General features: G+C 34.5%; 58 protein-coding genes and 1 riboswitch (1 of these 59 running past the window's edge). Of the genes, 27 read left to right on the forward strand and 31 right to left on the reverse strand.

The window, feature by feature from the left end; translation table 11 throughout:
• A protein-coding gene (gene pdhA, locus DYE31_RS08855; RefSeq protein WP_015899971.1) for a pyruvate dehydrogenase (acetyl-transferring) E1 component subunit alpha crosses the window boundary here: on the reverse strand, positions 1 to 690 show its 5' portion. 423 nt of this gene lie to the left of the window's left edge; 690 of the gene's 1,113 nt are visible here — the first part of the coding sequence; it begins with the start codon at positions 688 to 690; the stop codon falls past the left edge of the window.
• Between the two features lie 168 nt (positions 691 to 858).
• Positions 859 to 1,491: a YkyA family protein gene (locus DYE31_RS08860; protein ID WP_015899970.1), complete on the reverse strand. Its 633-nt coding sequence runs from the start codon at positions 1,489 to 1,491 to the stop codon at positions 859 to 861.
• 124 nt (positions 1,492 to 1,615) lie between these two features.
• Here DYE31_RS08860 and def point away from each other — a divergent pair, with 124 nt between their 5' ends.
• Positions 1,616 to 2,170: a peptide deformylase gene (gene def, locus DYE31_RS08865; protein WP_015899969.1), complete on the forward strand. Its 555-nt coding sequence runs from the start codon at positions 1,616 to 1,618 to the stop codon at positions 2,168 to 2,170.
• A 117-nt stretch (positions 2,171 to 2,287) separates the two neighbouring features.
• Here the strand turns inward: def and DYE31_RS08870 are convergent, their stop codons facing one another.
• A complete protein-coding gene (locus tag DYE31_RS08870; RefSeq protein WP_015899968.1) occupies positions 2,288 to 2,737 on the reverse strand; it encodes a DUF1801 domain-containing protein in 450 nt (149 codons plus the stop codon).
• A gap of 456 nt (positions 2,738 to 3,193) precedes the next feature.
• On the opposite strand from DYE31_RS08870, the gene DYE31_RS08875 reads away from it, so the two are divergent.
• Both DYE31_RS08875 and rnjA read left to right on the forward strand, forming a co-directional pair.
• A complete protein-coding gene (locus DYE31_RS08875; protein ID WP_015899967.1) occupies positions 3,194 to 3,409 on the forward strand; it encodes a DNA-dependent RNA polymerase subunit epsilon in 216 nt (71 codons plus the stop codon).
• Entirely contained in the window at positions 3,409 to 5,361 is a 1,953-nt protein-coding gene (rnjA, locus tag DYE31_RS08880) for a ribonuclease J1 (RefSeq protein WP_015899966.1), read from the forward strand. The genes DYE31_RS08875 and rnjA overlap by 1 nt, the downstream gene beginning before the upstream one ends.
• Before the next feature lie 55 nt (positions 5,362 to 5,416).
• On the opposite strand, the gene DYE31_RS08885 is transcribed toward rnjA, so the two are convergent.
• Positions 5,417 to 5,761 carry a winged helix-turn-helix transcriptional regulator gene (locus tag DYE31_RS08885; RefSeq protein WP_015899965.1) on the reverse strand — a complete coding sequence of 115 codons (345 nt, stop codon included), beginning with the start codon at positions 5,759 to 5,761 and terminating at the stop codon, positions 5,417 to 5,419.
• Positions 5,762 to 5,986: 225 nt separating this feature from the next.
• On the opposite strand from DYE31_RS08885, the gene hxlA reads away from it, so the two are divergent.
• Positions 5,987 to 6,619 (forward strand): 3-hexulose-6-phosphate synthase, encoded by a 633-nt coding sequence (gene hxlA, locus DYE31_RS08890; protein WP_012664254.1) that lies wholly within the window; start codon positions 5,987 to 5,989, stop codon positions 6,617 to 6,619.
• A gap of 1 nt (position 6,620) precedes the next feature.
• On the forward strand, positions 6,621 to 7,166 hold the full coding sequence (hxlB, locus tag DYE31_RS08895) for a 6-phospho-3-hexuloisomerase (RefSeq protein ID WP_015899964.1): 546 nt from the start codon (positions 6,621 to 6,623) through the stop codon (positions 7,164 to 7,166).
• A 147-nt stretch (positions 7,167 to 7,313) separates the two neighbouring features.
• Here hxlB and DYE31_RS08900 read toward each other — a convergent pair whose 3' ends face one another.
• The 3 genes from DYE31_RS08900 to DYE31_RS08910 form a co-directional block, all read right to left on the reverse strand.
• A complete protein-coding gene (locus DYE31_RS08900; protein WP_015899963.1) occupies positions 7,314 to 7,973 on the reverse strand; it encodes a potassium channel family protein in 660 nt (219 codons plus the stop codon).
• 98 nt (positions 7,974 to 8,071) lie between these two features.
• Complete coding sequence (locus tag DYE31_RS08905) at positions 8,072 to 9,103, reverse strand: cytochrome d ubiquinol oxidase subunit II (protein WP_015899962.1); 1,032 nt, start codon at positions 9,101 to 9,103, stop codon at positions 8,072 to 8,074.
• Positions 9,100 to 10,455 carry a cytochrome ubiquinol oxidase subunit I gene (locus DYE31_RS08910; protein WP_015899961.1) on the reverse strand — a complete coding sequence of 452 codons (1,356 nt, stop codon included), beginning with the start codon at positions 10,453 to 10,455 and terminating at the stop codon, positions 9,100 to 9,102. The genes DYE31_RS08905 and DYE31_RS08910 overlap by 4 nt, the downstream gene beginning before the upstream one ends.
• A 225-nt stretch (positions 10,456 to 10,680) precedes the next feature.
• Here DYE31_RS08910 and DYE31_RS08915 point away from each other — a divergent pair, with 225 nt between their 5' ends.
• Positions 10,681 to 10,914, forward strand: a complete 234-nt coding sequence (locus DYE31_RS08915) for a glutaredoxin family protein (protein ID WP_015899960.1) — start codon at positions 10,681 to 10,683, stop codon at positions 10,912 to 10,914.
• Between the two features lie 342 nt (positions 10,915 to 11,256).
• On the opposite strand, the gene ptsP is transcribed toward DYE31_RS08915, so the two are convergent.
• The 5 genes from ptsP to auxA form a co-directional block, all read right to left on the reverse strand.
• Positions 11,257 to 12,978, reverse strand: a complete 1,722-nt coding sequence (ptsP, locus tag DYE31_RS08920) for a phosphoenolpyruvate--protein phosphotransferase (RefSeq protein WP_015899959.1) — start codon at positions 12,976 to 12,978, stop codon at positions 11,257 to 11,259.
• A 1-nt stretch (position 12,979) separates the two neighbouring features.
• A complete protein-coding gene (locus DYE31_RS08925) occupies positions 12,980 to 13,246 on the reverse strand; it encodes a phosphocarrier protein HPr (RefSeq protein ID WP_015899958.1) in 267 nt (88 codons plus the stop codon).
• A 148-nt stretch (positions 13,247 to 13,394) separates the two neighbouring features.
• Entirely contained in the window at positions 13,395 to 13,955 is a 561-nt protein-coding gene (locus DYE31_RS08930; protein ID WP_015899957.1) for a hypothetical protein, read from the reverse strand.
• Positions 13,956 to 13,969: 14 nt separating this feature from the next.
• Complete coding sequence (locus DYE31_RS08935) at positions 13,970 to 15,157, reverse strand: class I SAM-dependent rRNA methyltransferase (protein WP_015899956.1); 1,188 nt, start codon at positions 15,155 to 15,157, stop codon at positions 13,970 to 13,972.
• Between the two features lie 116 nt (positions 15,158 to 15,273).
• Positions 15,274 to 16,575, reverse strand: coding sequence for a lipoteichoic acid stability factor AuxA (gene auxA / locus DYE31_RS08940; RefSeq protein WP_015899955.1), 1,302 nt, complete (start codon positions 16,573 to 16,575; stop codon positions 15,274 to 15,276).
• A 249-nt stretch (positions 16,576 to 16,824) separates the two neighbouring features.
• Positions 16,825 to 16,929, forward strand: a riboswitch (TPP riboswitch).
• 103 nt (positions 16,930 to 17,032) lie between these two features.
• On the opposite strand from auxA, the gene DYE31_RS08945 reads away from it, so the two are divergent.
• From DYE31_RS08945 to DYE31_RS08960, 4 genes are all read left to right on the forward strand, one after another.
• Positions 17,033 to 17,608: an ECF transporter S component gene (locus tag DYE31_RS08945; protein WP_015899954.1), complete on the forward strand. Its 576-nt coding sequence runs from the start codon at positions 17,033 to 17,035 to the stop codon at positions 17,606 to 17,608.
• Positions 17,609 to 17,620: 12 nt separating this feature from the next.
• Entirely contained in the window at positions 17,621 to 19,030 is a 1,410-nt protein-coding gene (locus DYE31_RS08950; RefSeq protein ID WP_015899953.1) for an ABC transporter ATP-binding protein, read from the forward strand.
• On the forward strand, positions 19,023 to 19,817 hold the full coding sequence (locus DYE31_RS08955) for an energy-coupling factor transporter transmembrane component T family protein (protein WP_015899952.1): 795 nt from the start codon (positions 19,023 to 19,025) through the stop codon (positions 19,815 to 19,817). Before DYE31_RS08950 ends, DYE31_RS08955 begins: the two co-directional genes overlap by 8 nt.
• A gap of 225 nt (positions 19,818 to 20,042) precedes the next feature.
• Positions 20,043 to 20,267, forward strand: a complete 225-nt coding sequence (locus DYE31_RS08960; RefSeq protein WP_015899951.1) for a hypothetical protein — start codon at positions 20,043 to 20,045, stop codon at positions 20,265 to 20,267.
• Positions 20,268 to 20,456: 189 nt separating this feature from the next.
• Here the strand turns inward: DYE31_RS08960 and purD are convergent, their stop codons facing one another.
• Genes purD through purE form a run of 11 tightly spaced genes read right to left on the reverse strand, consistent with a single transcriptional unit; the run spans position 20,457 to position 31,649 of the window.
• A complete protein-coding gene (gene purD / locus DYE31_RS08965; RefSeq protein ID WP_015899950.1) occupies positions 20,457 to 21,704 on the reverse strand; it encodes a phosphoribosylamine--glycine ligase in 1,248 nt (415 codons plus the stop codon).
• A 24-nt stretch (positions 21,705 to 21,728) separates the two neighbouring features.
• Positions 21,729 to 23,207, reverse strand: a complete 1,479-nt coding sequence (gene purH, locus DYE31_RS08970; RefSeq protein WP_015899949.1) for a bifunctional phosphoribosylaminoimidazolecarboxamide formyltransferase/IMP cyclohydrolase — start codon at positions 23,205 to 23,207, stop codon at positions 21,729 to 21,731.
• A 17-nt stretch (positions 23,208 to 23,224) separates the two neighbouring features.
• Complete coding sequence (gene purN, locus DYE31_RS08975; RefSeq protein ID WP_015899948.1) at positions 23,225 to 23,791, reverse strand: phosphoribosylglycinamide formyltransferase; 567 nt, start codon at positions 23,789 to 23,791, stop codon at positions 23,225 to 23,227.
• A complete protein-coding gene (purM, locus tag DYE31_RS08980) occupies positions 23,788 to 24,825 on the reverse strand; it encodes a phosphoribosylformylglycinamidine cyclo-ligase (protein WP_015899947.1) in 1,038 nt (345 codons plus the stop codon). Before purM ends, purN begins: the two co-directional genes overlap by 4 nt.
• 4 nt (positions 24,826 to 24,829) lie before the next feature.
• Entirely contained in the window at positions 24,830 to 26,251 is a 1,422-nt protein-coding gene (purF, locus tag DYE31_RS08985) for an amidophosphoribosyltransferase (RefSeq protein WP_015899946.1), read from the reverse strand.
• A complete protein-coding gene (gene purL / locus DYE31_RS08990; protein ID WP_015899945.1) occupies positions 26,230 to 28,419 on the reverse strand; it encodes a phosphoribosylformylglycinamidine synthase subunit PurL in 2,190 nt (729 codons plus the stop codon). Before purL ends, purF begins: the two co-directional genes overlap by 22 nt.
• Complete coding sequence (gene purQ / locus DYE31_RS08995) at positions 28,412 to 29,083, reverse strand: phosphoribosylformylglycinamidine synthase subunit PurQ (protein WP_015899944.1); 672 nt, start codon at positions 29,081 to 29,083, stop codon at positions 28,412 to 28,414. Before purQ ends, purL begins: the two co-directional genes overlap by 8 nt.
• Positions 29,083 to 29,349: a phosphoribosylformylglycinamidine synthase subunit PurS gene (gene purS, locus DYE31_RS09000; protein WP_015899943.1), complete on the reverse strand. Its 267-nt coding sequence runs from the start codon at positions 29,347 to 29,349 to the stop codon at positions 29,083 to 29,085. Before purS ends, purQ begins: the two co-directional genes overlap by 1 nt.
• On the reverse strand, positions 29,349 to 30,053 hold the full coding sequence (gene purC, locus DYE31_RS09005) for a phosphoribosylaminoimidazolesuccinocarboxamide synthase (RefSeq protein ID WP_015899942.1): 705 nt from the start codon (positions 30,051 to 30,053) through the stop codon (positions 29,349 to 29,351). Before purC ends, purS begins: the two co-directional genes overlap by 1 nt.
• Positions 30,053 to 31,180, reverse strand: a complete 1,128-nt coding sequence (purK, locus tag DYE31_RS09010; protein WP_015899941.1) for a 5-(carboxyamino)imidazole ribonucleotide synthase — start codon at positions 31,178 to 31,180, stop codon at positions 30,053 to 30,055. The genes purC and purK overlap by 1 nt, the downstream gene beginning before the upstream one ends.
• Positions 31,167 to 31,649 carry a 5-(carboxyamino)imidazole ribonucleotide mutase gene (gene purE, locus DYE31_RS09015; protein ID WP_041612960.1) on the reverse strand — a complete coding sequence of 161 codons (483 nt, stop codon included), beginning with the start codon at positions 31,647 to 31,649 and terminating at the stop codon, positions 31,167 to 31,169. The genes purK and purE overlap by 14 nt, the downstream gene beginning before the upstream one ends.
• A gap of 208 nt (positions 31,650 to 31,857) precedes the next feature.
• Between purE and folD the strand changes: the two genes are divergently transcribed.
• A complete protein-coding gene (gene folD / locus DYE31_RS09020; RefSeq protein WP_015899939.1) occupies positions 31,858 to 32,715 on the forward strand; it encodes a bifunctional methylenetetrahydrofolate dehydrogenase/methenyltetrahydrofolate cyclohydrolase FolD in 858 nt (285 codons plus the stop codon).
• A 123-nt stretch (positions 32,716 to 32,838) separates the two neighbouring features.
• On the opposite strand, the gene DYE31_RS09025 is transcribed toward folD, so the two are convergent.
• Together DYE31_RS09025 and DYE31_RS09030 are read right to left on the reverse strand one after the other, a co-directional pair.
• A complete protein-coding gene (locus tag DYE31_RS09025) occupies positions 32,839 to 33,915 on the reverse strand; it encodes a M42 family metallopeptidase (protein ID WP_015899938.1) in 1,077 nt (358 codons plus the stop codon).
• A gap of 121 nt (positions 33,916 to 34,036) precedes the next feature.
• Positions 34,037 to 35,185, reverse strand: coding sequence for a globin domain-containing protein (locus tag DYE31_RS09030; RefSeq protein WP_015899937.1), 1,149 nt, complete (start codon positions 35,183 to 35,185; stop codon positions 34,037 to 34,039).
• Positions 35,186 to 35,573: 388 nt separating this feature from the next.
• Here DYE31_RS09030 and DYE31_RS09035 point away from each other — a divergent pair, with 388 nt between their 5' ends.
• From DYE31_RS09035 to arsC, 13 genes are all read left to right on the forward strand, one after another.
• Entirely contained in the window at positions 35,574 to 35,891 is a 318-nt protein-coding gene (locus DYE31_RS09035; RefSeq protein WP_015899936.1) for an immunoglobulin-like domain-containing protein, read from the forward strand.
• 299 nt (positions 35,892 to 36,190) lie between these two features.
• Positions 36,191 to 37,303, forward strand: a complete 1,113-nt coding sequence (qoxA, locus tag DYE31_RS09040; protein ID WP_015899935.1) for a cytochrome aa3 quinol oxidase subunit II — start codon at positions 36,191 to 36,193, stop codon at positions 37,301 to 37,303.
• The gene (gene qoxB / locus DYE31_RS09045; protein ID WP_015899934.1) at positions 37,303 to 39,285 is read left to right on the forward strand and encodes a cytochrome aa3 quinol oxidase subunit I; all 1,983 of its coding nucleotides are present in this window, start codon (positions 37,303 to 37,305) and stop codon (positions 39,283 to 39,285) included. Before qoxA ends, qoxB begins: the two co-directional genes overlap by 1 nt.
• A complete protein-coding gene (gene qoxC / locus DYE31_RS09050; protein WP_015899933.1) occupies positions 39,278 to 39,880 on the forward strand; it encodes a cytochrome aa3 quinol oxidase subunit III in 603 nt (200 codons plus the stop codon). The genes qoxB and qoxC overlap by 8 nt, the downstream gene beginning before the upstream one ends.
• Positions 39,877 to 40,167 (forward strand): cytochrome aa3 quinol oxidase subunit IV, encoded by a 291-nt coding sequence (gene qoxD, locus DYE31_RS09055; protein ID WP_015899932.1) that lies wholly within the window; start codon positions 39,877 to 39,879, stop codon positions 40,165 to 40,167. The genes qoxC and qoxD overlap by 4 nt, the downstream gene beginning before the upstream one ends.
• A 127-nt stretch (positions 40,168 to 40,294) precedes the next feature.
• Positions 40,295 to 41,203 (forward strand): ribonucleoside hydrolase RihC, encoded by a 909-nt coding sequence (gene rihC / locus DYE31_RS09060; RefSeq protein WP_015899931.1) that lies wholly within the window; start codon positions 40,295 to 40,297, stop codon positions 41,201 to 41,203.
• An 80-nt stretch (positions 41,204 to 41,283) separates the two neighbouring features.
• Positions 41,284 to 42,036: a DeoR/GlpR family DNA-binding transcription regulator gene (locus tag DYE31_RS09065; protein ID WP_015899930.1), complete on the forward strand. Its 753-nt coding sequence runs from the start codon at positions 41,284 to 41,286 to the stop codon at positions 42,034 to 42,036.
• A 191-nt stretch (positions 42,037 to 42,227) separates the two neighbouring features.
• Entirely contained in the window at positions 42,228 to 42,659 is a 432-nt protein-coding gene (locus DYE31_RS09070; RefSeq protein WP_015899929.1) for an RpiB/LacA/LacB family sugar-phosphate isomerase, read from the forward strand.
• Positions 42,660 to 42,677: 18 nt separating this feature from the next.
• Positions 42,678 to 43,193, forward strand: a complete 516-nt coding sequence (lacB, locus tag DYE31_RS09075) for a galactose-6-phosphate isomerase subunit LacB (protein WP_015899928.1) — start codon at positions 42,678 to 42,680, stop codon at positions 43,191 to 43,193.
• A complete protein-coding gene (locus DYE31_RS09080; protein ID WP_015899927.1) occupies positions 43,193 to 44,140 on the forward strand; it encodes a 1-phosphofructokinase family hexose kinase in 948 nt (315 codons plus the stop codon). Before lacB ends, DYE31_RS09080 begins: the two co-directional genes overlap by 1 nt.
• A complete protein-coding gene (gene lacD, locus DYE31_RS09085; RefSeq protein WP_015899926.1) occupies positions 44,137 to 45,072 on the forward strand; it encodes a tagatose-bisphosphate aldolase in 936 nt (311 codons plus the stop codon). Before DYE31_RS09080 ends, lacD begins: the two co-directional genes overlap by 4 nt.
• 137 nt (positions 45,073 to 45,209) lie before the next feature.
• The gene (arsB, locus tag DYE31_RS09090) at positions 45,210 to 46,499 is read left to right on the forward strand and encodes an arsenite efflux transporter membrane subunit ArsB (protein ID WP_015899925.1); all 1,290 of its coding nucleotides are present in this window, start codon (positions 45,210 to 45,212) and stop codon (positions 46,497 to 46,499) included.
• Positions 46,500 to 46,514: 15 nt separating this feature from the next.
• Positions 46,515 to 46,916, forward strand: a complete 402-nt coding sequence (gene arsC, locus DYE31_RS09095; RefSeq protein ID WP_015899924.1) for an arsenate reductase (thioredoxin) — start codon at positions 46,515 to 46,517, stop codon at positions 46,914 to 46,916.
• A 41-nt stretch (positions 46,917 to 46,957) separates the two neighbouring features.
• On the opposite strand, the gene lacG is transcribed toward arsC, so the two are convergent.
• The 6 genes from lacG to DYE31_RS09125 form a co-directional block, all read right to left on the reverse strand.
• Positions 46,958 to 48,364 (reverse strand): 6-phospho-beta-galactosidase, encoded by a 1,407-nt coding sequence (gene lacG, locus DYE31_RS09100; protein ID WP_041612959.1) that lies wholly within the window; start codon positions 48,362 to 48,364, stop codon positions 46,958 to 46,960.
• A gap of 134 nt (positions 48,365 to 48,498) precedes the next feature.
• Positions 48,499 to 50,199 (reverse strand): PTS lactose transporter subunit IIBC, encoded by a 1,701-nt coding sequence (locus DYE31_RS09105; RefSeq protein ID WP_015899922.1) that lies wholly within the window; start codon positions 50,197 to 50,199, stop codon positions 48,499 to 48,501.
• Between the two features lie 12 nt (positions 50,200 to 50,211).
• Positions 50,212 to 50,544 carry a PTS lactose/cellobiose transporter subunit IIA gene (locus DYE31_RS09110; RefSeq protein WP_015899921.1) on the reverse strand — a complete coding sequence of 111 codons (333 nt, stop codon included), beginning with the start codon at positions 50,542 to 50,544 and terminating at the stop codon, positions 50,212 to 50,214.
• A 302-nt stretch (positions 50,545 to 50,846) separates the two neighbouring features.
• Positions 50,847 to 51,461 (reverse strand): PepSY domain-containing protein, encoded by a 615-nt coding sequence (locus tag DYE31_RS09115; protein WP_015899920.1) that lies wholly within the window; start codon positions 51,459 to 51,461, stop codon positions 50,847 to 50,849.
• Positions 51,462 to 51,611: 150 nt separating this feature from the next.
• A complete protein-coding gene (locus tag DYE31_RS09120) occupies positions 51,612 to 52,775 on the reverse strand; it encodes a serine hydrolase domain-containing protein (protein WP_015899919.1) in 1,164 nt (387 codons plus the stop codon).
• A gap of 63 nt (positions 52,776 to 52,838) precedes the next feature.
• The gene (locus DYE31_RS09125) at positions 52,839 to 54,491 is read right to left on the reverse strand and encodes a phospho-sugar mutase (protein WP_015899918.1); all 1,653 of its coding nucleotides are present in this window, start codon (positions 54,489 to 54,491) and stop codon (positions 52,839 to 52,841) included.
• Positions 54,492 to 54,891: 400 nt separating this feature from the next.
• Here DYE31_RS09125 and DYE31_RS09130 point away from each other — a divergent pair, with 400 nt between their 5' ends.
• From DYE31_RS09130 to DYE31_RS09140, 3 genes are all read left to right on the forward strand, one after another.
• A complete protein-coding gene (locus DYE31_RS09130) occupies positions 54,892 to 56,202 on the forward strand; it encodes an LCP family protein (RefSeq protein ID WP_015899917.1) in 1,311 nt (436 codons plus the stop codon).
• 21 nt (positions 56,203 to 56,223) lie between these two features.
• Positions 56,224 to 56,694 (forward strand): DUF2538 family protein, encoded by a 471-nt coding sequence (locus DYE31_RS09135; protein ID WP_041613100.1) that lies wholly within the window; start codon positions 56,224 to 56,226, stop codon positions 56,692 to 56,694.
• 105 nt (positions 56,695 to 56,799) lie between these two features.
• A complete protein-coding gene (locus DYE31_RS09140) occupies positions 56,800 to 57,222 on the forward strand; it encodes a GNAT family N-acetyltransferase (protein ID WP_015899915.1) in 423 nt (140 codons plus the stop codon).
• Positions 57,223 to 57,671 lie beyond the last annotated feature (449 nt).

Here is a 57,671-nt window from a genome sequence, read left to right on the forward strand (position 1 = left end):
GATACCTACTGCAATTGCTTTTTGAGCTAAAGTTTGAGCAGCAGTTTGTTTGCTTCTTGGTGTTGAAATAGCGTAGTTGTTATTTTGAATTACAAAGATAGCCGGCACTTTATATGCAGAAGCGAAGTTGATACCTTCGTAGAAATCACCTTGTGATGACCCACCATCACCAGTATAAGTAATTGCTACTGCTTTTTTACCGCGCTTTTTAATACCAAGCGCTACACCAGCAGTTTGCACATATTGCGCACCGATAATAATTTGAGGACTGAATGCGTTTACACCTTCAGGCATTTGATTACCTTTAAAATGTCCTCTAGAGAATAAGAAAGCTTCTGTTAATGGTAAACCGTGCCAAATTAATTGCGGAACATCACGGTAACCTGGAAGAATCCAGTCTCCTTTTTCAAGAGCATATTGAGAAGCAAGTTGTGAAGCTTCTTGACCAGCTGTCGGCGCATAGAAACCTAAACGTCCTTGTCTGTTTAATGAAACAGAACGTTGGTCTAAAACACGTGTCCAAACCATTCTTTCCATTAATTCAACTAATTGATCATCAGTTAAGTCTGGTAATAAGTCTTCGTTAACTACGTTCCCATCTTGGTCCAATACTTGAACCATCTTAAATTGTGCTTCAGTATCTTTCAATACTTTCTCAGCGTCGAATTGGGCTTGTAACTTCGGAGCCATTCAATTCACCATACCTTTCCCGTATAATTAAAATTCATTTCATCCAATGAGTATTATAACATACATTTCTGAAACTGTTAAACGATTATAAAAAGTTCTGTATCACTGATACAAAGTACAGTTTGAAGACCTGTATTAGTCAAAATTATGAAACTGTACTAGTGTTGTTTATTTAATTTGTTCAGCCGCTTCCATTTGTTTACCGCGTTCGTTACGTGTTTTGCTGTAATCTTTGATTTTTTTGTTTACATCTTTATATGAATTATCAATTGCTTTTGTTTTTTCATCAATTTTAGATTGTTCCGCCTTACCTTTTGTATCAACAATATATTGGAACAAATCTTTTTCTTTATCTAAACTGTTTGTATAAGCCTTAGCATAAGCATCATGTGCTTTATAATTGTCTTCCATTGCTTTGTTTGTTTTTTCTATGCCGCTCTTACGTTTATCATTACGAATTTTACTAGTGCGTTTTTTGGCTTCATCAAATTTCTTCTCAGATGCATCGAAAGCATTTTCTTCTTTTTTGAATTCTTTCTTGCGCTGATCGACATTATCGATGATTTTCTTAGAAGTATCGACGACTTTATTGGTATCTTTCCCGTTTATCTTCTTAGCTAAATCATTTTTCTCATTCGTAAGTTTGTTAAGTTTTTCTCCGACTTTAACTGCTGCATTTTCTTTGTTGACGGCTTCTTTAAGTTGCTTATTGTACTCTTTAATCTCGTGCGTATCCGTTGAACAGGCACCTAATACGAGTGATGATGCAACCACCAAACCGAGTGTCTTATTAAATTTCATACTTTGATTAGCCTCCTTGGGTATTTCAATAATGATGTTAATTAATTTCCACTCATTTCGCAAATACTTTTCTGTTCTATCCTTAATTTTTTTGTTATATTTTATAATAAGGACGGTGTATGACATGATTACTATGAAAGATATAATTAGAGACGGACACCCTACACTTCGTGAAAAAGCAAAAGAAGTTGAGTTTCCTTTATCAAATGAAGATCGTAATAAAATCCAAGAAATGCATGAGTTTTTAGTCAACAGCCAAGATGATGAAATCGCAAAAAAATACGGCTTACGTTCAGGTGTCGGCATTGCAGCACCGCAATTAAACATTTCTAAACGTATGCTTGCTGTTCATCTTCCCGATGATGGAGAAGGCAAATCTTATGAGTTGATGTTAATCAACCCTAAAATTGTCAGCTACAGTGTTCAAGAAGCGTATCTGCCGACTGGCGAAGGTTGCTTAAGTGTAGATGAAGATATTCCAGGACTTGTTCATCGCCATAATCGCGTAACAGTTAAAGCGAAAGATATCGATGGCAACGACATCAACTTACGTCTTAAAGGTTATATTGCAATTGTAGTTCAACATGAAATTGATCATTTGGACGGCATTATGTTTTATGACCATATCGATAAAGAAAACCCATTACAACCACACGAAGATGCTATCCGTCTGTTTTAAATAAGTATGAAAACAATAAAATCATAAAGATTGCTTCTTACGTAATCTCATGAAGTGCTGATGTTAAAGTCAGCACTTTTTTTGTGCTTATTAATTGAGCTGATTCAAATTATGAATTCAACAAATGTTATGATTACGGTTTTCATAAAATCGAATCCATTCGTCTACTGTCATTTTCTCACTCAAATCACCAATTAATTCATACGGAATATAATTGATATTGCGCATACGGATACAACTCTTCCCCATGTCCAACTTTGTCGGTACTTCTTTTTGATAACGAGATATAAACCATTCTTTTAAGTTTTCATCTCCGTATATCCCCATATGATAAAGATTAATAGAATTCTTTTGAGCGGCAATACTGATATAAGGCAACGGTTCATCTTTACGTTTTAAATAACCATCAGGATATGTTGCTAAAGGCACTACAAAGCTTGGCATCCCATATTGCATAACAGCCTGAAATCCATTCGGCAAATGTTCAGCAATCGTTTCGAATAACTTTCTGAAGGCTGGGCGCCTCTTTTCATCAACTTTCATGATATAATCCTCAATTTCTCCCATACATCCCTTTCCTTTCTTGAATAAATGCATTTCTCCCAACAAGCAACTAGCAGATAGTTAATTCAAGGTATATTTTTAAATGTTGTGAATGCCCTTTCATTTTAGCACAGTTCATTCTTAAAACACCCTTTTCTACTAACTGTCAGTCATATTATCGATGCACAAGTAAAACCGCTTTATTTATTGGTTTACATCATGTAAAATAAGAGGTAACTGAAAATGAGTAAAAAGTAGTTTGAGTGTATATTGATTTCTACTTTGCACCATTTCAAATTAGAACGTCATTTAAATAATCATCCTAGCAAACATACTGGGCAGTTAAGCTGGTATGTTGTATTTATTTATAAGAATAAGCTTAAACATCATTTATGATGAAATATACACCCAATAATTACTAGGATTTTAATTAATACTATATATGAAAAGAACACAAACAATAGGAGGAAGAAATAAACTATGGCAATTTACAAAGTATTTTTTCAAGATGATAAATCAGAAGTGATCGTGCGTGAAAACACACATACTATCTACGTTGAAGGAAATTCTGAAGAAGAAGTAAGAAAATATTTGAAAAACAGAGACTATAATATTGAGTTTATAACTAAATTAGAGGGCGCACATTTAGAATATGAACAACAATCGGAAGATTATAAAGTGGAGCATATCCAATAATGAAACAATTAAAAAATAATGAAGTCGGCGTATACGCACTCGGCGGACTCGGTGAAGTCGGCAAGAATACGTATGCTGTCGAATATAAAGATGAAATTGTCCTGATTGATGCAGGGATTAAATTCCCTGATGACAATTTATTAGGGATTGACTATGTCATCCCTGATTATTCTTATCTTGTACAAAATAAAGATAAGATTATCGGGCTTTTCATCACACATGGACATGAAGACCATATCGGCGGTGTGCCCTTCTTATTAAAAGAACTTAATATACCGATATATGGCGGTCCTTTAGCTCTTGGACTTATCCGTAACAAATTGGAAGAACATCATTTGTTGAGAACTGCTGAGTTGAATGAAATCAATGAAGATACAGAAATTAATTCTAAATATTTCAATATCTCATTTTATCTGACTACTCACAGTATTCCGGAAGCTTACGGTGTAGTTGTGGATACTCCAGAAGGTAAAATTGTGCATACAGGTGATTTCAAATTTGACTTCACTCCTGTCGGCACACTTGCGAATATTGCAAAAATGGCAAAAATCGGAGAAGAAGGCGTTTTATGTCTCCTTTCTGACTCTACCAATGCATTGGTACCGAATTTCACTTTAAGTGAACGCGAAGTTGGACAAAACGTTGACAAAATTTTCCGTAAATGTACAGGCAGAATTATTTTTGCTACATTCGCTTCTAACATTTACCGCGTACAGCAAGCTGTTGAAGCAGCTGTTAAATATAACCGAAAAATTGTTGTTTTTGGTCGTTCAATGGAAAACAATATTAAAATCGGTATGGAGCTTGGTTACATTAAAGCACCACCTGAAACATTTATCGAACCAAATAAAATCAATTCAGTACCAAAACATGAATTGTTAATTTTATGTACCGGTTCTCAAGGTGAGCCAATGGCTGCACTTTCTAGAATTGCAAATGGTACACATAAACAAATTAAAATTATTCCAGAAGATACTGTTGTATTCAGTTCTTCACCTATCCCAGGTAATACAAAGAGTATTAATCGTACAATCAATGCGTTGTATCGTGCGGGTGCAGATGTAATTCATAGTAAGATTTCTAACATCCACACATCTGGTCACGGCTCTCAAGGCGATCAGCAATTGATGCTTCGTTTGATTCGTCCGAAATTCTTTATGCCGATTCATGGTGAATACCGTATGTTGAAAGCACATTCTCAAACTGGTGTGCAATGCGGAGTTGAAGAAGATAATGTGTTTATCTTTGATAATGGTGATGTGTTGGCATTAACAAGAGATTCTGCACGTAAAGCAGGACGTATTCCTTCAGGAGATGTGTTGGTGGATGGAAGCGGTATTGGAGACATCGGTAATGTTGTTATCCGTGACCGTAAATTGTTATCTGAAGAAGGTTTAGTGATTGTTGTAGTAAGTATCGACTTCAATACAAACACTCTACTTTCAGGTCCTGATATTATTTCTCGCGGTTTTGTTTATATGCGTGAATCAGGTCATTTAATTTATGATGCACAACGTAAAATTAAAACAGATGTCATCAGTAAATTAAACCAAAACAAAGATATACAATGGCATCAAATCAAGTCATCTATTATAGAAACATTGCAACCTTATCTTTATGAAAAAACAGCACGTAAACCAATGATTTTACCGGTAATTATGAAAGTAAATGAAGATGGTGAGCAAATTACTAAACCATCTAAACCGAAATCAAATTCTAAACCTAAGAAAAACAACAAAATAGGTAATGGTTCGAACCAAAATAATGAATCAAAAAATAACCAAGGCGGTCGTCCACCTAAACGCAATAATAATGGACGCAACAATCAATCTAAAAACAATAAACCCGCTAATAAAAAAGAATCAAGTTCTAAGTCAGGTTCTAACAGTACACAAAAATCACATTCAAAACCTAAAAATAAACCTGATTCTAAAAAAGAAAATAAAGAATAGTATATTTATATATTAAGAAAATCCTGTACTACCAGTTTGGTAGTACGGGATTTTCTTATTTTCCTTGAGAGATAAACTCTAAAAATTCATCTCCCCAATCACAAATTGCATATACTACAGTATCCAAAGATTTTCCAATATCAGTCAACTTATATTCTACTTTTGGGGGAACTACTGGATAAACTACTCTCTCAATAATTTGATCCTTCTCCAATTCTCTCAATTGTCTTATCAGCATTCTTTGATTTATATCCGGTAATTTTTTCTCAAATTCACTTAATCTTAATATGTCGGATTCTAATAAATGAAAAATAATAGGAATTTTCCACTTGCCCCCTATTACAGAAAGCGCCAAATCTTTAGATGTAAAAAATTCTTTATTATCATATTCAATTAACATTGTTGACCCTCCTTACAATCATAATATTTAGATTCAATTTTATCTTTACTTGAACTTTTTAAACTCTATAAAACAAAGTGAAATGGTTCAAATTAATTCAAAATGAATTGTTCATTTATAGTTTATACTGTATTTTTATCAGTACATGTCAAATTTGTCAGTATTGTCATATATAATATGCTATGTGATACTGTTAATACATTAAATATGAAAGGCGGAAAAATAATGGAATTACAATTAGCAATTGATTTATTAAATAAAGAAGAAGCTGCAGAATTAGCTAATAAAGTGAAAGATTATGTCGATATCGTAGAAATCGGTACTCCTATCATATATAACGAAGGCTTACCATCAGTTCAATATATGGATGAGCATATTGATGGTGTAAAAGTCCTTGCAGACATGAAAATCATGGATGCAGCAGATTATGAAGTCAGCCAAGCTGTTAAATTCGGCGCTGATGTTGTAACAATCTTAGGTGTAGCTGAAGATGCTTCAATCAAAGCTGCTATCGAAGAAGCACACAAAAATGACAAACAATTATTAGTAGATATGATTGCTGTGCAAGATATTGAAAAACGTGCGAAAGAATTAGATGAAATGGGTGCTGATTATATTGCAGTACACATCGGTTATGACTTGCAAGCAGAAGGTAAATCTCCTTTAGAAGACTTGCACAAAGTTAAATCTGTTATCAAAAATTCTAAAGTTGCGGTTGCTGGCGGTATTAAACCAGACACTATCAAAGATATCGTAGCTGAAGGTCCAGACTTAGTCATCGTTGGTGGCGGTATCGCAAATGCTGACGATCCTGTAGAAGCTGCCAAAGCTTGCCGTGACGCAGTTAAGGGTGAATAATATGACTGAATTACGTTATCAGCTCATTTTAGATGAATTGAAAAATACACTTGGTCACGTTAAAAGCGAAGAAGTGGAACAATTCGAAAATGAAGTACGTGATGCCAAAAACATTTTTACCGCAAGTAAAGGCCGTTCGGGTTACGTTTCAAACAGTTTTGCGATGCGTTTGAACCAGCTCGGTAAAGCATCACATGTAATTGGCGGTGCATCAACACCTTCTATCCATAAAGGTGATTTGTTTATCGTCATTTCCGGCTCAGGCAGCACTGAACATTTACGTCTATTAGCTGACAAAGCTAAAGGCGAAGATGCAAAAGTTGTTTTAATCACTACAAAGCCTGATTCTAAAATCGGTGAAATTGCAGATACTGTTATTGAATTGCCGGCAGGCACAAAATTTGATGCTGAAGGTTCAGAACAACCACTCGGCAGTTTATTCGAACAATCTGCACAAATTTTCTTAGATGCTGTTGTCCTTGATTTGATGGAAATTTTCAATATCGACGAAACAGCTATGCAGCAAAATCATGCAAATTTAGAATAAATATGTATGAAAATAGCTCCACATCCATTCATTTTTTGGATATGGAGTTTTTTATTTTTAAAAATTAGATCCAATTTCAAAAAATCACGCCATCCTTTTTAAGGAAGACGTGATTTTTATTACGTTATTTAATTACAATACATATATTTAGTGGACTAATTTTTTCTCAAATCTATTAAGGTCATTATCGTGACCAATCATAATCAAGATATCCCCTAATTCGATATTCATATTAGGATCTGGGGAAATAATGACGTCTTTATCTCGCTTAATTGCAATAATATTAATACCATAATGCGCACGAATATCTAAATCTACAATTGATTGTCCAGCAATACGTTCATTTGCTTTAGCTTCAACAATTGAGTATTCATCTGCTAATTCTAGATAATCTAATACGCTGGCACTCGCAATATTATGTGCGATTCTTCGGCCCATATCACGTTCTGGATGGACAACTAAATCCGCTCCGATTTTATTTAAGATCTTAGCGTGATAATCATTTTGCGCTTTCGCGATTACTTTTTTAACACCTAATTCTTTTAAAATCAATGTTGTCAAAGTACTCGTTTGAATATTTTCACCGATTGCAACAATAACTTGGTCGAAGTTTCTTATACCTAAACTTTTCATCACCGCTTCATCTGTTGTATCAGCTACAACAGCATGTGTGGCAATTTCACTATATTCATTAACACGTGCTTCGCTCAAATCGATTGCCATCACATCCATGCCCAATGCATTTAATTCTCTGACAATACTTCCACCGAAGCGTCCTAATCCAATCACTACAAATTCTTTTTCCATAGTAACCTCCGAAAAATAAAAATGAGGCGAGGCATTGTTTAACTATACCTTGCTTGGCACAAGTGTATAGATTGCCTCGCCCCATCTGATTTTAAATATTAATAATGACCTTCTTCACTTTTTCCTTCAACATAATCTTTGCTGAAGATGAATAATCTCATTAATAATATTAACGATGGTATTAATAAAAGTAAACCGCAAACTGCTGCAATTGTAAGTGCTAATGCCATTGGGTCATCTGTTTTATTCACATTACCATTAATGTAAGGATATAAAATGTATGGCCATTTACTAACACCATATCCACCAATTGCTGTAGCCATTTGTAAAATCACTAACATAAATGCTGTACCTGGAGATTTTTTCAAGATTGTTAATACCCAAGCTGCAATTAAGCAGATAATACTGATTAAGAATAACCACCAGTATTGTGAAACAGCAATATCAAAGTGTTCTTTATTTTGGCTTCGTAATGTAATGAATGCAAATAATGACACAAGTGCCATTGGCGGTCCCCAGAATATGAACCATTTTCTAAGTAAAGCATAAGCTTTCATTGCTTGTGCTTTTCGAGCATAGAATGTTAAGAAACCTGAGGAAATATACATTACTGCGACTAAAGCTAAGAAGACAACAGACCAAGCAAATGGACTAAAGAATAAATCCGCCCAATTTAAGTCAACATGGCCGCCTTTTTTAGTAATATAGCCGCCTTCTGAAATAACAAGTCCCATACTTAATGATGGCGGTATTAATAGACCAGCCACACTATAAATCAATAACCATGAGAACTTAGAATCCGGACCATAGTTTTGGAAAGCGTAGAAACTACCACGCATTGTTAGTAATAACAATCCAATAGACCCTGGTACTAGTAATACAGTACCATAATAGTAAGCGAAATCAGGGAAGAACCCCACAATACCTACTGTAAAGAATACTAAGAATACGTTCGTAACTTCCCAAATAGGATTTAAATAACGCGCAATGACTGGCGTCAATGTTTTCTGTGTTCCTCTTAATTTAGCTTGTAAAAGGAATACACCCGCACCAAAGTCAATTGAAGCTATGACGATGTAACAGAATAAGAACAAGTACAGTACGATCATTCCTAATGCTGTAAAACTCATGATGCTTCACCTCGGTTTCCTTCTAATTTCTCTATATCTTTATACGGCGGTTTATTTCTAAACATACGAATCAACACATAGGCTGATGTGAATAGAATAATAAAGTAAACTAATCCGAATGCAATAGTTACGCCAGTTAAACCAGCAGCATTTGTTGCTGCATCTGAAACTTTCATGTAACCTCTGATAATCCAAGGCTGACGACCCATTTCTGTTAAGAACCAACCGAATTCAATAGATAACATTGCTGCTGGTCCAGTAATCAAGGTTGCATATAACAATATTTTATTAACTGAGAACTTCCGCCATTTTTTAACGATTCTTGTTAACGTATATATACCTGATACTGCTAAACAGAACATACCGCCAGTTACCATTAAGTCAAAGAAGTAATGAACAATCAATGGTGGTTGTGTGTCTTTAGGGAATTCATTTAAACCTTGAACTTTAGTATTGATATTATTATCAGATAAGAAACTTAGCATACCAGGAATTTTGATTGCGCCTGTAACTTTCTGATCCTTTTCGTCCAATACACCAAAGACTTGTAAATCTGCACGTTTTTGAGTATCAAAGTGCCATTCGTAAGCTGCTAATTTTTCAGGTTGTTCTTTGTGTAAGAATTTTGCTGACATATCCCCTGCTAGAATTGAACCGAGTGTAAAAATCAAACCAACAATCATCGTTAATTTTAATGCACTCTTATGATAGTCTCTGTCTTGAGGAATTTTGTCTCTTAATAATTTGTAAGCTGCAATAGCTGCTAATAAGAAAGCCATTGTCATAATAGCTGTCATAATAACGTGGAATTGTCTAACGCCAAAAGAAGCATTGAACATTGCCACAATTGGATCCACGTGAATCATACGTCCGTCTTTCATTTGGAAACCAGCTGGTGTATTCATAAATGAGTTCACTGATGTAATGAAGAATGCTGATAACATACCTCCGATAACAACTGGTAAACCAATAATCATATGTGTCCATTTATTTTTAAATCGATTCCAAGTATAGAAATAAATACTTAAGAAAATTGCTTCAAAGAAGAATGCAAATACTTCCATGAATAATGGCAAGGCAATGACGTGACCTGCTGTTTTCATAAATGTCGGCCAAAGTAATGATAATTGCAACTCGATAATCGTACCAGTTACAACACCGACAGCTACAGTAATAGCATAGCCTTTCGCCCATCTTTTAGCTAATGTAATAAAGCGTGCGCTGTTTTTCTTGATGCCGATAAATTCAGCAATTACAAACATTAGTGGCATCCCCACGCCGATAGTTGCGAAAACTATGTGGACAGCTAATGTCATAGCAGTTAAAAATCTGCTTAATTCTACTGCTCCCATGATATCACCCTAATCTTTTTATATTTGGTACTGTATAATGCCCGCAAGTTTCTAAGAAGTTGTATTAAAAATTTTGATGAGATTCTAGATGCTGATTCTAGTTTTTTCAACTTCACACATGTGGTATCTGATACACTCTTTCTCTTCACTAATGCACCAAGCTTGATTTTATTTTTCACTTTTAATAAAGTTAAGTCATCAATTTATACAAAGGAAGATTTAATTATGACTCAAGTAACAATCTATACACAAAATGAATGTCCACCATGCCAATTTGTAAAAAATTATTTTGATGAACATAAAGTGGCATATACTGAGAAAAATGTTTCAAACTCAACTTTTCGAAATGAAATGATTGATTATGATGCATTTTCTACACCTTTCATCTTGATTGACGATCATCCTATGTATCAGGTAGATTTAGATAAAATCAATCAACTACTTCAAATTCATCATTAGTCCTCTGAGAAAAAATGCACTGTATTCTTATAATTACCATGAAGTGTAATAGTTTAAACAATTATAGTTTGCCTAGTACATTGACACAGTACATTCTATGTTACGCTTCCTAAGACCTCATTACAATTATTCTAATCAAATTTCGCATTATATAGTTTTTTTATCCTAATATTTTGTCACAAATTTGTAAAAGATAAAGATGTGCTACTAAAATTAAAATTGTTATCAAAAGTTGATATCAGTTGCATATTTTATTTGTGGCTCAACATAATTTATAGCGCACAAAATAACCGTGTACGTATGAAATTCACTTCATACATACACGGTTTATTTTATGAATATCTAAGCGTTCTTAGTATATTCTTCAACCAAATCTACAACTTCTTCTGAAGTCGCACATTGGACTGCTCTTTCACTTAATTCTTTCATTTCGCTTTCGTTCAATGATCTAATCAAACGACGAGCTTTCAAGATTGATGTAGCACTCATTGAGAACTCATCTAATCCTAAACCTAACAACAATGGAATTGCTGTTTGGTCCCCAGCCATTTCACCACACATACCTGTCCATTTACCTTCGGCATGTGAAGCCTCAATCACTTGTTTTACTAAACGTAAAATTGCTGGATTGTATGGTTGGTATAAATAAGAAACACGTTCTGACATACGGTCAGCTGCCATAGTGTACTGGATTAAGTCGTTTGTTCCAATACTGAAGAAGTCTACTTCTTTTGCAAATATATCAGCAAGAGCTGCAGTTGAAGGAATCTCTACCATAATTCCTAATTCAATATCATCTGCTACTTCATAGCCTTCATTTTTAAGGTTAGCACGTTCTTCTTCAAGTAATGCTTTAGCATCACGGAATTCTTGAATTGTAGCAACCATTGGGAACATAATGTTCAATTTTCCAAACACAGAAGCGCGTAGTAACGCACGTAATTGCGGACGGAAAATTTCAGGTTGATCTAAGCATAAACGGATTGCACGATAACCTAAGAATGGGTTCATTTCTTCTGGCAAGTCAAGATAAGGCAATTCTTTATCGCCACCGATATCTAAAGTACGTACAACTACGCGTTTACCTTTCATAGCTTCCAATACTGCTTTATAAGCTTCAAACTGTTCTTCTTCCGTAGGCATTTGATCTCTGCCCATGTATAAGAATTCAGTTCTGTATAAACCAATACCTTCTGCGCCATTTTCAATAACACCCGGTAAATCATTAGGTGTACCGATATTTGCTGCAAGTTCAACATGATGACCATCAGCAGTTACTGATTCAGCATCACGTAATTTTTGCAATTCTTGCTTGTCTTTAAAGAAGTTTTCGCGTTTTTCTTGATATTCTGCAATTACCTCATCACTTGGATTAATTAGCACGTCACCAGTCATACCATCTACAACAATAGTATCTCCAGCCTCAACTTCTTCAGTAATAGATTTAGTACCTACTACTGCTGGAATTTCTAAAGAACGACTCATAATTGCTGAATGAGATGTTCTTCCTCCGATGTTAGTTACAAATCCTTGAACATATTCTTTATTCAATTGTGCAGTATCAGATGGTGTTAAGTCATTACCAATAATGACTACGCTTTCATCAACGATACTCGGGTTCGGTAATTCTACACCTAAGATATGTGCTAATACACGTTTCGAAACATCACGAATATCGGCTGCACGTTCTGCCATATATTCATTGTCCATTGATTCAAAAATAGTGATAAATTGATTTGAAACGTCTGTTAAAGCTTGTGCAGCATTAACACTTTCATTTTTAATTTTATCTTCAATTGGTTGAATTAATTCAGGATCTTCAAGCACTAATAAATGTGCATCGAAAATAGCTGCTTTATCCGCACCCAATTGTTTTTCGGCGTTATTTCTGATTTTAGTCAATTCAACTTTTGATTTATTAAGAGCGCCATTAAATTTAGCAACTTCAGCATCCGTATCTGTCACTGATTCATTATCAAATGATAGGTCAGGTTCAACTAACAGATAGGCTTTTGCAATTGCAACACCATCTGATGCTGCAATGCCTTTAATTTGTTTAGCCATATTATTCAGTTAATCCTTCTTTAGATAAAACATCAGTGATTGCTTGAATAGCGTCTGCTTCATCGCTTCCGTCAGCATAGATAGTAATTTCTGCATCTTTACCAACACCTAAACTCATAACACCCATAATAGATTTTAAGTTGACTTTTTTGCCGTTATATTCTAATTGAATATCTGAATCAAATTTTGAAGCTGTTTGTACAAGCATTGTTGCTGGACGAGCATGAATACCTGTTTCGTCGATGATAGTGTATGATTGTTGTTCCATAATAATCTTTCTCCTTCGCATCAATTAATTAGTGATAATTCACCTTTACATTATTACACCTTAACTTTACCAAAATATACATCTAAATTCAATTTGTTAATTCCTTGAGAGCGTAAGATTTTTGCGAATTTGTGAAAAAAATTAACAATTATTTACCAGTTGGTGTTTCTAATATTTTTTTGGCAACGCTTTCACATTTCTGGATGTGTTCATCTCCTAATTTTTTCATGAAGTAATAACTGATTGATGCAGAAATAGCTTGACCTACTAATGGGAACCATTTCGTCTGTTTAGCAGCTGTACGCTTAGCAACATCTTTGATTGCTACTTTTAAAATAGCTTTAGATACAGTGCGTCCAATAAATTGACTGCCTTGTATAGATGCTGCCACTAAAATACGTTCTTTTAGATCATCACTCATATGGCTCACTTGTTTATGATCCAAACCGTAAATTTTATTAATATCTTCAATAATATCTTTCATCAACTTTAAATCTACGCCGAAATCAAGTCCTGGAATTGGTACAACACTTGCTGCTGAAGACCAAAGTGACTTTTTGCGCACAAGTTCTTCTGCTCTTTCTTTTCTGCGTTCTAAATCACTATCATTAACTGGCAAAGCTGATTTGCCAGTAACCGGTTCTAAATCCATTACTTTGTTTCCTAATTTATCACTTGTATTTTTAATCAATTTATCTTTAATTCCCATAACTAAAACCTCCATTATAAGATTTCTTCTTTGCTTGATACCCGAACGAAGATTACTTTTAGATACTTAGAAGGCTTGTAATGCGGATTAGTTTTGAAATCTTTCGGTAATCCCATAACCTCTTCAATTTCAAAATCCACATTAGCTTCACTTAATGTTTTTTTAATCATATTTTTAAATGCTTTAGATGAGAGTGCACTTGAATTTGTACTTAAAATTAATACACCATCTTCATTTAAGATTGGTAATGCTTCTTCAATCAACTTATGATAATCTTTTTGGACTGTAAATACCTTCTTCTTATTACGCGCAAAACTAGGCGGATCAATCACAATTGTGTCATACACGCGATTATGTCTTGCAGCATAATGATAGAAATCAAAAGTATCCATTACGTAAATAAATTGTGTTTTCGGGTCAATACCATTTACCCCGAAATTCTCCTCTGTCAAACTTCTTGAACGATTCGCTAAATCAACACTCGTAGTATCTATCGCTGTTTCAGCAGCAATCACCGAAAAAGCTCCAGTATAACTGAAAAAATTCAATACGTGGCGTTCAGGAGCATAAACATCTCGTAATTTTTTACGCACTTCTTTTTGGTCTAAGAAGATACCAGTCATTGGCCCATCATCTAAATCAACATTATAAAATGAAAAGTTCTCTTCTATTATAATTGGAAATTCTGGAGCTTCACCTGTGACATATCCACTTTCAACTGCATCATCTTTAAAACGCGTTTTTTCAAAAATTGAAGTGTAAGGAAAAACATCTTGAATCGCATTAAGTATTGTATCTCTAAATGCATAAATACCTTTTGAATACCATTGAATAAGTAAGTGGCCATCATAGTTATCTACAGTTAATCCTCCGACACCGTCTCCTTCTGCATTAAAAAGACGGAATGCATTTGTGCCATCGATATTAAAGAAATATTGACGATAATCTAATGCTTCTTGGAATAATGTTGTGAAAAATGACGTATCGATTGTTTGCTCTGAGTCATAACTTAATACCCAACCTAAACCTTTATGCTGACGTCCAACATAAGCAGTTGCTATATAACGTCCATTATCAGTGACGATGTGAAAAACATCTCCATCTTCTAAATGACTATGTTCATAAATGTCTTCTTCATCTACTAAAGGGTAATGATTTAAATATTTTTGTTCTTTACCTTTGTTAATAACTGCTGTCTTCATATTAAATTCCGCCTTTTGTTAGTATTTTATTTCATGTTAACGTATCATAACTTCCCTTTCTAAAGAGAAAGTTTAAAAAAGCTGAGAAACTACTAAGCGTTCCCCAGCTTTGAATTTTACTGATTATCAACAGGTGTGCGCATTTGAATTACAAATGCAATGATGACTGCAACCAGCATGATTAATAAAATTGGTGTGATAAAAATAGATAATAACAATCCATGGATCATGATATTCACAAATTCAGTCAACAATTTAAAGAATAAAATGCTGATCATAAACATTTGTACATAGTAGAATTTACCACGTAAGAAATGTGTCAATGTTGTAATGATATAAATGATAATTACAACTAATAATAAGAATAAGGTAATCCATTCAATAACATAAGAAGTTTGAGATAATTCCCATTCACCAGAAGCAAATAATGCATTTCTGTTATTTAATTCTAACAGTGTAAATAGAAATAAAATGATACCGCAAATCAATTCAACGATTCCTGGCTTAATCCATTTCGGACGTTTCATCCAGTTAGGAATATCATCGTCTTGTATATCAATTTTTTCTTTTATTGAGTTTTTAAATTTATCGCGCTTGTTTCTCATTTTTTCTAAATCAATGCTGCGTCTTGTGCGATAAGTGAATTCTTGAGTACGTTCTTGAAATTCACGGAATTGTTCTTTCGTTTGACTCATTGCACCATTTTTATCCGTACGAGAATATTCCATTTCTTCGCCTAATTCTGCTTTCGTAAGCGGTAAAGATCTTCTAAGGAAAAGGAAATTCCATATTGATATTTGTGCAAGAATCCACATTACAATAAAGAATGCATTTACACTTAAAATATCTATCATCGCAATTTCATGACTTTCAATACGTCCATACAATGCAATTTGTGTGATTAAATAACTGACTCCATATGCAGAAATTATCCACAAATAATGTTCTTTTCTATGATTATGGTTAAGTTCATCTTTATAGACAATATATCCTGTATGCACTATAAATGGTACAACAAAAATAATTGCTGCAAAGCCATATACTTGTGTCATTAAGATAATTGTAATAATAAAGAATAAAATCCCTATAATCAGGAAGAATATTGAAATATCATAATCGTATTTTGTTGTCATGAACAACAAATAACCAATCCATAATAATGCGATACCAAATACAATAATGAATATGGCACTAAATACTGGGAACTGCCCGATAAATCGACTCATTATCCGGATGATTTCTCCGAAGAATGCATTGATAAAATCCCACACATTATAAATATGTATATCGACTTTGCTCCCCTTAGCAAGCTTATGAATAAATGATAAATTCAATAAAATTATGATTCCAATGAAAAGTGAAACAATGCCAATAATCAAACTAAAAATGATCTCAGCGTGCTTCTTTAAATACGACATGTTTTTCACCTCATAGTTATTATATAGGAACATAAGTGTTGTGTCTTTAGTGAATGTAATAAATCATTCTATGGTAGTACATAGTATAAAGGAATTGATGTCTACTCTCAATCGGTTAATACCCTATTTAATACTGAAAATGCTTTTTAAGTAAAATCGTTTGAAGATATTGCAATACAAAGATTGAACGTACCTGAAATCATCTTGACAATCCTGTATAAAAAGCATACATTTATTATAAATCAATATAGAAAGCACTAGGGGTGTTTCGTAACTGAGATGAAGCAGTTTTGCTTCAAACCCTTCGAACCTGATCTAGCTTAGACTAGCGTAGGAAAGTGTAGGATGTCTGCCGGCAATATAATAAGGGCTATGCCGGTTTGTTCCGATGCCTATTTCACGCAGCTTGCTAGACAAGTTTGTGTGTTTTTTTATTTTATAGGAGGAATTATTACTTGTGTCAAAAGGACTTAAACTTTCAGACATCTTGGTAACTGTATTAATTGCAGTTGTTTTCGCTATCATTTATAACATTTGGAATTTAGTGTACAAAGCGATGCAAGTGACTGGATTACATCTTGAAGAACTTTCTTATGGTATGTGGTTTGCTGCTGCAGTCGTAGCTTACTTGATTATCCCTAAACCTGGTATTGCACTACTCGCTGAATTTGCAGCTGGTGCGGGTGAAACAATTGTTATGGGACGATTTGATATTGCAACAATAGTTTATGGATTATTGCAAGGTTTAGCTTGTGAAATTATTTTTGCGATTTTCCGTTATAAATCACGTACTATAATGGTTGCAATGCTTGCTGGTTTAGCTGCTGCATTAGTTACTTTCCCTATTGACTACTACTATGGTTATCTAGGTGAAGTTGCAGGATGGAACTTGTTCCTATATGTATTCTTCCGTTGTATCAGCGGTATTGTACTTGCAGGTCTTTTCCCTTATTACTTAGTTAAAGCACTCGATAAAACTGGTGTTACGAAATTATTTAGACCAGCTTCTCAAAAAGATTACGATAATTTGTAAGGAGATATTACTTTGTTACGCGCAAAAAACTTACGACTCAAATATCCAAATGCACCTGATAAAATATTTGATGGCTTAAATATAGAAATAAAGGATAAACAAAAAGTCTTATTATTGGGACCATCAGGATGCGGAAAAAGTACATTATTAAATGTACTAAGCGGAATCGTTCCTAATTTAATAGAATTACCAATGAAATACGATGATTTGGAAGTTGATTTAAATAGTGGTGTTATTTTCCAAGATCCTGACACTCAATTTTGTATGCCTAAAGTTTATGAAGAACTTGCTTTTGTATTAGAAAATAAACAAGTTCCTCGTAAAGAAATGGACCAATTAATTTTAAATGCCCTAGCTTCAGTCGATTTAGATGTGGGACCTAAACAAACTGTGCAAAAGCTAAGCGGCGGTATGAAACAAAAACTGGCGATTGCCGAAACTGTATTGCAAGAAGCACATACTCTCTTCTTAGATGAACCGACAGCAATGTTAGATGTAGATGCTACAGAAGATTTATGGAATCACATTAAAGATATGTGGCAAGATCAAACTGTATTGATTGTCGAACACAAAGTTGAACATATTTGGGAACATATCGACCGAGTAATTTTAATGAATTACAATGGCGAAATTATTGCTGATGATACGCCTGAAGTCATCTTGAGCCAACATGAAGCGTTACTGACTGAGTACGGTGTATGGCACCCACATGCTTGGGATTATGCACCTAAGAGCACTTTAAGTTCCGATACTGAAATCCAAACTAATTTTCAATTTCGTGATGGTGAAATTATTCGTGGCAAAAAATCATTAATTCAGATACCAGAATTGGAAATTGGAGCTGGCGAATGGATTACTATAACTGGAAAAAATGGCTCTGGTAAAACAACTTTATTAGAGTCTATGATGCAGTTGATTAAATATCACGGCAAAATGTCTTATCGTGGTCAGCGTTTACACAAAATTAAAGAAGCTGCTCAGCATATGTATTTGGTTTATCAAAACCCAGAATTACAATTCATAACAAACTCTGTCTATGAAGAAATTTTCATTAACTTTAGTGGCGATCATGCAAAAGAAGAAACTGAGAAACTCATTAAAATGCTGAATTTAGAAGCTGTACGTAATCATCATCCGTTTGAACTTTCAATGGGTCAAAAACGTCGTTTAAGTGTTGCAACTGCATTAAGTTCTCGTGCGGACATCATCTTGTTAGACGAACCGACTTTTGGTTTAGACAGTCATAATACTTTCAACTTGCTGTCATTGTTTCAAAAACGTGTCGCACAAGGCCAGACTATTGTAATGGTTACACACGACCCTCATATCATTGAACGCTATCCGACAAGACGTATTGAATTGCGGGATCATTTACTAAGTGAAGAACAACTTTTTGAAACGGAAGGTGAACGCAATGTATGAAGCATGGAAACGATATTTCACCTTCGTTGATAATGTCAATATCATCACGAAATTAGGTTTGGGTGTATTCCTATTCTTCTTCGTTATTTTCGTACACAATTTTGATGTTATGATTTACTTAACATCATTAATGTTGATATTCTTACTCATTTTCGGAGGAATGAAATTCAAAGTTACAGCTTTATTTGTTGTATATACTGTAATATTCAGCATTATCTCTGCCCTCTTCATGATTTTCTATGGAGATGGAACACACACACTTTTCAAATTAGGTATTATCAACATCACAACTGAAAGTTTAGTCCGTGGTCTGCATTTATCAATGCGTACAGATACGGTTACATTCTTTGGAATCGTTATGGCTTTTACTTCTCAGATTGTTATGATTTTTTATAGCTTAATGCAGCATTTAAAAGTTAAACCAAAAGTAGCTTATGCATTTATGGCAGCGATTCGTATGGTACCGCTTATTATTTCATCATTCGTTCAATTACGTAAGTCTTTAAAAATGCGTTATCAAATGGTGGATAAATCGAATTATCGTGGATTTGCGCGAATGAAACACTTAATTATTCCGCTACTAAGCCAAAATATTCGTAAAGCGCATCAGCTCTCAGTTGCTATGGAGAAAAAAGGATTTAAAGATGGACCGAGAACTTACTATTATTATGCACCATTCAGTTATCGCGATATCCTCTTTATCCTGCTGTTTGCGGCAATCTTAATTATTGCTGTATTATTAGCACATTATTTACCTATTACAGGAATAACAGACGTGCGTGGTTGACGTATTCAAAACTTTTCCTTACAATGCATATCTGGGTTGTGGTAGTCGAGCTGCAACCCAACCAATTTTACATTTTCATTCATCCATATCTTTTCCAGCAGTGAGCGGTTACCGATTCAGCCGTTTACTGCTAATTTTTTACCTTAAAATAATTAAAAGTATCATGCAATTAATGCTATAATAAATATATACTGAATATTCGCACATAAACTGGAGGATTTCATTATGAAAAAGAGAAACGACGCATATGATAAGGGCTATCAGCAAGCCGCTAAAGAAATTGACACTATGGCAAAATTAAAAAATAAAAAGAGACGCTTAAATCGTTATATTGAAAAACGTAAAAGAGCATGGAAATGGCGTCAATTATTCAATAAACATAGCTCTCGTTTTATCGCGGGGTATAAACAAGCTTATATCGACATGGCTAAATCTATTCCCGAAGAATAACTTAAAACATGCTTTCTATAGAATTTTAAAATCTACATTCTTAAAACTAAATGAAAAAGTGCCCTATTATCTAAACAATTGTATTTAGAATTAATAGAGCACTTTTCTATATTGTTGTCATTTTCTTATATCAACATATAATTCTGTTTAATAAAAAATGAGATACCTTAAAAGGCATCTCATTTTTATTTATGCTTCATGTTTGATCGCTTTATCGCTGATATCACGACGGTAGAATAAACCTTCGCTATCAATTCCATCAGCCTTTTTATAAGCATTCGATTTAGCTTCACTAACAGTTTTGCCTTCGCCGATAACTAAGATAACACGTCCTCCGGAAGTAACATAATCATCGTCTTCTTTTTTCAAGCCGCTGACAAATGTTTGACCGTCTAAATCAAAGCCACTGACTTTAACACCTTTTTCATAAGATCCAGGATAGCCTTTAGATGCAAGCATAACTCCTACAACCGCTTCATCTTTCCATTTGTACTCAATTGGCTTACGTTCTTCTAAGTCTAAGATATGCTGCATCAAATCACTCTCTAAGCGTGTCAATAACACTTGTGCTTCCGGATCACCGAAACGCGCATTAAATTCAATGACTTTAGGTCCTTCGTCAGTTAAAATTGCACCTATATATAACACACCGAAGAATGGATAACCTTCTTCTTGCATCGCTTTCGCAATAGGTTGTGCAATTTCAGCATTCGTACGTTCTAATACATCTTCAGAAATGTGCGGTACAGGACAATATGCACCCATACCTCCTGTATTAGGTCCTTTGTCGCCATCAAATGCACGCTTGTGGTCTTGTGCAATCGTATCAAAAGGTACAGCGTAATCACCATTAACAAATGTCATTACAGAGTACTCTTCACCTTCTAAAAACTCTTCAAAAACAACTTTTCCATTCTCTTCTGGATATAGTGTTTCAACCGCTTCTTTAGCTTCTTCACGTGTCATCGCAATAATAACACCTTTACCGGCAGCTAAGCCGTCTTTTTTCAAGACAACAGGAATCTTACAGTCTTCAACATATTTTAAAGCTTCAGACTTAGAATCTACTTCTACATATTCTGCAGTTGGAATACCATATTTTTCCATAATACGTTTTGCAAATGATTTAGAACCTTCAATTTGCGCTGCTTTTTCACCTGGTCCGAAGACTTTAACACCTGCTTGGCGTAATTTATCTCCTAAACCTTCAGTTAATGGTTGTTCTGGTCCTACTACCGTCCATTCAACATCATGGGCTTTTGCAAATTCAACAATTTCATCATGGGCTGTTTCAGCAATTTCACTATGCACTTCTGCCACATTTTCCATCGCCGCATTACCTGGAATTGCGAACACTTGATCTACGAGTTCAGATTGATTTAATTTATGCGCAAGGACATGTTCTCTGCCCCCGCCGCCGATTACTAATACTTTCATCTTAAGCTTAAACCTCCTGATACCTTAATGTTTGAAGTGGCGTACACCTGTCATTACCATTGCAATGCCATGTTTGTCTGCCATATCAATAGAGTCTTGGTCTTTAATAGATCCGCCTGGTTGGATAATTGCTTTAATACCTGCTTTAGCTGCAAGTTCTACAGTATCGTCCATTGGGAAGAAACCATCAGAAACAAGTGCTACATTGTCATTAATTTCAATCGCACGTTCAATTGCGATTTCAGCTGAACCTACGCGATTCATTTGACCTGCACCAATACCAACTGTTTGATGATCATTACTTAAAATGATGGCATTACTTTTTACTGAAGGAACTACTTTCCAGCCTAATTCCATAGCTTTCCATTGTTCTTCAGTCGGTTCTGCTTTAGTCACTACTTTCATATCGTCACGAGAAATTGTTTTTGTATCTTTGTCTTGTACTAAATAACCGCCAGATACAGATACATATTCTTTCTCATCGTGGTCTACTGTCATTTCAACTTCTAGCAAACGAATATTTTTCTTTTTAGTCAATACTTCTAAAGCTTCTTCAGTAAATGAAGGAGCAATAACTACTTCTAAAAAGATTGAATGTAACTTTTCAGCAAGTTCTTTTGTAACAGGTCGATTCACTGCTACAATACCGCCGAAGATAGATTGGCTGTCTGCATCATATGCATTTTGGAATGCTTCTTCGATAGAAGACCCTACACCTACACCGCAAGGGTTCATATGTTTTACTGCAACAGCAGCAGGTTCTTCAAACTTCTTAGCTAAAGCTAGTGTTGCATCAGCATCTTTAATATTATTAAAGCTTAATTGTTTACCATGTAATTGTTTTGCACCTGCAATCGTATTCGGTGCATCAGAAGTACGTACAAAGTAAGCATCTTGCTGTGGATTTTCACCATAACGTAAAGGTTCTTTATTTTCTTTAAAGAAGTTCACAATCGCATTGTCATAGTCATTTGTATGTTCAAACACTTTAATCATTAATGATTTGCGGAATGTTTCATCTAAAGAGTCATTTTTAATATGTTCAATCACTTCATCATAGTCGGAAGGATCAACAATAGTTGTGACATGTTTGAAGTTTTTAGCAGCTGCACGCAACATAGTAGGTCCGCCGATATCGATGTTTTCAATCGCATCCATTTCTGTTACATCTGGATTAGCAACTGTTTCTTTAAAAGGATATAAATTTACAACAACTATATCAATTAAATCAATCCCTTTATCTTTCAACTGTTGTAAATGTTCTGGTTTATCTCTATCCGCTAAAATACCTCCGTGCACTGCAGGATGTAATGTTTTAACGCGTCCATCCATGATTTCATCAAATTGTGTTAAATCTGATACTGATTTAACTGGCACCCCTGCTTCGTCTAGCGCACGTTTTGTACCACCAGTTGAGTATAATTCATAATCTAAACCAACTAATGATTTGGCAAAGTCTACAATTCCACTTTTATCTGAAACACTTAAAATAACTTTTTTCATTTTAAAAATAGCCCCTCTTATCGAATAATGTTCGCAATTACTTTAGGATATAATTCATATTCTAAATGCTTAATGCGGTCTTCAAGTTGTTCTTTTGTATCATCTGGGTAGATGTCACATTGGCTTTGCTCGATAATTTCGCCAGTATCCATACCGCTATCAACAAAATGCACTGTTGTACCTGTGACTTTATCTCCACTTTCATATGCTTGTCCAATAGCATCAATGCCTTTGTATTTCGGCAATAGCGCAGGATGAATATTTAAAATACGTCTTTCGTATGCATCTAATAAATCCGCACCGATTAAACGCATATATCCTGCAAGTACAATCCATTCCACATCTTCTTCTTTTAAAAGTTTAAGCAATTGCTGCTCATATTCTTTTTTAGAATTGAAAGTTTTAGGTAATGTGATATGAACCGGAATATCTAATTTTTCAGCACGTTGAATTGCATAAGCATCATCATGATCTACATATAATGCAGTTATTTCGATATTATTCAATCGACCGTCTTGTACACGTTGTGCGATATTTTCAAAGTTGCTTCCAGAACCTGAGGCAAAAACTGCTACTTTAGTCACGCTTTAACCCCCGTTAATACAATCGGTTCGTCGCTCGCTTCAGTAATTTTACCAATTTGGTAAGCATCAACATTTTGTTCTTTTAAAATACTCAATGTTTTTTCAGCTTCTGCTTCATCAACTACTAATGTAAAGCCGATACCCATATTGAAAATGTTATACATTTCTTCAGTTTCAATGTTGCCTTCTTTTTGCAACCAATCAAAAACAGCTGGTGTCGGGAAGGATTGAACATCGATTTCAGCTGTAACACCTTCAGGCAATGCACGTGGAATATTTTCATAGAATCCGCCGCCAGTGATATGAGTCATCGCATACAATTTCACTTGTTCTTTCACTGCTAAAACAGGTTTAACATAAAGACGTGTCGGTTCTAAGAATGTGTCTAAATAAGATTTACCATTTTCAAACTCTGCATTAAGATCAACTTCAGAGGCTTTAATCAAATGACGTACAAGACTGTAACCATTTGAGTGAATACCGCTTGAAGCAAGTCCAATAATCACTTGTCCTGGTTTTACAGTTGATCCATCGATATAATCGTCTTTTTCAACTGCACCAACCGCAAAGCCTGCTAAATCATATTCACCTTCATGATACATTTCGCCCATTTCAGCAGTTTCACCGCCGATTAAAGCCGTGTTAGTTTCTTCACAGCCATCGCTGACACCTTTAACGATTTGTTCAATCACTTCAGGTACCACTTTATTCGTTGCAATATAGTCTAAGAAATAAAGCGGTTCAGCTCCTGTTGTTAAAATATCATTCACACACATTGCAACAGCATCGATACCGATTGTGTCATGTTTATCATGATCAATCGCAAGTTTTAATTTAGTTCCGACACCATCTGTACCTGAAACTAAAACAGGTTTCTGCATGTTTAATTGTGATAAATCAAACGCTGCGCCGAAACCTCCTAAACCGCCTAGAACTTCTTTGCGCATTGTACGTTGTACATGACTTTTCATACGTTCTACCGCTTCGTAACCTGCATGAATATCTACACCTGCATTTTTATATGACTCTGCCACAGATTTACACTCCTCTTCTCTTAAGTTCTTTTACTTCTGGTAATTGATGATCGACAATTTCGATTGGATAATTTCCTGTAAAGCAAGCATCACATTCGCCTTTTGAATCAAACTCACGAAATACTTCATGCATGCCTTCTACTGAAAGATACGTTAGAGAATCCGCACCAATCATTTCTTTCATTTCTTCAACTGTATGTTGTGCTGCCATTAATTCAGCATGCGTAGAAACGTCGATACCGTAATAGCATGGATCTACTAAAGGTGGTGATGAAATACCCATGTGTACTTCTTTTGCACCTGCTGATTTTAAAGCTTTTACAATGTACTTACTTGTTGTACCACGTACAATAGAGTCATCGATTACAACAACGCGTTTTCCTTCAATCACGTCTCTGATTGGTGAATGTTTCATGCGTACTTGTTTTTCACGCACACTTTGATCTGGTGTAATAAACGTACGTCCGATATAACGGTTCTTTAATAGTCCTTGCTCATTCGGAATACCTGTATACTCTGAAAAGCCTTTAGCTGCTTGTAAAGAAGAATCAGGGACACCGATGACGATGTCAGCTTCAATACCCATTTCACTCGCAAGTTTTTTCCCTAAAGCTTTACGTACATTGTATATAGAGTGTTTATGGAATTCTGAATCGGGACGTGCAAAGTAAACATATTCCATCGAACACATATTATGATTGATATTTGTTGAATAATAATCATAATCGATATCATTTTCACCACTGAAAGTAATCAATTCACCTGGTTCGATATCTCGAATATAAGTAGCACCGATTGCTTGAAACGCACAAGTTTCACTTGCGACACAATATGCACCGTCTACTTCACCTAACATCAAAGGACGTACACCATTGTTGTCTCTTACTGCTGCTAATTGGTTCGTATTCAGCATGACACAGCTGAATGCACCTTTAACTTGATTTAATGCCGCTTTTTGATTGGTTTTAATGTTTGGTGATTTCCCTCTAATCAACAAATGTGCCAGCACTTCTGAATCACTTGTTGTTTGGAATACACTGCCTTCTGATTCTAAGGCATGGCGAATTTGAACTGCATTCGTCAAATTACCATTATGCGCTAATCCTAAATCACCTTTTGAATGTTTGAATAAGAATGGTTGTACGTTGGCAATCTCGCTAGCTCCTGTTGTCGCATAACGCACATGTCCAATTGCATTTTGAAAACCTTGCAATGATTCTAATTGTGCATCTGAAATTGCTTCAGTTAACAAACCCATGCCACGTGCGCCAAACAGCGATTCGCCGTTTGAACACACGATACCAGCACCTTCTTGCCCACGATGCTGCAAGCTGTGCAACGCCATGTAAGTTAGTGTAGCTGCATGAGGATGATTCCATATTCCAAAGACTCCACATTCTTCATTTAATCCGCGGATGTCATACATTGAGGAATTGCTCCTTCCCAAATTTCGTTTAACGTCGACACGTTTTCTTCTACTGTTGTTTGACCGTTTGTGACTTTAAATTGACCATTATCTTTTACTGTTCCGATTTCTTGTGCATTCGGAATATCTAATGTTTGTCCTTCTTTAACTGCGACAATATAACGACCTTGAGATTCACTGAATAATTGAGCATCAGTTACATCTAATTTCGCATCAACACCTAAACCATAGAAGGCGCTGAAACGTGCAAGTGTAATCAATAAGCCGCCTTTGCCGACAGTTTGTACATGAGAAGCTTTTCCATCTCTGATAGCTTTTTTAATTTGTTCGCCTTTTTCTACTTCTTCAGATAAATCTAAAGCTTCTGATTCATGGTTGACTTTGCCATATAATAATTTCTCAAGTTGGCTGCCGCCGAAATCATTACGAGTTTCGCCTACAAGATATAATTTATCCCCCGCATGAGGATGGAAATCATTTAAGTAATCAATATCTTCAATTAAACCGACCATACCTACTACTGGTGTTGGGAAAATTGAAGTACCTTTAGTTTCGTTATATAAAGAAACGTTACCAGATACAACTGGTGTTTTAAGTACTTCACATGCTTCTGCCATACCTTTTGTAGAATCGATTAATTGTTGATAGATTTCTTTTTTCTCTGGTGATCCATAATTCAAGCAGTCAGTCATAGCGAGTGGTGTAGCACCTACTGCAATTAAGTTGCGATAAGCTTCTGCTACGACCATTTTACCGCCTTCATACGGTTGGTTATATACATAACGTGCTTCACCATCAATTGTAGAAGCAATTGCTTTATTTGTACCTTCAACACGAACTACTGATGCTTGCAATCCTGGTTTTACAACAGTATTAGCACCTACTTGTTGATCGTATTGTTCGTATAAATAACGTTTAGAAGCAATTGTCGGATGTGCTAATAATTTCTTGAATACATCATTCACATCTACATTGCTGTAATCATTTTTAGAAGTGTTATGAGCTTTTTCTTCGCCTTCTAAAATATAAACAGGTGCTTCATCTGCTAATGGTTCTACCGGAATATCAGCATAAACTTCATCTTCGTAAGTCAATACAAAGCGATTTGTATCCGTAACTTCACCGATTACCGCACTATCTAATTCATGTTTATCGAATAAATCTAAGAATTTTTGTTCTGTACCTTTTTCAACAACTAATAACATACGTTCTTGTGTTTCTGAAAGCATCATTTCATAAGGTGAAATACCTTCTTCACGAACAGGCACTTGATCTAAACGCATATGCATACCGCTTCCGCCTTTAGCTGCCATTTCTGAAGATGAAGATGTTAAACCAGCAGCACCCATATCTTGAATACCTACTAATTCAGGGAATGTGATAGCTTCAAGTGTTGCTTCCATTAATTTTTTACCTACAAATGGGTCGCCGATTTGAACAGAAGGACGTTTGCTTTCACTTTCTTCGCTTAATTCTTCAGAAGCAAAAGTTGCACCATGGATGCCATCACGACCTGTTTTCAAACCAACATAAATTACAGAGTTGCCAACACCTTTAGCAGTACCTTTTTGAATCATATCGTGATCAATGATACCAACACACATTGCATTTACTAATGGGTTACCGTCATAACGTTCATCAAATTCAATTTCGCCTGCAGTTGTCGGAATACCGATACAGTTGCCGTAACCGCCGATACCAGCAACGACACCGCGTGTTAATGTACGGTTTTGAATTTCGTCTAATTCACCAAAACGTAAACTATTTAATAAATTGATTGGACGGGCACCAATAGAAACGATGTCACGAATAATACCGCCGACACCAGTTGCTGCACCTTGATAAGGTTCAATTGCTGATGGGTGGTTATGTGATTCAACTTTAAATACCACAGCTTGGTCATCGCCGATATCAACAACACCAGCACCTTCACCAGGTCCCATTAATACATGTTCGCTTGTTGTCGGGAACTGTTTTAAAAATGGTTTTGAATGTTTATATGAACAATGTTCACTCCACATTACAGAAAAAATCCCTACTTCAGTAAAGTTTGGCTCTCTTCCTAAAATGTCGACTACTTTATCATATTCTGCGTCAGTTAATCCCATGTCGCTGTATAATTTTTCAGCTTTGATTTCTTCAATACTTGGTTCAATAAACTTAGGCATTTTGTTCCCTCCAACTATTTACCATTGACTCAAATAATTTCACGCCATCTTCTGTTCCTAAAATTGATTCTAATGCACGTTCAGGGTGAGGCATCATACCGCACACGTTACCACGTTCATTCACGATACCTGCAATATCATCGTAAGAACCATTAGGATTATCTGTATATTTTAAAATGATTTGATTGTTTGCTTCTAATGCTTTATACATTTCTTCAGTACAATAATAATTCCCTTCACCATGTGCTACTGGATAAACTACTGTTTCATTTTCAGCATATTCATTTGTGAAAGGTGTTTGATTATTTACAACTTTTAAAGACTCATTACGACTTACGAATAAATGCATATCATTATGCAATAAAGCACCTGGCAATAATCCTACTTCTGTTAAAACTTGGAATCCGTTACATACACCAAGAACAGGTTTGCCTTCTTCAGCAAAACGTTTAACTTCAGAAATAATCGGAGCAACACTTGCCATAGCGCCAGAACGTAAATAATCTCCGAATGAGAAACCGCCTGGAATCAATACACCGTCGAAGCCTTCTAATGAAGTTTCGCGATAATCTACATATTCTGCCTCTGCACCTGTTTTCAATGCTGCATTCAGCATATCTCTATCACAGTTAGAGCCAGGAAATACTAATACTGCGAATTTCATTATGCATTCTCCTTTTCATCGTCTTCGACAACTTTATAGCTGTACTCTTCGATAACTGTATTCGCAAACAATTTTTCACTTAATGTATTTACAATATTGTGTACTGCTTCATCTGTTGCTTCATCTACAGTAAAGTACAATAATTTACCTACGCGAATATCATTAACTTGGTTATAACCTAAGTCATGTACTGCACGGTTAAGTGCTTGTCCTTGTGTATCTAATACTTGCGGTTGTAGTGTGATGTGCAATTCGATTGTTTTCATTATTTAAGTGCCTCCAGTTTATTTAAGAAAGTTTGGTATGTGTCGATAATTGAACCGCGATCTTCACGGTATACATCTTTATCAAAATTTGTGTCGCTGTCTTTTTCCCAAATACGGCAAGTATCCGGAGAAATTTCATCAGCTAATAAGATATCGCCATCTTCTGTACGACCGAATTCAATTTTAAAATCTACTAAGCGAAGGTTAATGCTGTCTAACATTTCAACTAATGCTTTATTAATTTCTAATGCCATTTTTTTCAATTTTGCAATTTCTTCGTCATTTGCAATATTTAATAATTTCACATGGTCATCTGTGATAAGGGGGTCATTCAAGTCATCATTTTTATAGAAGAATTCAACAAGCGGTGTTTCAAATTCATGTCCTTTTTCAAAACCTAAACGTTTTGTAATTGAACCTGCTGCAATATTTCTTACAACAACTTCTAAAGGTATAATTTCTACTGAACGCACAAGCTGTTCAGTTTCTGATGTTTGTTCTATAAAGTGGCTTTTAATACCATGTTTTTTCAGGTGTTCAAAAATAATTGAAGTAATTTGGTTGTTTAGACGCCCTTTGCCGTCAATATGGTCTTTTTTAGCACCATTTCCTGCTGTCACTTCATCTTTGTATTCAACTCTTAATACGCCATCTTCATCTGTTGAAAAAATACGTTTTGCTTTTCCTTCATATAATAATGACATTACTTATTTCCTCCTTTAAAGGTTGTTAACATTTCTTGTTCTGTTTTATCAACATCATCTGTTAACACTGTCATATGTCCCATTTTTCTTACTGGTTTTCTAGATGCTTTACCATAAATGTGCACGTGCCATTCAGGGTGATCTCCAAATTTATCTTCTAATAAATCTAAATCTTTTCCTAGCAAGTTCATCATGACTGCGGGTTTTAAGATTTCAATTTTTTCAGGCAGCTTTTGACCTGTCACAGCTAGAATATGTGTGTCGAATTGTGAATAATCACAAGCTTCAATAGAATAATGTCCTGAGTTGTGCGGACGAGGTGCGATTTCATTAACATAAAGGTCATTATTTTTATCGATAAAGAATTCCACAGTAAAAGTTCCGACAAAATGTACTTTATTTTTAATTTTATCTACTTCGTTTCGAGCTTCATTTTCTTTATCAGAACGTGCTGGTACGATTGTTTTAAAAAGAACTTGGTCGCGGTGTTCGTTTTCTTGAAGTGGGAAATAACTAATTTGACCGCCATTTCCGATAGTAACTGTTAGTGAGACTTCTTTATATAAATCTAAAAATTGTTCAGCTACACACTCTTGGTTTTCGACAAGAGTTTTTGCTTCATTCAAGTCATTTTCATCACGAACTAATATTTGCCCTTTTCCATCGTATCCGCCAAAACGTGTTTTCACCATAAATGGATAACCTAATTTATCAACTGTGGCATCCAAATCAGAAGGTTTAGTCAACTGTGCATAAGGAACAATTTTAGTTCCAGCAGATTCTAATGTTTGTTTTTCAGTCAAACGGTCTTGAAGTAATTGGATGGCTTGATAGCCTTGGGGAACATTGAATTCTTCAGTTAATGCTTTCAATTGATCTGCAGCAATATTTTCAAATTCATAAGTAATGACGTCTGAAGCTTCTCCTAATTTTCTTAAAGCATCCATGTCATCGTAAGCAGCGTTAATAAATTCATGTGCTACGTACTGACAAGGGGCCTCAGCATCAGGGTCTAAAACGATAACTTTAAAGCCCATTTTTTGAGCTGATTGCGCCATCATTTTACCTAATTGTCCGCCGCCGATAATTCCTATAGTGGCACCGAATTTTAATTTATTGAAGTTCACTTTGCATCTCTCCTACTTTGTCTACTAGTGATTGCTGATACTCTTCTAATTTCTTACGTACTTCATCACTTTTAATGCTTAAGATACGTGCTGCAAGAATACCTGCGTTTTTAGCTCCTGCCTTGCCGATTGCTGTCGTAGCAACTGGAATGCCGCCTGGCATTTGCACAATAGATAACAGTGAATCTAATCCCTTTAAGCTTTTTGATTCAATAGGAACGCCAATAACAGGCAATGTTGTCATTGAAGCAACCATTCCTGGTAAATGCGCTGCTCCGCCTGCTCCTGCAATAATGACATCATAACCATTTAGTCTGGCTTCTGTCGCAAAGTCGAACATTAATTTCGGCGTACGATGTGCAGATACTACCTTTTTATCGTACGGAATTCCAAATTGGTCCAACATCTGGCAACTTTCTGACATTATATTCCAGTCAGAAGAACTGCCCATAATAACTGCCACTTTCAAATTGAACACCCTTTCAATTATTTGAAATTTTAATCAAGTAAGTTGTATATTACAGATATAGCATAACAAATCAGGTAATGCTTTTTCAATCAAAAATCGAACTTTCGACAGTTTTTTTAAAGAAAATTACGTAATTATACGTAAATTCGTTAATTTACACTTTTTAATCTTTGTTAAAGTTCGAAAAATATTTAGGAGGAATTTACACATGGTTGCAAAAATTTTAGATGGCAAACAAATTGCCAAAGACTACCGTCAAGGATTACAAGATCAAGTTGAAGCGTTAAAAGAAAAGGGCTATACGCCAAAACTTTCTGTAATCTTAGTGGGCAATAACGGTGCAAGTCTTAGCTATGTAAAATCTAAAAAGAAAGCTGCTGAAAAAATCGGTATGATTTCAGAAATCGTACATTTAGAAGAAACAGCAACTGAAGAAGAAGTATTAAACGAACTTGAACGTCTGAATAACGATGATAGTGTGAGTGGTATCTTGGTTCAAGTTCCGCTTCCATCACAAGTAAGCGAACAAAAAGTACTTGAAGCCATTAATCCAGAAAAAGACGTTGACGGCTTCCACCCACAAAATATTGGTAAATTGTATATTGATGAACAAACATTTGTGCCATGTACACCGCTTGGCATCATGGAATTATTAAAAAATGCCGATATTGATTTAGATGGTAAAGATGCAGTAGTAATCGGCCGCAGCCATATCGTTGGTCAACCTGTTTCAAAACTATTGATTCAACAAAATGCAACTGTAACTATCTTGCATTCTCATTCAAAAGATATGAGCAAATATCTTAAAGAAGCAGACGTCATAGTCAGTGCAGTAGGCAAACCAGGATTAGTTACAAAAGAAGATGTTAAAGAAGGTGCTGTTGTCATCGATGTTGGTAATACGCCTGATGAAAACGGCAAATTAAAAGGTGATGTTGAATACGAAGACGTTAAAGAAGTTGCGGGCGCTATCACACCAGTTCCAGGCGGAGTTGGCCCAATGACAATTACGATGGTCTTAAACAATACTTTATTAGCTGAAAAAATGCGTCGCGGTCTTGAATAACATAATTTGAAAAATAAAAAGAAAATGTATGAGGGATCATTTTGATTTTTATTTATTAAACTAAATTGAAACAAAAAGAGAGGTGCTTACAAAAATGTAGGCATCTCTCTTTTAAACTATTGATTACCATTTGATATTTTCAACTGTGTCATCATCTAATGATTTCACAACTTCAGTAACTAACTTCACTGCATTCAAATAATCTTGTTTATGCATAATCGAAACATTTGAGTGCATATATCTTAAAGGTACACCTATAACAATTGACGGAATACCATCCTCTACAAGATGGATACTTCCGGCATCTGTACCGCCGCCTTGTGTAGTACCCCACTGTACTTCAATCCCTTTGTCTTTAGCTACCTTTTTAATATGTCTGCGCAAACCGACATGTGCAATAATTGTTGCATCCATGAAAACAACTAATGGACCTTTACCCAGTTCAGATTGCTCAGTTCCACCTTTCATTCCAGGTGTATCATATGCAATTCCTACATCAACAGCAATCGCCAAATCAGGTTTAATTTTATGTGCTGCAACTTTAGCACCACGCAATCCAACTTCTTCTTGCACTGTCGCACCAGATACAAGATTTATATCAATCGCTTCATTTTTTAAATTTCTTAATACATCTACAGAAAGTGCACATCCGAAACGATTATCAAAAGCTTTAGCTAATAAATAATTTTCATCTGCCATCACTTCAAATTCAGAGTATGGTGTTATCATATCTCCTAAATCTATTCCTAATTTTTCTGCTTCTTCTTTTGAAGAAACACCAATATCAATAAACATATTTTTTATATCCATCGCTTTATTTCTCTCTTCAGGTGCTAACACATGAGGTGGTTTCGACCCAATTACTCCTCTGATTTCGCTACCATCTTCTGTTGTCACAGTCACTTTTTGTGAAAGCATCACTTGACTCCACCAACCACCGGCAGCTGCAAATTTGATAAATCCATTTTCGTCAATATCAGTCACTATAAATCCAACTTCATCTAAGTGTCCTGCTATCATCAAAGTTTTATTCCCATTCGCCGCTTTCTTTTTGCCGAAAATTCCGCCTAAGTTATCTTCGATCAACTCATCAGATACAGGTGTAAGATAATCGCGCATCGTTTCTTTAACTTGCATTTCATGCCCTGCAATCCCATTAACATCTGTTAACTTTTTTAATAATTGATTCGTTTCGTCCATTTTCAAATCCCCTTTCATTTTATTTAATATTAGCAATTTTAAAATATAAATAAAAGCAGACAAGCCTATAACCAGGACTTGTCTGCTTTTATTTAAGAATGATTTTTATTTTTAATTAAAATTAAACTTCTACACTTAAACGTGGAATGAATGTTTCGAAGTGGATACGAGATTTGTCTACTCCCAATTCATATAATTCATTCACGATAGATTTCAAGAATGAGATGCCACCGCAAATATAAATTTGTGTGTCATCTGTAACATACGGTTCTAAATCTTCTTTAGTAATATAGCCGTCTGCCTCTCTATCATGCAATGTGTACTCTGCATTATCATATTCAGCTGCAAAGTTAGCTAAACGTTCTGCAAAAGGCACATCAGAAATATCGCGTGTATTTTGGATGAATTGTACACTTGGAGAGTCACCTTCAACTGATTCTTCGAACATTGATACTAATGGTGTTACACCAATACCTGAACCTAAGAAAAGTTGTGGTTTGCTTTCTTCATGTAATCTAAACGCACCTACAGGAGCAGTTAGATTAATGTCATCTCCAACTTTGAATTCATCGTGAAGAATAGTAGAAACTTCACCTTCATTATCTTTTGTTACATCGCGTTTTACTGCAAATGTAAGTGTATCTTTATCTCCGCCAACGATTGAATAGTGACGTTTTGCTCTGTATGGCAATTTTTCACTACTTACATCAACAGTGATATATTGACCTGGAATAAATTGACTTAAATCATATTCATCTGAAGAAACCGTAAATGCTTTAATATCAGATGCTACATTTTCGATATTTGTAAGTTTAAATGGTTGGAAACCGTCCCATAACATGTTGTCATACATTTCTTTTTCTACATCGATGAATACATTCGCAATTTCCCAATAAGCATTAATCCAAGCTTGAATAATCGGATCTTCTTCATCTAAACTTAAAACTTCCATAATAGCAGCGATTAAATTATCTCCAACAATTTTATATCCAGCTGGAGGTACTTGTAATGCACAGTGTTTATAAGCAATTTCTCTGACAACAGGCATAATTGAACCTAAGTTTTCAATATTTGCTGCTGCAGCTAATACAGTTTGTGCTAAGGCAGTTGATTGCAAACCTTTTTTCTGGTTGGTTTGGTTAAACATGTTACGCAATTCAGGATGTTCGTTGAACATTCTATTATAGAAGAATGACGTAATTTCAACACCTTTATCTTGTAACACTGGTACTGTTTGTTTGATAATATCTTTTTCTTGTTCAGTTAACATTTAACTTCACTCCCTCTTCGACTCAAATTAATCATAATACTGTTTTGTCGAATTATAAACATTTAAATCTCAAGTTCACACAATAGTCAAAAACATCAACAATTTTAGACACAAATCTATTACTTTTTATATACATTTGTCTAATTTTAAAACATTGACCTTAATATAGTTGATTGTTTACGATATCTAAAATTCTCAAACCTCCTCTCATCACTAGGATTACGACTTCAAAAAATTTTACGTGTTTTTAATCTAATTTTCATAATTATCATTTAATATTGTATGTATCATAAAGATTAGGTCCATAGTATGATGTGACTTAATCAATAAATCGTTATAGTATAAGTATGAACTAATACGTAAGCCATAAATTCGGAGGTCGATAAAAATGCACAAATTGTTACAGTCTTTATCAGCACTTGGTGTTTCAGCAACACTTGTTACACCGAATTTGAATGCTGAAGCTACTGACAACTCTGTACCTGAATTAAAAGGCGTTGAAGATGCTATCATTCAAAAAGGTGAAAATTACAACTTATTGAATGGAGTCAGTGCTTTTGATAAAGAAGACGGCGATTTAACTGATCAGATTAAAGTCAAAGGAAATATTGATACTAATAAAATCGGTAAATATAAAGTTGAATATCAAGTAATTGACTCAAATGGAGCGAAAGAAATTTCAGAACGTTACATAGAAGTCAAATAATAAGAATAAAAATTTAATAATGGTTTGTTATATTTGTTTTTTGGCGCTATCGCTTACACCCCTTAATTGATAAGGATTCTCAACTATAGCGTCTATTTTTGTGTGAATTGCAATTTATGTCAGTATTCACAAAATGGACACATAATTTTAACAAATCTGTGAAAGCCCGTCAGTCCTAGTGTCTATTGGGCTTTCTTTTATTTTTTCAAAAAAAGTTTCCTTCACCCACTTGTAAATATCACGTAATATCTTAAAATTATTGTTAAGCCCTACAATTGTAGTATTAGGAGGTCAATAAAGTGTCAAAAATCAAGTCTTTGCTTCTATTGTTTGGCTCGTTGATTTTACTCAGCGGTTGTCAAAATATGGAAGTACTTAACCCAAAAGGGCCAATGGCAAGTAGTTTAAAATGGCTGATTATTTATTCAATCATTTTCATGCTTGTTATTGTTGGTGTTGTGTTTGTACTATTTGCTGTATTTTCTTATAAATACCGTTATTCAAATACCACTGAATCAGGCAAAATTCATCACAGCACATTGTTAGAAACTATTTGGTTTATCGTACCATTCATTATTTTATTTGCTTTGGCTATACCAACAGTCAAAACATTATATGATTACGAAAAACCGCCTGCTAGCGACAAAGACCCAGTCGTTGTTTATGCAACAAGTGCAGGTTTCAAATGGTTCTTTGCTTATCCAGAGCAAAAAATTGAAACGGTGAATCATTTAACGATTCCAAAAGATCGTCCAGTAGTATTCAAATTGCAATCTATGGATACTATGACAAGTTTCTGGATTCCGCAACTTGGCGGTCAAAAATATGCTATGACAGCGATGACTATGCAATGGACTTTAGAAGGTGACAAAGAAGGTACATACCGTGGACGTAACTCTAACTTCAACGGTGAAGGCTTTGCTCGTCAAACTTTCCCTGTTCATGTTGTAAACAACTCTGAGTTTAACAAATGGGTAGATAAAGCTAAGAAAAAAGAAGTTCTTAAACAAGATACTTTCGATAAACAACTTTTACCTACAACTAAAAACCAAGAGTTGACATTCAGCGGTACACACATGGCATTTGTAGACCCAGCTGCTGATCCGGAATATATCTTCTATGCTTATAAACGTTTCCACTACACACCAAAAGATCCTAACTTCTATGATGAAAAAGAAGGCGTTTTAAGCAAACCAGATGCAAAATATCCAGCAAGAAAACCTCATGTCACTAATGTGATGTACACACGTCATGGTATGAAAGAAATGATTTTACCAAACAACAAACCATATGATAACGAATTCAAGAAAGAAGAATCTCATAATATGGACGAAATGGAAAAAGCTCATAAAGATGCAAAAGATAAAAAAGCATCTGAGTTAGAAAAGAAAAATGATGGAGGTGAACATTAATGAATTTCCCATGGAATGAATTACTCTTTCACGGTAACTGGATGATTACAATGGCGCAAATTGGTGCTCCTTTCCTAGTTATTGGTGTCATCGCAGTAATCACATACTTTAAATTGTGGAAATATCTGTACAAAGAGTGGTTTACAACTATTGACCATAAGAAAATTGGTATCATGTACCTGCTTTGTGCAATCTTAATGTTCGTCCGCGGTGGTATTGATGCGTTATTAATGCGTACTCAATTAACTATTCCAAACAATACGTTCTTGGAAGCAAACCACTACAACGAAATTTTCACAACACACGGTGTTATCATGATTATCTTCATGGCAATGCCTTTCATCTTCGGTTTATGGAATGCAGTTGTTCCATTGCAAATCGGAGCACGTGACGTAGCCTTCCCTGTTATGAACAATATCAGTTTCTGGTTGTTCGCAGGCGCAATGTTATTATTCAACCTTTCATTTATCGTCGGTGGTTCACCTGCTGCAGGTTGGACAAACTATGCACCACTTGCTGGTGAGTTCAGTCCTGGTCCTGGTGTCAACTACTACTTACTTGCGATTCAAATCTCAGGTATCGGTACGTTAATGACTGGTATTAACTTCTTTGTAACGATTTTAAGATGTAAATCACCAACAATGAAGTTTATGGAAATGCCAATGTTCACAGTGACAACATTCATCACTGCTTTAATCGTAATCTTGATATTCCCAGTGTTCACAGTTACACTAGCGCTTATGACAATTGACCGTATTTTCGGTACACAATTCTTTACAGTCGCAAATGGCGGTATGCCAATGTTATGGGCGAACTTCTTCTGGGTATGGGGGCACCCTGAAGTATATATCGTTGTTCTTCCGGCATTCGGTATCTTCTCAGATATCATTCCAACATTTGCACGTAAACACTTATTCGGACATAAGAGTATGATCTGGGCAACAGCTGCTATTTCATTCTTGAGTTTCTTAGTTTGGGTCCACCATTTCTTCACAATGGGTAATGGTGCTTTAATCAACTCATTCTTCTCAATCTCAACAATGTTAATCGCTGTTCCAACCGGTGTTAAAATATTTAACTGGTTAGCCACACTATATCAAGGCCGAATCAGTTTCGAATCACCAATGCTATTCTCATTAGCATTTATCCCAACATTCACTATCGGTGGGGTTACTGGTGTAATGCTTGCGATGGCGTCTACTGACTATCAATACCATAATACGTATTTCTTAGTAGCCCACTTCCACTACACATTAGTTTGTGGTGTTGTGTTCGCTTGTTTCGCAGCTCTTATCTTCTGGTATCCTAAGATGATGGGTTACAAATTGAATGAACGTTTAAACAAACCATTCTTCTGGTTATTTGTAATTGGATTCAACGTATGTTTCATGCCTCAATTCATTCTTGGATTAGATGGTATGCCACGTCGTTTATACACTTACATGCCTTCAGACGGTTGGTTCATGTTAAACGTAATTTCAACAATCGGTGCGTTAATGATGGCTGCAAGTGTATTATTCTTAGTTGCTAACATCATCTACAGTCACTTAAAATCACCACGTATTGCATCTGGTGACTCATGGGGTCTTGGACGTACTCTAGAATGGAGTACTGCTTCATCAGTACCACCTGTTTACAACTTTGCGATCATTCCAGATTGGGATGACTTAGACACATTTGTAGATATGAAAAAACAAGGTCGTCACTACTTAGACAACCATAACTATAAAGATATTCATATGCCAAACAACACACCTGTTGGTTTCTTCATGGGTATCTTCATGACAATCGGCGGATTCTTCTTAACATTCGAGACAATCATTCCAGCAATCATCTGCTTAATCGGTGTATTCGGTTGTATGATTTATCGAAGCTTCCAAGAAGATCACGGTTACTACATTCCAGCTTCTGAAGTAGCTGCTACTGAAGCAAAACTACGTGAAGCTCGCGAAAAAGAAAGGGAGGCTGCAAGTCATGCATGATACAAACACTATTGATGCGCGTTCGCATGAAGGTAATTTGAACAAGTTTGGCTTCTGGATCTTCCTAACAGCTGAATTCTCTTTATTCGGTACTCTATTTGCAACGTTGCTTATTATGCAACATGCTGGTGATTACGCACACAAACTAACAACTGATTTGTTTGAACTGCCATTAGTACTATTGATGACATTCGCATTATTGATTAGTTCATATACATGCGGTATCGCAATTTACTATATGAGACAGGAAAAACAAAAATTGATGATGATTTGGATGATTATCACAGTTGCACTTGGTGCTGTCTTCGTTGGATTAGAAATCTTCGAATTTGCGCATTATGTTTCTGAAGGCGTAACACCGCAAATCGGTTCTTACTGGTCAAGTTTCTTCATCTTGTTAGGAACTCACGGTGCCCACGTATCATTAGGTATCGTATGGATTATTTGTTTATTAATTCAAGTGGCAACACGTGGACTTAATGAACATAATGCTCCAAAATTATTTATTGTAAGTTTATACTGGCACTTCTTAGATGTAGTATGGGTCTTCATCTTCACTGCAGTATATATGATAGGGATGGTGTATAGCGGATGAATACAATCGTAAAACATACAGTCGGCTTTATAGCCTCTATTGTTCTGACACTACTCGCAGTTTTCGTGACTCTTTACACATCATTGACACTCAATGCTAAAATTACAATTATCTTTGGGTTCGCATTTATCCAAGCTGCACTTCAATTATTAATGTTCATGCATTTAACTGAAGGTAAAGATGGACAAGCGCAATCATTCAAAGTTATATTCGCCATTATTATTACTCTTGTAACTGTTATCGGTTCTTACTGGGTAATGGTTGGCGGACACAGTGCACACATGTAATATAAAACTTTATACTACAAGAAGCACAAAAAGCTGGTGAGGCATTTGCCCCACCGGCTTTTTTTACATAGAATATAAGGTATAGAACACATTAACAAAATACAATTCACATTGGAGGATGTTATAAATGTCAACACCAATAATTATAGATACAGATCCTGGTATTGATGATGCAGCTGCAATCAGCATTGCACTTAATCATCCTGATTTAGATTTAAAAATGATTACTACAGTCAATGGAAATGTAAATATCCATAAAACTACAAGCAACGCATTGCAATTAAAAGCATTTTTCAACAGCGATGTTCCAGTACATCAAGGTGCAGCTACCCCTCTTATCAATCAACCTGTCGATGCTGAACATGTTCATGGTGAAACGGGAATGGCTGGTTATGAATTCCCAGAAGCAAATTATGACTTATTAGATTCAGAAAATGCTGTTAAAGCTATGAAAGATACTTTATTAAATTCAGACGAACCCATTACTTTAGTTCCTATTGGTCCATTGACTAATATCGCTTTATTACTAAAAACATATCCTGAAGTGACTGATCACATTAAAGAAATCATACTAATGGGCGGAAGTGCTGGCAGAGGAAATGTTACCCCTGCTGCTGAATTCAATATTTACTGTGACCCTGAAGCTGCAGATATTGTTTTTAATGCGCATATTCCCATTACAATGGTCGGTTTAGACGTAGCACGCGGTGCTAGCCTATCATATGATGCAATAAATGAATTACAAAGTCAGAATAAAACGTCTAATATGCTTTATCATATGTTCAATCATTATCATGGAGACCAATTCGGCAAAGGCATTGCAGTATATGATGCCTATACCATCCTTTATTTACTTCATCCCGAAAACTTTACAGTAGAAGATGCAGCAGTGAACATTGAGTTAACGGGCACCTATACTAAAGGAGAAACTGTAGTAGATTTTAATAGCAAAACAACAAATGCCAAAGTAGTCCTTTCAGTTGATAAATCTAAATTTAAAACTATGCTTTTTGATGCATTATCATATGCTAAATAAGACACATATTTAATAAAAGCACTATCATACTATATGCTATAATAATCTTAAGTTAAGAAAAAAAGACGCAGGTTGTGAAAATGTTGAATTTAAAAGAAGAACGTCATCAATTTATTCTAAAAAAACTAAAGCAATCCAAAAGTGTATCCGTCAAAGATTTATCAGAAGAAATGCATGTGGTGCCTATGACAATCCGTAGAGATTTGAAGGAACTTGAACAAAAATCTTTATTGGTTAGAGTACACGGAGGAGCTGTAGATTCTACAACTTTCTACGATGAATTGGCAAATGAAGAAAAGCAACAATTAAACAGTGAGAACAAACGTGTTATAGCTGAAAAAGCCAGCCAATTAATTCGTAACGACGATATTATTTTTATTGGTTCAGGCACTACAAACGAAGCTATTTTTCCATACATCAAAGATTTGAACTTACATATCATTACCAATTCGCTCTTTATATTTGAACAATACAAAGATATAGAAAATATGGATGTGGTTTTAATTGGTGGAAGATATCGAAGAAAAACCGGTTCGTTTATAGGACATTTAGCAATTTCAATGCTCAAAAATTTACACATAGATAAAGCTTTTATCGGGGTAAACGGTATTATGGATGATGAAGCAACAACAGCTAATGAAGAAGAAGGAATTGCGAATGAACTTATCTTAAGTCAATCTACAGAAAAGTATTTAGTGTCAGACAGTTCTAAGTTTAATACACGCGCATTTACCCCTTTTTATAAAATCAGAGATTTAGATGCTATTATTACAGATAAAGAAATATTTCGAGAAGTCGAAGACTATTATAGTAAGCTCACTAAAATTTTATAACACTATTAGAACATAAACGCACATTTCAGATGTGCGTTTTTTTATGTCTAATTTATGAATAATAAGTAGCAAAACCATATATAAACGCCTATGTATCAATATATCCTCTTTATAAAATTGACATACTTATAAGCAAAGTGTATATTCTATATGAGAACAATTTCAAACATTTTCGAACAGGAGGATTTATTATGTCTATTGTTATTCATAGCGATGCACAATCACAAGAATTAAAAGATTTTATTCTAAAATCATTAGCTGATGCAGATTACGAAATCGAGGATTTATCAGCAAGTAGTTCAGCAAAAACAATTGATGAAATTACTTTTGAGGTTACTAAATATGTTCAAGAACATGAAGGTACTAAAGCAATTATTATTGATAAATATGGTATTGCGCCTTTTATTCTTGCTAATAAACAAAAAAACATCATTGCTGCAACTGTTTCTGACGAGCAATCAGCAAAAATGACGCATAGACACAATAATACAAACGTTATCGTTTTAGGCAGTGAAGTTGTAGGTAAACTTAATGCTTTAAACTGTGTTAAAGCATTCTTAAAAGCTGGATACGACGCTGGACGTCATCAAATCAGAATTGATATGTTGAATTCTTTATGTTAATAGGAGGATATTAAGATTATGAAAATAGCTATTGGTTGTGACCATATTGTTACTAATATTAAAGCAGAAGTTGCTACTTATTTAAAAAATAACAGACACGAAGTTATTGATGTCGGGACTTACGATTATGTACGTACTCACTATCCTATTTATGGTACACGTATTGGTGAATTAGTTGCTAATGGAGATGTAGATTTCGGGGTTGCTTTATGCGGTACTGGTGTAGGTATTTCAGCTAGTGCAGATAAAGTACCTGGAACTCGTGTCGCACTTGTTCGAGATGCTACAAGCGCTCGTTTAGCTAAAAGTGAATACAATTGTAATATTATTGCAGCTGGAGGCATGGTTACAGGCGTTGATCTTATTAAAAATATCGTTGATACATTTGCTGAAACAGAATATGAACCAACTCCAGAAAAAGAAGCACTTATCAAGGTCATGAATGAATCATTAAAACCAGAAGATGTTCATTATTCACACGAAATGTTCGATGGTTACTTAAAAAAATGGGATAACGGAGAATACCACGACTAATGACTTTTAAATTATTAACCGTTACATTAAACCCAGCAATCGACATCAATTACCCTATTAAAAATTTTGAAGTAAATACTGTTCAACGTGCTTCAGAAGATTACAAATCTGCTGGAGGAAAAGGAATTAATGTCGCACGGGTAGCTAACGAACTAGGACTTTCTGTAACTTGTACAGGAATTATCGGCGGTAAATTCGGCGAATGGCTTACTAATAATTTAGATGAAACAAATATCAAACACGATTTTACTGTTTCCCCCGCTTCTACAAGACTTTGTATCGCTATCAACAGTGAAGGTAGTCAAACAGAAATTTTAGAAAGCGGCGCTTTACAACCAGAAGAAATTCAGACACGATTTTTAGATCATTTCAATACCATTGTATCTAATTATGATTTAATCACAATTTCAGGCAGCTTACCAAAAGGCTTCCCAGAAAATTATTACGTTAAATTATTAGAAATTGCACATAAACAAGGTATTCCTGTGTGCTTAGATACTTCTGGAAAAGTACTGAATTATACAGTAACACATTCAACGCACTGTCCTCCCCTGCTCATCAAACCAAATGATGAAGAAATTAACGAAATTACAAGTACAGATAATTTAGATTTAGCTAATCAATTATTAGATGAACGCTTAGCTCATATACCATATATTTTATTATCATTAGGTAAAAATGGTGCGTTATTGCGTTATAAAGACGAAGTTTACAATATTGATATTCCTAAAATAATTGCAGTAAATCCAGTAGGTTCTGGAGATAGCAGTTTAGCTGGTTTCAGTTATGGACTTTCACAAAGTAATAGCTTTGATAAAGCAGCCAAATTTGCTATGGCAGCAGGAATTTCAAATGCATTAGAAGCAAGAACTGGACATGTTGATTTAGATAACTTTAAAAAATTTAGTAATCAAATAATTATTGAAAAGGTGGCAAAAACCTCATGACAAAATCCATCAAACCTTTATTAAATGACAAAAACTACATCGCTGCATTAGCAATCGACCAACGTGGTGCTTTAAAACGTTTATTAGGAGAAGATGCTAAAACAGAAGACTTAGAACAATTTAAAGTACATGTTTCTGAAGAATTAACTCCTTACGCTTCAAGTATCTTACTTGATCCTGAATACGGTTTACCAGCAACAAAAGTACGCGCTAAAAACTCTGGTTTATTACTTGCTTATGAAAAAACTGGTTATGATTCATCAGAACCAGGTCGTCTTCCTGACTTATTGAATGTTTGGTCTGTTAAACGTCTTAAAGAAGCTGGCGCAGATGCTGTAAAATTATTAGTATATGTAGACATTGATGAAGATAAAGCAATTAACGATCAAAAAGAAGCTTTCGTTGAACGTGTTGGAAGCGAATGTGTTGCTGAAGGTTTACCTTTATTCTTGGAAATCGTTTCTTATGATGCTAACAATGCTGATAGCGGTTCTGAAGAATATGCTAAAGTTAAAGCACATAAAGTAAATGAAGCAATGAAAAAATATTCAGAACCACGTTTTAATGTTGACGTATTAAAAGTAGAAGTACCTGTTAATATGAACTTTGTTGAAGGATTTGGTGAAAAAGCATTATTCACTAAAGAAGAAGCTGTTCAAGCATTTAAAGAACAAGCAGCATCTACAAACTTGCCTTATATTTACTTAAGTGCTGGTGTATCTGCTGATTTATTCCAAAAAACTTTATACTTTGCTAAAGAAGCAGGTTCTACTTTCAATGGTGTATTATGTGGACGTGCAACTTGGAGAGGTGCTACTGATCACTTTGCTGAAGGTGATGCAGCTGTTCAAGAATGGTTCCGCACTGAAGGTAAATCAAATATCGAAAGTTTAAATAAAGTATTAGACGAAACTGCTACACCAATTAAATAACAAAAATAATGTTTTTTTGACTTAAACCACCAATCATACTAAATGGTTGGTGGTTTTTTCATATATACAATAAGTATCGGTTGGTGCTATCATATGATTTATAAAATAAATCTTAAAGAGAAAAAAGGATTTTTTAAATGGCAATGATTGCACTTATTATTTTTATAATGACACTTATTTTTATAATATGGCAGCCCAAAGGATTAGACGTTGGCATTACAGCAATTATTGGAGCCTTACTTGCCTTAATAACAGGTGTGGTTTCTATTCATGATTTAGGTGAAGTGACACAAATTGTCTGGAACGCTACCCTTACATTTGTCGCATTAATTATCATTTCACTTATTTTAGATGAAATCGGTTTTTTCGAATGGGCAGCTCTTCATATGGTTCGTGCTTCAAAAGGTAATGGTATCCGTATGTTTATTTATATCATACTTTTAGGTGCCTTAATTGCAGCTTTATTTGCAAATGACGGTGCAGCTTTAATACTGACGCCTATTGTCCTTGCTATGGTAAGACATCTCAACTTCAATAAAAGGTATATATTCCCATTTATTATTGCTTGTGGATTTATTGCAGATACAACCTCATTACCTTTAATTGTAAGTAACTTAGTTAATATTGTATCCGCGGATTATTTCAACATTAATTTTATTGAGTATTTCCTCAAAATGATAATCCCAAATCTATTTTCTTTAATCGCAAGTATTTTAATTTTATTTCTTTATTTTCATAAAAGTATTCCTGACACTGTGGATATTTCAAAGTTATCCCCTCCCGAAAGCGCGATTAAAGACACACAATTATTTAAATTATCTTGGTTAGTTATCATTTTATTACTCAGTGGTTATCTTATAAGTGAGTTCACAGGTATTCCGGTTTCTATTATTGCAGGCATTATAGCACTAGTTTTCCTTTTATTAGCGAAAAAATCAAAAGCTGTAAATACTAAAGAAGTTATTAAAGGGGCACCATGGAATATTGTTGTATTTTCAATTGGAATGTATCTTGTTGTTTTCGGATTAAAAAATGCAGGCATTACGACACTACTATCAGAGATCATAAATCAAATTTCGCAATTTGGTTTATTTTCAAGCGTAATCGGTATGGGCTTCTTATCTGCAATTTTATCTGCAATTATGAATAATATGCCTACAGTCATGATAGATGCTATAGCTATTAACCAAGCACATGCTTCCGGATTAATTAAAGAGGCACTTGTATATGCAAACATAATCGGCGCTGATTTAGGGCCTAAACTTACCCCTATCGGTTCTCTAGCAACTTTATTGTGGCTTCATGTTCTTTCACAAAAAGGCATGAAAATTTCATGGGGCGTTTATTTTAAAACAGGAGTTATTATTACCATACCTGTCTTACTCGCAACATTGATAGGATTATATATATCGATGTTATTATTTTAAACAAGGGGTTTCAAAATGAGCCATAATACAATTTACTTTATTTGTACTGGAAATGCATGTCGAAGCCAAATGGCTGAAGGTTATGCTAAAGATATATTAGGAGAAAATTGGAACGTTTATTCAGGTGGAATTGAGTCGCATGGTGTCAATCCGTTAGCAATCGAAGCAATGAAAGAAGACGGCATTGATATCAGTCATCAAACTTCTGATAAAATTACTGAACAAGATTTAAAATCTGCCGACCTAGTTATTACATTATGCGATCATGCTGATAAAAACTGTTCTGTTGTTTCTTCTAATGTACAAAGAATGCATTGGGGATTTGAAGACCCAGCAGGGAAAGATTGGTCAAAATTCCAAGAAGTGAGAGATAATATAAAAAAACGTATTCAATATTTTAAAGAAACTGGATGTTAACAAATAAAGCCTCGGCAGTGCCAAGGCTTTAAACATTAATATTATTTTCCATAAATATCTAATGAAAGTGCTTTATACCATTTTGCACTATCTTTGATATAACGTTTTTGTGTTTCGAAATCAATGTAGAATAATCCGTAACGTTTGTTATATCCATTTGACCAACTGAACATATCTTGTAATGACCAAACAAAGTATCCTTTAACATTAACACCATCAACGTACGCACGTTCAATCTCATCAATGTGTTGACGGATATAGCCAATACGATCTTCGTCATGAACTTCTCCATTTTCTTCTAGAACATCTTTATAACCTAAACCATTTTCAGTGATATAGATTTTTTTGTAATTTGGATAGTCATTTTTAATACGTAAAATCATATCATATAATCCTTGAGGATAAATGTACCAATCCCAGTCATTTGTCGGAATAGCTTCATTTTTAACTACTTCACCAATACCTTTAACTCGGAAAACAGAAGTTCCTTTGTCACCAGTACCATTATGGTGAATATAGCTTTCTTGATTATGATATTTAATCCAGTTACTTTGGTAATAATTAATTCCTAAGAAATCAAGTTGAGGAGCTGCTTTACGCATTTCTTCTAACTCTTCTTCACGTATATCTAATTTTTCAAATTCGTCTCCTAAAATTTCACGAACTACTGTTAATTTTTCAGGAGTATAGTAACCCAAGAAAGTTCCGTCTAACATAAAACCGTTCATGAATATATCATGCTTATATGCGGCAATTTGATTCAGCGGTTGATTGTCGATGCTGTAAAATTGCGTTAAAGCATGAATTAAGCCGATTTCCCCTTCGTAACCTTTAGATTTGAAAAGGTTAACTACTCGGCTGTGAGCTACGATTTGATTATGTTGCGCTTGAAGACATTTTAAAGTATTGTATTGCTCACCAGGCGGGAAGGCACCTGTAATGTATTGTCCTTGAACATAAGCAATAGGTTCGTTGATAGTCATCCAATGTTTTACAATGTCATGATATTCATCAAACACTAACTCAGCAAATCTATCAAATGCATCAAGTTGCGCTTTATTTAACCAGTCTCCTTTTTCAAAAAGCGTTTCTGGTGTATCAAAGTGATGTAATGTCACATAAGGTTCAACGCCATATTTATGACAAGTTTCAAAAACATTTCTATAGTATTCTATACCTTTAGGATTAACTTCTCCTGTTCCATCAGGTATAATTCTAGACCATGCTACTGAAATACGGATACCTTTAATACCATATTCAGATGCTAAGCGAATATCTTCTTCATAACGATTGTAGAAATCACTTGCTGGATCTGGAGAAAATCTCCCTTGTTTTTCTAAAAATCCGTCCCATAAAGCTCTACCTTTACCGTCAACAGTACTAGAACCTTCAACTTGATACGCAGCAGTTGCCGCACCTAATACAAAGTCTTTAGGCAATTTACTCATTATAATGTCTCCTTTTTTATTTAGAATCTTCAATATGATTATTTCACACACAAATGGTGCCCCTTACCGCTTATGCAAGTTCATGATGTCGTGGGTAATGCAGCAAGGGGCAATATTTGTGTACTTCCTGAATATTATTTTTGGTTTTCGTTGATTTTTTCAAAAATCAATTTCATTGCGCCTTCTCCATCTCGAGTTAAGCCAATGTATTGTTTACCTGTCGTTGGTACTAAAACTGCACCATATTGATCTGTGTATTTTCTCATTTCGTCTTTCATCGCATCCATTTGAGGTGCAAGAATTACAATATCCATATCTTTAATTAAGTCCATATCCTGACCATATGCACGTGCTGTTGCTTCTAATGGAATGTCATTATCTTTAGCATATTTATTTAAGCTATTTGCCAAGATACCACTTGTTCCACCACCCGCACATACAACTAAAACATTTGTATGTTCACGTGAATTGTAATCTGGAGTATTTTCTTCCACTTCTACAGGAGCAGTTGCAGCAGCGCCTGCTTCAGCACCAGCAACAGCAACTCCGCTTGCTTTCGCTAATTCGATTTCACGTTCTTCATCTAATTTCAATTTGTCATACGCTTTTACAAATGGGAACCAAATTGAAAAGTCTAAAACTAAGATTATGGCAATTAATAATAGTGATAATACTGAGAAGTTTGATGCCATATAGATACCAATTGGACCTGGAGTCGGCCATGGTAAGAAGTGCATAAATCCGTTCATTCCTAAATTATCTACGAAGAATTTTAAGACCCATGAGTTTAAAATTGGTGTAATAATGAATGGAATCATAAATACTGGGTTCAAGATAATTGGTGCACCGAATAATAACGGTTCATTTACCGCAAAGGTTGTCGGGATAAAGGACGCTTTACCCACCGCTTTCAGCTCCGGTGATTTACACAACAACATGAACATATAAGGAACTAATAACGTTGCCCCTGTACCACCGATAAGTGCAACAAAGTCTTGAGTTGATTGTGTTAATGCATAATGTGCATGTTCACCTGCTCTGAATAAACGTAAGTTTTCAACTTGGTTATTGTACATAATCGCGATTACAGCCGGACCTACAACTGATGGTCCATGTACACCGATAAACCAGAAGAAAGCCATAAATCCAAAGATGATCGCAAAGCCTAAGTAACCGTTAGCGGCTCTGAATAATGGAGATAATAAATTAGTAACAAGTTCTGCAGTATTACCTTTAGAAAATGCTCTTACAACAATATCTACAATCCAGAAGAATGATACTGAAAATGCAAAAGGAATCATATCTTTAAATGCCTGTGCAATGTTACCTGGTACTTGAGGCGGCATTTTAATTGTGATATTTCTACCAATACAGAATTTGTAAATATTAGGTACAATAAATGCTACTAAGAACGCTGCGATTAATCCTTTAGTACCTAATAATTCGATGCTGATACCGTCTTTAATAGGTTTCACAGCTAAAATCAATAATGATGATTCAGCTGCTACAAAAGTTGAAATTACGTTAATTTGGTTCGTTTTTGGTAATTTCAAATTTCGATTGTCTGTTAATGATTTAGTAACAGTACCTGCCATGAATACAGCAAGAATCCCCATTGTAAAGTTGTAAACTTTCATGATGATATCTTCAATATTTTTCGGCCAATGGAAGCCCCAAACGTTCGGTACATATGCTACTAAGATAAATAAAGATGAAAATAGTACTACTGGCATTAAAGCCACGAAACCATCACGTATTGCAGATAAATAAGGGTTAGATGCAATCTTTTCAAAAAATGGCTTCATTTTTTCAATCATTTTGATAATTTTATTCATGCTGTCACCTGCTTATTGTTGTTTTAAATCATGTAGTTGTTCATAAAGATCAATCATGTAATTTGCTGCATCACGTAATGCCATTGTTGTCATCAAATGGTCTTGACCATGTACCATGATAAAACTAATATCAGATGCTTCTCCGGCTGCTTCTTTTGCTAACATTTGTGTTTGTTCTTTGTGTGCTTCAGTGATGAAATCATTTGCTTCTACAATATGTTGACGGGCTTGTTCGAAGTTGTTATCTTTAGCAGCAGCTAAAGCAGCCATAACCTCACGACGTGCATCGCCTGCAATTGCTACGATTGTAAAACCAATCATCATATTTTCTTCTTTGTTGCTCATGGTATTTCCCCCCTCATGATGTTGTGTGTAATAGTATTATTTATCAACGAAAACGAACCTCAACGATCAATATTCAAAAATATAATCGCAGCATTTATTTGTTCGTTAATGTTCGTTTTTGTTCACAATAATAATGTAACTTTTCCCTATGGTATAGTCAATTCAAAATTCAAAAAATTATCTAGTTTGCAATAACTTTTGACAAATAAAGTACATAATATGTAATTAAAATTCTCATGTCCTATCTTTCCATAAAAAAACTGCCTAGGATTTCTCCTAAGCAGTTGTTCAAACTATAATTTTTAATTGTCTTTTTCATTAGATAATAATTTACCGGTTTTAGCATCATAGCTGAATTCATGTTTATTATTACCTTTTTGTAAATCTAAATCATAAACAAATTTACCTTGGTCATCATCTTTAGAGAGTGACCATTCATGAATATCTCCATCAAAATCATTTTGGGCTTTTTTAATAATATCTTTATAAGACTTGAAATCTTTGTATTCAAATGATTTATTTTTATCATAATCGTCTTCTTTTTCAGTAGATTTATGCATTAATTTGCCGTCATTATCATTAATTACAACTTCGGCTTCTTCACCTTGTTTTTGTAAATCTACTTTATATGCCCATTTACCTTGTTCTTTTTCGAACGAAATTTCTTTTACTTCTCCATCATATTCTTTCTTAGCAGTTTTTACCGCATCTTCAGGCGAAGTTTTAATATCATTCAATTTAATTGTTTTACTGTTTTTACCTGTTTCAGAAGTACTTGAAGTATCACCAGACTGTTTTTGTTCTGTTTTGTTATTATCATTATCTGATTTTTTACCTTCATCACTTGAACCGCCTTGACCGCAAGCTGCTAAAACAACTCCAGAGGCAAGCAGTAATGATAACATTTTTGTCTTCATATCAATTCCTCCTCGTCTATTAATTATCTACCCGAATGTAAAGGAAATATTAAGAAAAGATTTGGAATTTTGTGTATGTCTACATAGTAAAACTATACTTTCACTTATTTTTGTTTTTTCAAAGATGAATAACTAGATTCAAACAAAAAATCAACCGACATTTTGTCGATTGATTTTTTTTATTGGCTTCTTCACATTAGGAGAACGTTGATGGAGCATATTTACATAAATATGATGAAGCATTTTTTCGTTTTTACCAGTTTTATTTTGATAATTATTACCCATTACCACAACATAATCCTTATTAAAATAAGAAGTCAGTTGTTGACCGAAAAACACCCCATTCAGACGATGTTCTTGTCCGTTTGAATAAAATCCATATCGATAAGACCCTGGATATTCTTTAGTTTTAACACTATAAAGTAATGGATCAGTCACTTGTTTAGAGAAAATTTTATAATTTTGTAAATCAATGACTAATTTTGCAACATCTTTAGGTGCCATATATAAATTTCCAGCTCCATAGTATTGATCTAGAAACTCAGGCTTTTGGAAAATCTTCATATTATTATATCCCTGTGCCATATAAGGTTGGAAAGTTGTGTCGTTATAAAAAGCGGTTCTTTCTAAATCATATGGCTTCGCAAAGTTATCATTAAAATATTTTGCATAAGATTCTTTTGTAACAACTTCTATTACGCGTGCCAAAACAATATAATTTCCATCATTATACATATGCTTATGATACATACCAGGCTGAATACCTTCATTTTGCATCCATTTCGATGCGCCATCTATGTCATGAATTTGACTTGTAGCTTTATATTTTTTCAACCCTGTTCTATGAAGCATAAAGTCTTTTAAATAGAGTGGTTTGCTCGTCTTAAACCATGGAAGATATTTTGTGATTGGATCATTTATATTCACTTTTCCTTCAGTTTCTAATTTTTTCAACATCAGGCCAGTCGTAAATTTTTGGGCAGAGCCAATCAAATACATTGTATTTGGAGAAGCTTTTTGGGCGATATCAAAATCTTGAAAACCATAACCTTTATTCAACATAATTTTACCTTGATGATAGATGACAATGGTGCCGTTGAATTTTTCTTTTTTTAGATATTTATCTATGTTTTTATAAACCGGTTCTTTTTTATTTACAATTGTTTCATAATCAACATCTTCTTTTGCGATACGTCCCGATATTTTCTTTTCATTTTTATCATTCGGTTGAACATGATTATGACGGTTTAATCCATAGGTTATAACAAATACAAGTGCAACAACAGCAATTACAAAAATTAGAATTCTCTTCATATTTTCCTCTTTTTTGTACCGGTGTTTTCATTTGGGTAGTCATTCAATCAATACATTCATCAACTAGGATAAATAAGTTGATTTAAATTCAGTCACCACTTTGTTTAAGTCCCCTACATTTAACGAAAAGTAAACTTTGATTTTAGGTTCTGTTCCAGAAGGTCGTAATGCTATAAAACCTTCTTCAAAAATAAAACGAATCAGATTCGCTTTCGGTAGAACCGTAGCACTTTGTTCACCACTATCTATATCTGTAATTAAACAAGTTTGGTAATCCTCAACTCTTTTTACTTTCAACCCGCAAATTTCATTAGGTGAATTATTACGGAAGTCTTCAAGTAAATCATCCATTTTTTGACGTCCAGTTAGTCCCTCAAATTTTGGAGAAATCGTACAGTCTTTATATATACCAGTAACTTTATAAATTTCAGTTAACAAATCTTGGAAATTCATTCCTTTTTCTGTTAATTGATTTTTATATTTTACAACTAACGGTATCATTTGTATAGCATCTTTATCTCTTGAAAATGGGGCTGCTAAATAACCATGACTTTCTTCGTATCCTAAAACCAGTTCATCTTCTGAGTTCTCTTTGTTTTGAAGAATTTCAGAGATATATTTGAATCCAGTTAAAACAGTATTGTTTTCAATTTCTAATGCTTGTGCTAAACGATCACTTGCTGCACTGCTCACTATAGATTTCACCATATATAAAGGTGTATTTTTATTTTTTGATTTAATGTTCTCATAACGTAACTTTAATAAAATCAAACCAATTTCATTACCATTGAAATAACGATACTCCCCATTTTCATAACGTTCAATCATGCCAAAGCGATCAGCATCAGGGTCAGTGGCTAAAATAAGTTGTGCATTTTCTTTATTTGCTAAGCGCAAGCTATAATCAAAAGCTTGTTCTTCTTCAGGATTAGCATATGCTACAGTTGGAAAACTGCCGTCTGGTTTAGATTGTTCTTCTTCAATCACATAATTGCGATAACCTAAATCATCTAGTATTTCAGATAATAGCGGCAAACTTGTACCATGTAAGCTAGTAAGTACAACTTTATCTTTTTGTGATGGAATGTTTTTAACAAGAGCTTCAACAGAATCACGATATGCTTTGCTTACATCGCTGGCTAAATACGTAATCAAACCTTTATTTAAACCTGTTTCAAAATCTCCCCCATCTAACTCAAGAGGATTTTCAATTTGATTAATATAACTGCTCAACATTTCAGAAGCTTCAGGAAGTAATTGACCTCCATCTGCACCATAAACTTTAATCCCATTATATTCTTTAGGATTATGGCTGGCTGTTATCATAACACCGGCATCAGCATTTAGATATCTTACCGCAAATGAAAGTTCAGGTGTGGAACGATAACGGTCTCCTACTATTGTATGTACACCATTTTCTGCTAATATTGCAGCAATTTCATGAGCAAATTCTTCAGATAAAAATCGTGTATCAAAATGAATGACTACTTTTGAATTTGCTTTATGTTCTTTAAGATAGTTAGCTAAACCTGCAGCTACTTTGCGTACTGTAAATGCATTCAAACGACCAGGTCCTAAACCTAATAATCCTCTGATACCAGCTGTGCCAAACGCTAATGTATCTTCAAATCCTTCATCACGAATTACATCGCTTTGTTCATTATAAAAATCTGAAACTAAACTTTCCTCAAGTTTATTTTCCCAATTAACTCTCATTTTTATTCTCCTCTCAGACCTCTTAATTCGTTCTATTTTTTTCTAACAGATCAGAGTATTTTCAACATTTCTATTATATCTTAACAAGAAAATTAAATCATTATTGAATCAACAAAATCACATTTAAGCCATATTAATTAATCTACATTCCCTACTAAGATGGTCAGTTAAATAACCGTTTTTATTAAAATAATGTAAACATTCAAATTAAACCTCTGATATTCTTTAGTATTGTAGAAGTTTGTGAAATAATAGGTTGTATTATAAGTTTGTAATTTGACCATAAGCGTATTAAAATATATGGTTATAATGAACAGATTTAGAAGTGATTGCCGTTTGTTGTGTAAATAATATTATGGCAATTGTTGTGTATACAAAATTAAAACCAGGGGTAAAAATAATGAACAAAGTTTTTAAATATTTTTTAATTTTACTCTCGCTTGTCCTGGTCATTATTCCTATCATTTTTGCAGTGATGCTTTTAAAAACATCTCAAAATGCCATTAATACTTCATTTAGTGGTGACAACACTGATAGAAAATCAAATTTGAGAAGTGAAAAAGTAAACCCTTCTAAAGATCCTGTTTCCATCTTATTTTTAGGAATAGATGATAATAAAGGAAGACGAGAAAATGGTCAATCTACGGAACATTCAAGAACAGATGCAATGATTTTATCTACACTTAATCCTGACAAAAACCAAGTAAGAATGCTAAGTATCCCACGTGATACAATCAGTTATATTCCAAAAGTAGGATACTATGATAAAATAACGCACGCTCATGCTTATGGCGGTCCTGTTGCAGCAATGGATTCCGTAGAAGCTACATTAAACGTACCTGTAGATTATTATGTACGTGTGGATATGGATGCGTTTGTTCAAGCCGTAGATGAATTAGGCGGTATTTATTACGACGTACCATACGATATCAATGAACCTAACACAAATGATGACGGTCGTATCAAAGTGAAAAAAGGTTACCGCAAATTAAACGGCGACCAAGCTTTAGCTGTGGCTCGAACTAGACATCAAGACTCTGACTTGAAGCGTGGTCAAAGACAAATGGAATTGATTAAAATTCTATTTAAGAAAGCCCAAAAATTAGATTCAGTTAATAAATTGAACAATTTGGTTGAAATTGTAGGAAAGAATTCTAAACATGATTTATCAAATAAAGATATACAAGCCCTACTAAGTACATATCTTCCATCTGATCTTAAAATTAAAACTAATCAATTAAAAGGCGATAACGACATGCTGAATGGTATTTATTATTACAATCCAGACATGAAAAGTATTAAGAAGTTCTCTAATTTATTGCGTGGAGATTTAGGTTTATCTAAGATTAAAAATGACAATGAATTCTTGAATCAACGTGTCATTGATCAATATGGTGAACTCGTTCCACTAACTGAGATTGATAAAAGCCTTCTACGCAAGAATCAGCATGACACTTCTAAAGGCAACAATGATTCTGATGTTGATGAAGGTAATAATGATAACCAAAGCCAAGAGCAAGATAATAATCAGCAAGATAATCAGAATCAAGGCAATCCGAATGATGGGTCTCAACAAGACCCGAATGCTCAACAAGATCCATACGGATATAATCAAGACCAACAACAAGCACCTGATCAATCACAACAAGGAAACCAACAGCCTGATATGAACAACAGTCAACAAGCACCTTCTAATCAAGGGTATTATTAATTATAGAAGGGAGAGAACATGATGACACGAAAAACATATGAAAAACTTAACAATATTAATGGAATGTTTGGTATTTTAGAACAGCAAATCATTCATAGTAAAGATATGGCACACTTTCGCAATGAATTTTTCTATGTAAATCATGAACATCGCGAGAATTACGAAGCATTACTTCTTTATTATAAAGACAGTGTAGAAAATCCGTTTATCGATGGTGCTTGTTATATTGTCGCACTTCCAGAAATATTCGATCGTGTAGACGTATTCCAAGCTGAATTACCATTCTCATGGGTGTACGATGAAAATGGTGTTACAGAAACCATGCAACAAATCAGTGTCCCTATTCAATATCTTATTGCTGCTGCTTTAGAAGTAACAGATGTAAATATCTTTAAACCTTCCGGTTTCACAATGGGAATGAACAATTGGAACATTGCTCAAATGCGTATCTTCTGGCAATATACTGCTATTGTAAGAAAATATGCTCAATAAAAATTTATCGCTGTAAATGCAACAAATCGAGTGCATTTACAGCGATTTTTTTGTATCCTTGGAAAAACTGTTAAAACTAATTGAAACTTAAAAAGGATGATGACTATGTATAAAATTGCCAAAAGCAAAAAAGAATTAAATGACTGTTTCGAACTTAGAAAAGAAGTTTTTGTAGATGAACAAAATGTTCCTCAAGAAAATGAATTTGATGAATATGAAGATGAAGCTACTCATATCATTGTATATGATGTTAATCATAGACCTATTGCAGCTGCAAGATATCGTTCATATCAAAATAAAGCGAAAATTGAACGCGTTGTTGTTGTTAAAGATCAAAGAATGCATGGTATCGGCCGTAAATTAATGCAATTTATTGAAGAAGAAGCTCAAAAAGATGGCTTTAAAGAAGCAATATTAAATGGACAAATTCAAGCTCAACCTTTTTATGAATCTTTAGGTTATCATCCACAAGGCGAAATATTTTTAGAAGAAGCAATCGAACATATCGAAATGCAAAAGCAACTTTAACATTTTCAACAAATACAAGAAAAAGGACTTTGATTATAAGTCCTTTTTCTTTTGGAAAATCAACATAAAAATCTAACAATTTATCAACCGAAGAATTTCATAATGAATTTAAGATATTAAGGTTTGATTACAAAATGATTAAAAAGGCTAATCTAAGACTTAAGAAGTATTATACTGTATGAAAATGATATATTACATAGTAATTACAAGTCCTTATATCCTATCATTTAACCAAACTATCATGTGTTAAGTCACTTTGAATTGGATATATAAACTTGGAGAGTCTGTTTACATACAGCGATTCTGTTACTTCTATATCACGTTATATATTTTCTGGCGTTACACCGTACCTTTTAAGGTAATGATTTACAAACTTCTTCGAGGACAGAAAATACAACTCGAAACGTTTGTCTACAGACTGTAATATATCCAAAAATAATATATGGTAA

The organism is Staphylococcus carnosus (assembly GCF_900458435.1).
GTDB lineage: Bacteria > Bacillota > Bacilli > Staphylococcales > Staphylococcaceae > Staphylococcus > Staphylococcus carnosus.

What these genes read in the sequence shown, in the direction of transcription:
- DYE31_RS08860 (WP_015899970.1), bottom strand. Translation starts at nt 1,491, where the DNA reads ATGAAATTTAATAAGACACTCGGTTTGGTGGTTGCATCATCACTCGTA.
- def (WP_015899969.1), top strand. Translation starts at nt 1,616, where the DNA reads ATGATTACTATGAAAGATATAATTAGAGACGGACACCCTACACTTCGT.
- DYE31_RS08870 (WP_015899968.1), bottom strand. Translation starts at nt 2,737, where the DNA reads ATGGGAGAAATTGAGGATTATATCATGAAAGTTGATGAAAAGAGGCGC.
- DYE31_RS08875 (WP_015899967.1), top strand. Translation starts at nt 3,194, where the DNA reads ATGGCAATTTACAAAGTATTTTTTCAAGATGATAAATCAGAAGTGATC.
- rnjA (WP_015899966.1), top strand. Translation starts at nt 3,409, where the DNA reads ATGAAACAATTAAAAAATAATGAAGTCGGCGTATACGCACTCGGCGGA.
- DYE31_RS08885 (WP_015899965.1), bottom strand. Translation starts at nt 5,761, where the DNA reads ATGTTAATTGAATATGATAATAAAGAATTTTTTACATCTAAAGATTTG.
- hxlA (WP_012664254.1), top strand. Translation starts at nt 5,987, where the DNA reads ATGGAATTACAATTAGCAATTGATTTATTAAATAAAGAAGAAGCTGCA.
- hxlB (WP_015899964.1), top strand. Translation starts at nt 6,621, where the DNA reads ATGACTGAATTACGTTATCAGCTCATTTTAGATGAATTGAAAAATACA.
- DYE31_RS08900 (WP_015899963.1), bottom strand. Translation starts at nt 7,973, where the DNA reads ATGGAAAAAGAATTTGTAGTGATTGGATTAGGACGCTTCGGTGGAAGT.
- DYE31_RS08905 (WP_015899962.1), bottom strand. Translation starts at nt 9,103, where the DNA reads ATGAGTTTTACAGCATTAGGAATGATCGTACTGTACTTGTTCTTATTC.
- DYE31_RS08910 (WP_015899961.1), bottom strand. Translation starts at nt 10,455, where the DNA reads ATGGGAGCAGTAGAATTAAGCAGATTTTTAACTGCTATGACATTAGCT.
- DYE31_RS08915 (WP_015899960.1), top strand. Translation starts at nt 10,681, where the DNA reads ATGACTCAAGTAACAATCTATACACAAAATGAATGTCCACCATGCCAA.
- ptsP (WP_015899959.1), bottom strand. Translation starts at nt 12,978, where the DNA reads ATGGCTAAACAAATTAAAGGCATTGCAGCATCAGATGGTGTTGCAATT.
- DYE31_RS08925 (WP_015899958.1), bottom strand. Translation starts at nt 13,246, where the DNA reads ATGGAACAACAATCATACACTATCATCGACGAAACAGGTATTCATGCT.
- DYE31_RS08930 (WP_015899957.1), bottom strand. Translation starts at nt 13,955, where the DNA reads ATGGGAATTAAAGATAAATTGATTAAAAATACAAGTGATAAATTAGGA.
- DYE31_RS08935 (WP_015899956.1), bottom strand. Translation starts at nt 15,157, where the DNA reads ATGAAGACAGCAGTTATTAACAAAGGTAAAGAACAAAAATATTTAAAT.
- auxA (WP_015899955.1), bottom strand. Translation starts at nt 16,575, where the DNA reads ATGTCGTATTTAAAGAAGCACGCTGAGATCATTTTTAGTTTGATTATT.
- DYE31_RS08955 (WP_015899952.1), top strand. Translation starts at nt 19,023, where the DNA reads ATGTATGAAGCATGGAAACGATATTTCACCTTCGTTGATAATGTCAAT.
- DYE31_RS08960 (WP_015899951.1), top strand. Translation starts at nt 20,043, where the DNA reads ATGAAAAAGAGAAACGACGCATATGATAAGGGCTATCAGCAAGCCGCT.
- purD (WP_015899950.1), bottom strand. Translation starts at nt 21,704, where the DNA reads ATGAAAGTATTAGTAATCGGCGGCGGGGGCAGAGAACATGTCCTTGCG.
- purH (WP_015899949.1), bottom strand. Translation starts at nt 23,207, where the DNA reads ATGAAAAAAGTTATTTTAAGTGTTTCAGATAAAAGTGGAATTGTAGAC.
- purF (WP_015899946.1), bottom strand. Translation starts at nt 26,251, where the DNA reads ATGTATGACATCCGCGGATTAAATGAAGAATGTGGAGTCTTTGGAATA.
- purL (WP_015899945.1), bottom strand. Translation starts at nt 28,419, where the DNA reads ATGCCTAAGTTTATTGAACCAAGTATTGAAGAAATCAAAGCTGAAAAA.
- purQ (WP_015899944.1), bottom strand. Translation starts at nt 29,083, where the DNA reads ATGAAATTCGCAGTATTAGTATTTCCTGGCTCTAACTGTGATAGAGAT.
- purS (WP_015899943.1), bottom strand. Translation starts at nt 29,349, where the DNA reads ATGAAAACAATCGAATTGCACATCACACTACAACCGCAAGTATTAGAT.
- purC (WP_015899942.1), bottom strand. Translation starts at nt 30,053, where the DNA reads ATGTCATTATTATATGAAGGAAAAGCAAAACGTATTTTTTCAACAGAT.
- folD (WP_015899939.1), top strand. Translation starts at nt 31,858, where the DNA reads ATGGTTGCAAAAATTTTAGATGGCAAACAAATTGCCAAAGACTACCGT.
- DYE31_RS09025 (WP_015899938.1), bottom strand. Translation starts at nt 33,915, where the DNA reads ATGGACGAAACGAATCAATTATTAAAAAAGTTAACAGATGTTAATGGG.
- DYE31_RS09030 (WP_015899937.1), bottom strand. Translation starts at nt 35,185, where the DNA reads ATGTTAACTGAACAAGAAAAAGATATTATCAAACAAACAGTACCAGTG.
- DYE31_RS09035 (WP_015899936.1), top strand. Translation starts at nt 35,574, where the DNA reads ATGCACAAATTGTTACAGTCTTTATCAGCACTTGGTGTTTCAGCAACA.
- qoxB (WP_015899934.1), top strand. Translation starts at nt 37,303, where the DNA reads ATGAATTTCCCATGGAATGAATTACTCTTTCACGGTAACTGGATGATT.
- qoxC (WP_015899933.1), top strand. Translation starts at nt 39,278, where the DNA reads ATGCATGATACAAACACTATTGATGCGCGTTCGCATGAAGGTAATTTG.
- qoxD (WP_015899932.1), top strand. Translation starts at nt 39,877, where the DNA reads ATGAATACAATCGTAAAACATACAGTCGGCTTTATAGCCTCTATTGTT.
- rihC (WP_015899931.1), top strand. Translation starts at nt 40,295, where the DNA reads ATGTCAACACCAATAATTATAGATACAGATCCTGGTATTGATGATGCA.
- DYE31_RS09065 (WP_015899930.1), top strand. Translation starts at nt 41,284, where the DNA reads ATGTTGAATTTAAAAGAAGAACGTCATCAATTTATTCTAAAAAAACTA.
- DYE31_RS09070 (WP_015899929.1), top strand. Translation starts at nt 42,228, where the DNA reads ATGTCTATTGTTATTCATAGCGATGCACAATCACAAGAATTAAAAGAT.
- lacB (WP_015899928.1), top strand. Translation starts at nt 42,678, where the DNA reads ATGAAAATAGCTATTGGTTGTGACCATATTGTTACTAATATTAAAGCA.
- DYE31_RS09080 (WP_015899927.1), top strand. Translation starts at nt 43,193, where the DNA reads ATGACTTTTAAATTATTAACCGTTACATTAAACCCAGCAATCGACATC.
- lacD (WP_015899926.1), top strand. Translation starts at nt 44,137, where the DNA reads ATGACAAAATCCATCAAACCTTTATTAAATGACAAAAACTACATCGCT.
- arsB (WP_015899925.1), top strand. Translation starts at nt 45,210, where the DNA reads ATGGCAATGATTGCACTTATTATTTTTATAATGACACTTATTTTTATA.
- arsC (WP_015899924.1), top strand. Translation starts at nt 46,515, where the DNA reads ATGAGCCATAATACAATTTACTTTATTTGTACTGGAAATGCATGTCGA.
- lacG (WP_041612959.1), bottom strand. Translation starts at nt 48,364, where the DNA reads ATGAGTAAATTGCCTAAAGACTTTGTATTAGGTGCGGCAACTGCTGCG.
- DYE31_RS09105 (WP_015899922.1), bottom strand. Translation starts at nt 50,199, where the DNA reads ATGAATAAAATTATCAAAATGATTGAAAAAATGAAGCCATTTTTTGAA.
- DYE31_RS09110 (WP_015899921.1), bottom strand. Translation starts at nt 50,544, where the DNA reads ATGAGCAACAAAGAAGAAAATATGATGATTGGTTTTACAATCGTAGCA.
- DYE31_RS09115 (WP_015899920.1), bottom strand. Translation starts at nt 51,461, where the DNA reads ATGAAGACAAAAATGTTATCATTACTGCTTGCCTCTGGAGTTGTTTTA.
- DYE31_RS09120 (WP_015899919.1), bottom strand. Translation starts at nt 52,775, where the DNA reads ATGAAGAGAATTCTAATTTTTGTAATTGCTGTTGTTGCACTTGTATTT.
- DYE31_RS09125 (WP_015899918.1), bottom strand. Translation starts at nt 54,491, where the DNA reads ATGAGAGTTAATTGGGAAAATAAACTTGAGGAAAGTTTAGTTTCAGAT.
- DYE31_RS09130 (WP_015899917.1), top strand. Translation starts at nt 54,892, where the DNA reads ATGAACAAAGTTTTTAAATATTTTTTAATTTTACTCTCGCTTGTCCTG.
- DYE31_RS09135 (WP_041613100.1), top strand. Translation starts at nt 56,224, where the DNA reads ATGACACGAAAAACATATGAAAAACTTAACAATATTAATGGAATGTTT.
- DYE31_RS09140 (WP_015899915.1), top strand. Translation starts at nt 56,800, where the DNA reads ATGTATAAAATTGCCAAAAGCAAAAAAGAATTAAATGACTGTTTCGAA.